This is a genomic window from Collinsella sp. CLA-JM-H32 (assembly GCF_040098165.1).
Lineage (GTDB): Bacteria > Actinomycetota > Coriobacteriia > Coriobacteriales > Coriobacteriaceae > Collinsella.
Genome location: NZ_JBBNMZ010000013.1, coordinates 1 through 57,671 on the forward strand (window position 1 = coordinate 1; position 57,671 = coordinate 57,671).

45 protein-coding genes, 1 tRNA gene and 1 pseudogene (1 of these 47 running past the window's edge) are annotated in these 57,671 nt (G+C 60.6%); 18 read left to right on the top strand and 29 right to left on the bottom strand.

Features of this window, described 5'->3' with window-relative positions:
- Positions 1 to 380 precede the first annotated feature (380 nt).
- From rplT to recJ, 9 genes are all read right to left on the bottom strand, one after another.
- Positions 381 to 740: a 50S ribosomal protein L20 gene (rplT, locus tag AAA021_RS08225; RefSeq protein ID WP_006234421.1), complete on the bottom strand. Its 360-nt coding sequence runs from the start codon at positions 738 to 740 to the stop codon at positions 381 to 383.
- Between the two features lie 46 nt (positions 741 to 786).
- Positions 787 to 978, bottom strand: a complete 192-nt coding sequence (gene rpmI, locus AAA021_RS08230; protein WP_006234422.1) for a 50S ribosomal protein L35 — start codon at positions 976 to 978, stop codon at positions 787 to 789.
- 32 nt (positions 979 to 1,010) lie between these two features.
- Positions 1,011 to 1,580 (bottom strand): translation initiation factor IF-3, encoded by a 570-nt coding sequence (gene infC, locus AAA021_RS08235; RefSeq protein WP_349088820.1) that lies wholly within the window; start codon positions 1,578 to 1,580, stop codon positions 1,011 to 1,013.
- A 432-nt stretch (positions 1,581 to 2,012) separates the two neighbouring features.
- Positions 2,013 to 2,099 (bottom strand) — tRNA-Leu (locus tag AAA021_RS08240).
- Between the two features lie 39 nt (positions 2,100 to 2,138).
- A complete protein-coding gene (locus tag AAA021_RS08245; protein WP_349088821.1) occupies positions 2,139 to 3,572 on the bottom strand; it encodes a transglutaminase-like domain-containing protein in 1,434 nt (477 codons plus the stop codon).
- Between the two features lie 253 nt (positions 3,573 to 3,825).
- Entirely contained in the window at positions 3,826 to 4,692 is an 867-nt protein-coding gene (fba, locus tag AAA021_RS08250; RefSeq protein WP_035137086.1) for a class II fructose-1,6-bisphosphate aldolase, read from the bottom strand.
- Between the two features lie 194 nt (positions 4,693 to 4,886).
- Entirely contained in the window at positions 4,887 to 5,570 is a 684-nt protein-coding gene (locus AAA021_RS08255) for an MBL fold metallo-hydrolase (RefSeq protein WP_349088823.1), read from the bottom strand.
- 88 nt (positions 5,571 to 5,658) lie between these two features.
- A complete protein-coding gene (locus AAA021_RS08260; RefSeq protein WP_349088824.1) occupies positions 5,659 to 8,019 on the bottom strand; it encodes a bifunctional (p)ppGpp synthetase/guanosine-3',5'-bis(diphosphate) 3'-pyrophosphohydrolase in 2,361 nt (786 codons plus the stop codon).
- 15 nt (positions 8,020 to 8,034) lie between these two features.
- Complete coding sequence (gene recJ / locus AAA021_RS08265; protein ID WP_349088825.1) at positions 8,035 to 11,322, bottom strand: single-stranded-DNA-specific exonuclease RecJ; 3,288 nt, start codon at positions 11,320 to 11,322, stop codon at positions 8,035 to 8,037.
- A 274-nt stretch (positions 11,323 to 11,596) separates the two neighbouring features.
- Between recJ and AAA021_RS08270 the strand changes: the two genes are divergently transcribed.
- The gene (locus tag AAA021_RS08270) at positions 11,597 to 12,595 is read left to right on the top strand and encodes a bile acid:sodium symporter family protein (protein ID WP_195920083.1); all 999 of its coding nucleotides are present in this window, start codon (positions 11,597 to 11,599) and stop codon (positions 12,593 to 12,595) included.
- A 30-nt stretch (positions 12,596 to 12,625) separates the two neighbouring features.
- Here the strand turns inward: AAA021_RS08270 and AAA021_RS08275 are convergent, their stop codons facing one another.
- The 7 genes from AAA021_RS08275 to AAA021_RS08305 form a co-directional block, all read right to left on the bottom strand.
- Positions 12,626 to 13,423, bottom strand: a complete 798-nt coding sequence (locus AAA021_RS08275) for a DUF4931 domain-containing protein (RefSeq protein ID WP_055310552.1) — start codon at positions 13,421 to 13,423, stop codon at positions 12,626 to 12,628.
- 3 nt (positions 13,424 to 13,426) lie between these two features.
- Positions 13,427 to 14,104, bottom strand: a complete 678-nt coding sequence (locus tag AAA021_RS08280) for a copper homeostasis protein CutC (protein ID WP_195240671.1) — start codon at positions 14,102 to 14,104, stop codon at positions 13,427 to 13,429.
- A 175-nt stretch (positions 14,105 to 14,279) separates the two neighbouring features.
- Positions 14,280 to 14,981: an ABC transporter ATP-binding protein gene (locus tag AAA021_RS08285; protein WP_195503486.1), complete on the bottom strand. Its 702-nt coding sequence runs from the start codon at positions 14,979 to 14,981 to the stop codon at positions 14,280 to 14,282.
- Between the two features lie 12 nt (positions 14,982 to 14,993).
- On the bottom strand, positions 14,994 to 15,854 hold the full coding sequence (locus AAA021_RS08290; RefSeq protein WP_089573307.1) for an ABC transporter ATP-binding protein: 861 nt from the start codon (positions 15,852 to 15,854) through the stop codon (positions 14,994 to 14,996).
- Positions 15,844 to 16,923 (bottom strand): branched-chain amino acid ABC transporter permease, encoded by a 1,080-nt coding sequence (locus tag AAA021_RS08295; protein WP_349088827.1) that lies wholly within the window; start codon positions 16,921 to 16,923, stop codon positions 15,844 to 15,846. The genes AAA021_RS08290 and AAA021_RS08295 overlap by 11 nt, the downstream gene beginning before the upstream one ends.
- A gap of 9 nt (positions 16,924 to 16,932) precedes the next feature.
- Positions 16,933 to 17,814, bottom strand: coding sequence for a branched-chain amino acid ABC transporter permease (locus AAA021_RS08300; RefSeq protein WP_099432746.1), 882 nt, complete (start codon positions 17,812 to 17,814; stop codon positions 16,933 to 16,935).
- A gap of 139 nt (positions 17,815 to 17,953) precedes the next feature.
- Positions 17,954 to 19,141: an ABC transporter substrate-binding protein gene (locus tag AAA021_RS08305; protein ID WP_349088828.1), complete on the bottom strand. Its 1,188-nt coding sequence runs from the start codon at positions 19,139 to 19,141 to the stop codon at positions 17,954 to 17,956.
- Between the two features lie 581 nt (positions 19,142 to 19,722).
- Between AAA021_RS08305 and AAA021_RS08310 the strand changes: the two genes are divergently transcribed.
- Positions 19,723 to 21,066 carry a homoserine dehydrogenase gene (locus tag AAA021_RS08310; protein WP_349088829.1) on the top strand — a complete coding sequence of 448 codons (1,344 nt, stop codon included), beginning with the start codon at positions 19,723 to 19,725 and terminating at the stop codon, positions 21,064 to 21,066.
- Between the two features lie 215 nt (positions 21,067 to 21,281).
- Positions 21,282 to 22,031, top strand: a complete 750-nt coding sequence (locus tag AAA021_RS08315) for an SDR family NAD(P)-dependent oxidoreductase (protein WP_349088831.1) — start codon at positions 21,282 to 21,284, stop codon at positions 22,029 to 22,031.
- Positions 22,032 to 22,376: 345 nt separating this feature from the next.
- On the opposite strand, the gene AAA021_RS08320 is transcribed toward AAA021_RS08315, so the two are convergent.
- The gene (locus tag AAA021_RS08320) at positions 22,377 to 23,939 is read right to left on the bottom strand and encodes a cation:proton antiporter (RefSeq protein WP_320677820.1); all 1,563 of its coding nucleotides are present in this window, start codon (positions 23,937 to 23,939) and stop codon (positions 22,377 to 22,379) included.
- A 184-nt stretch (positions 23,940 to 24,123) separates the two neighbouring features.
- On the opposite strand from AAA021_RS08320, the gene AAA021_RS08325 reads away from it, so the two are divergent.
- Together AAA021_RS08325 and AAA021_RS08330 are read left to right on the top strand one after the other, a co-directional pair.
- The gene (locus AAA021_RS08325; protein ID WP_349088832.1) at positions 24,124 to 27,870 is read left to right on the top strand and encodes a phosphoribosylformylglycinamidine synthase; all 3,747 of its coding nucleotides are present in this window, start codon (positions 24,124 to 24,126) and stop codon (positions 27,868 to 27,870) included.
- A 99-nt stretch (positions 27,871 to 27,969) separates the two neighbouring features.
- Positions 27,970 to 28,905 (top strand): DMT family transporter, encoded by a 936-nt coding sequence (locus tag AAA021_RS08330; RefSeq protein WP_349088834.1) that lies wholly within the window; start codon positions 27,970 to 27,972, stop codon positions 28,903 to 28,905.
- Positions 28,906 to 29,006: 101 nt separating this feature from the next.
- Here AAA021_RS08330 and AAA021_RS08335 read toward each other — a convergent pair whose 3' ends face one another.
- From AAA021_RS08335 to AAA021_RS08350, 4 genes are all read right to left on the bottom strand, one after another.
- Complete coding sequence (locus AAA021_RS08335) at positions 29,007 to 30,149, bottom strand: GGDEF domain-containing protein (protein ID WP_349088835.1); 1,143 nt, start codon at positions 30,147 to 30,149, stop codon at positions 29,007 to 29,009.
- Between the two features lie 190 nt (positions 30,150 to 30,339).
- Positions 30,340 to 31,362: a 2-keto-3-deoxygluconate permease gene (locus tag AAA021_RS08340; RefSeq protein ID WP_349088836.1), complete on the bottom strand. Its 1,023-nt coding sequence runs from the start codon at positions 31,360 to 31,362 to the stop codon at positions 30,340 to 30,342.
- 143 nt (positions 31,363 to 31,505) lie between these two features.
- Positions 31,506 to 31,829: an AzlD domain-containing protein gene (locus AAA021_RS08345; protein WP_117821266.1), complete on the bottom strand. Its 324-nt coding sequence runs from the start codon at positions 31,827 to 31,829 to the stop codon at positions 31,506 to 31,508.
- Positions 31,819 to 32,568, bottom strand: a complete 750-nt coding sequence (locus tag AAA021_RS08350) for an AzlC family ABC transporter permease (protein WP_349088877.1) — start codon at positions 32,566 to 32,568, stop codon at positions 31,819 to 31,821. Before AAA021_RS08350 ends, AAA021_RS08345 begins: the two co-directional genes overlap by 11 nt.
- Before the next feature lie 70 nt (positions 32,569 to 32,638).
- On the opposite strand from AAA021_RS08350, the gene AAA021_RS08355 reads away from it, so the two are divergent.
- Complete coding sequence (locus AAA021_RS08355; RefSeq protein WP_349088838.1) at positions 32,639 to 33,451, top strand: HD domain-containing protein; 813 nt, start codon at positions 32,639 to 32,641, stop codon at positions 33,449 to 33,451.
- Here the strand turns inward: AAA021_RS08355 and AAA021_RS08360 are convergent.
- The 3 genes and pseudogenes from AAA021_RS08360 to AAA021_RS08370 all read right to left on the bottom strand — a co-directional run bounded on the left by AAA021_RS08360 (position 33,448) and on the right by AAA021_RS08370 (position 37,073).
- Positions 33,448 to 34,653 (bottom strand): electron transfer flavoprotein subunit alpha, encoded by a 1,206-nt coding sequence (locus tag AAA021_RS08360; protein ID WP_349088840.1) that lies wholly within the window; start codon positions 34,651 to 34,653, stop codon positions 33,448 to 33,450. The genes AAA021_RS08355 and AAA021_RS08360 overlap by 4 nt on opposite strands.
- A pseudogene (locus AAA021_RS08365) lies at positions 34,654 to 35,469 on the bottom strand (electron transfer flavoprotein subunit beta/FixA family protein). It lies immediately after the preceding gene.
- Positions 35,470 to 35,471: 2 nt separating this feature from the next.
- Positions 35,472 to 37,073, bottom strand: coding sequence for an FAD-binding oxidoreductase (locus AAA021_RS08370; protein WP_349088841.1), 1,602 nt, complete (start codon positions 37,071 to 37,073; stop codon positions 35,472 to 35,474).
- A 345-nt stretch (positions 37,074 to 37,418) separates the two neighbouring features.
- Here AAA021_RS08370 and AAA021_RS08375 point away from each other — a divergent pair, with 345 nt between their 5' ends.
- The 9 genes from AAA021_RS08375 to AAA021_RS08415 all read left to right on the top strand — a co-directional run bounded on the left by AAA021_RS08375 (position 37,419) and on the right by AAA021_RS08415 (position 47,167).
- Positions 37,419 to 37,715 carry a hypothetical protein gene (locus AAA021_RS08375; protein WP_195503477.1) on the top strand — a complete coding sequence of 99 codons (297 nt, stop codon included), beginning with the start codon at positions 37,419 to 37,421 and terminating at the stop codon, positions 37,713 to 37,715.
- Complete coding sequence (locus tag AAA021_RS08380) at positions 37,712 to 38,221, top strand: hypothetical protein (RefSeq protein ID WP_349088842.1); 510 nt, start codon at positions 37,712 to 37,714, stop codon at positions 38,219 to 38,221. Before AAA021_RS08375 ends, AAA021_RS08380 begins: the two co-directional genes overlap by 4 nt.
- Positions 38,222 to 38,311: 90 nt before the next feature.
- Complete coding sequence (locus tag AAA021_RS08385; protein ID WP_161160416.1) at positions 38,312 to 38,911, top strand: hypothetical protein; 600 nt, start codon at positions 38,312 to 38,314, stop codon at positions 38,909 to 38,911.
- Positions 38,912 to 38,960: 49 nt separating this feature from the next.
- Positions 38,961 to 39,176: a hypothetical protein gene (locus AAA021_RS08390; RefSeq protein ID WP_195544275.1), complete on the top strand. Its 216-nt coding sequence runs from the start codon at positions 38,961 to 38,963 to the stop codon at positions 39,174 to 39,176.
- An 18-nt stretch (positions 39,177 to 39,194) separates the two neighbouring features.
- Complete coding sequence (locus tag AAA021_RS08395; RefSeq protein ID WP_349088843.1) at positions 39,195 to 40,625, top strand: hypothetical protein; 1,431 nt, start codon at positions 39,195 to 39,197, stop codon at positions 40,623 to 40,625.
- 118 nt (positions 40,626 to 40,743) lie between these two features.
- Positions 40,744 to 41,460, top strand: coding sequence for a DUF554 domain-containing protein (locus AAA021_RS08400; RefSeq protein WP_035137052.1), 717 nt, complete (start codon positions 40,744 to 40,746; stop codon positions 41,458 to 41,460).
- Positions 41,461 to 41,548: 88 nt separating this feature from the next.
- Complete coding sequence (locus tag AAA021_RS08405) at positions 41,549 to 43,309, top strand: TerB N-terminal domain-containing protein (protein WP_349088845.1); 1,761 nt, start codon at positions 41,549 to 41,551, stop codon at positions 43,307 to 43,309.
- Positions 43,302 to 44,606 carry an ATP-binding protein gene (locus AAA021_RS08410; RefSeq protein WP_161115338.1) on the top strand — a complete coding sequence of 435 codons (1,305 nt, stop codon included), beginning with the start codon at positions 43,302 to 43,304 and terminating at the stop codon, positions 44,604 to 44,606. The genes AAA021_RS08405 and AAA021_RS08410 overlap by 8 nt, the downstream gene beginning before the upstream one ends.
- 116 nt (positions 44,607 to 44,722) lie before the next feature.
- Complete coding sequence (locus AAA021_RS08415; protein WP_349088846.1) at positions 44,723 to 47,167, top strand: DEAD/DEAH box helicase; 2,445 nt, start codon at positions 44,723 to 44,725, stop codon at positions 47,165 to 47,167.
- Between the two features lie 26 nt (positions 47,168 to 47,193).
- Here the strand turns inward: AAA021_RS08415 and AAA021_RS08420 are convergent, their stop codons facing one another.
- The 4 genes from AAA021_RS08420 to AAA021_RS08435 all read right to left on the bottom strand — a co-directional run bounded on the left by AAA021_RS08420 (position 47,194) and on the right by AAA021_RS08435 (position 51,696).
- Positions 47,194 to 48,072 (bottom strand): fused MFS/spermidine synthase, encoded by an 879-nt coding sequence (locus tag AAA021_RS08420; RefSeq protein ID WP_349088848.1) that lies wholly within the window; start codon positions 48,070 to 48,072, stop codon positions 47,194 to 47,196.
- The gene (locus tag AAA021_RS08425) at positions 48,073 to 49,980 is read right to left on the bottom strand and encodes a tRNA uridine(34) 5-carboxymethylaminomethyl modification radical SAM/GNAT enzyme Elp3 (RefSeq protein WP_349088850.1); all 1,908 of its coding nucleotides are present in this window, start codon (positions 49,978 to 49,980) and stop codon (positions 48,073 to 48,075) included. It abuts the gene before it with no gap.
- 97 nt (positions 49,981 to 50,077) lie between these two features.
- Positions 50,078 to 50,977, bottom strand: coding sequence for a DUF4097 family beta strand repeat-containing protein (locus tag AAA021_RS08430; RefSeq protein WP_349088851.1), 900 nt, complete (start codon positions 50,975 to 50,977; stop codon positions 50,078 to 50,080).
- Positions 50,974 to 51,696: a helix-turn-helix transcriptional regulator gene (locus AAA021_RS08435; RefSeq protein ID WP_349088853.1), complete on the bottom strand. Its 723-nt coding sequence runs from the start codon at positions 51,694 to 51,696 to the stop codon at positions 50,974 to 50,976. Before AAA021_RS08435 ends, AAA021_RS08430 begins: the two co-directional genes overlap by 4 nt.
- Positions 51,697 to 51,963: 267 nt before the next feature.
- Between AAA021_RS08435 and AAA021_RS08440 the strand changes: the two genes are divergently transcribed.
- The 3 genes from AAA021_RS08440 to AAA021_RS08450 all read left to right on the top strand — a co-directional run bounded on the left by AAA021_RS08440 (position 51,964) and on the right by AAA021_RS08450 (position 56,786).
- A complete protein-coding gene (locus AAA021_RS08440) occupies positions 51,964 to 52,836 on the top strand; it encodes a class I SAM-dependent methyltransferase (protein WP_349088855.1) in 873 nt (290 codons plus the stop codon).
- A gap of 119 nt (positions 52,837 to 52,955) precedes the next feature.
- Positions 52,956 to 53,795 carry a methyltransferase gene (locus AAA021_RS08445; protein ID WP_349088857.1) on the top strand — a complete coding sequence of 280 codons (840 nt, stop codon included), beginning with the start codon at positions 52,956 to 52,958 and terminating at the stop codon, positions 53,793 to 53,795.
- A 309-nt stretch (positions 53,796 to 54,104) separates the two neighbouring features.
- Positions 54,105 to 56,786: a DUF3516 domain-containing protein gene (locus AAA021_RS08450; RefSeq protein ID WP_349088859.1), complete on the top strand. Its 2,682-nt coding sequence runs from the start codon at positions 54,105 to 54,107 to the stop codon at positions 56,784 to 56,786.
- Positions 56,787 to 56,865: 79 nt separating this feature from the next.
- On the opposite strand, the gene AAA021_RS08455 is transcribed toward AAA021_RS08450, so the two are convergent.
- Positions 56,866 to 57,671, bottom strand: the end of a protein-coding gene (locus AAA021_RS08455) for a DUF2130 domain-containing protein (RefSeq protein WP_349088861.1). Its footprint extends 952 nt past the window's final position; 806 of the gene's 1,758 nt are visible here — the last part of the coding sequence; its start codon lies off the right edge, out of view; the stop codon is at positions 56,866 to 56,868.

Genomic DNA, 57,671 nt, shown 5'->3' on the forward strand with positions numbered 1-57,671 from the left:
TCGATGTCTGCCCGGATGCGACACATCTGGTGTGTCCATCCTCGCAGTATCCGGTTCTCAAGGTGCACGCCCCGCGGCTGATCCGGTTCCACCGGTCCGCGCGGCAAGGAGATATATTGCCAGACCGCGAAGCCCTGTTGGACGTCAATTCCACTCTTCACAAGTCCTACACAACATATTGCTTTCTATAGGTAATAGAAAGACTGGTGCGGATCTTCCGCACGTATCAGATGATGACCCTTTGGTTCAGGAATATATAGAGATCGGTCACCTGTAAGTGTTTATCTACCCGCGCTTTTAGCAATGTAAACCGCGCTTCAGATAAAAAGAGGGAGCGCCGCGCACAACGCGACACTCCCCTAGCGATTCAAGAGAATCTATTAGGCCTCGAGAGCCTTCTTGGCGATGGTAGCCAGCTCGTTGAAGGACTCGATATCCTCGTAAGCCATCTGGGCCAGGACCTTGCGGTCGAGCTCGATGCCGGCAACCTTCAGGCCGTGCATGAACTGAGAGTAAGAGATGTCGTTCAGGCGAGCAGCAGCGTTGATACGAGTGATCCAGAGAGAACGGATCTCGCGCTTCTTGTTGCGGCGATCACGATACTGATACTGCAGGGAGTGCTGGACCTGCTCTTTAGCATGCTTGTAAGTACGCGAAGCGGCACCGTAGTAACCCTTCGCACGGTGCATAACGGTACGGCGCTTCTTCTTGGCGGCAACAGCGCGCTTAATACGTGCCATGTTCTATCAACTCCTAGACGGTAAAACGAAAAACGGGAACGCGAACTTAGGCGAGACGCGACTTGATGACCTTGCGGTCGGCAGCGGCGATCTCGGTCTCCTGACGGAAGCCACGCTTACGCTTGGTGGACTTCTTGCTCAGGATGTGGCTCTTGAAAGCCTTGGCGCGCATAAGCTTGCCGGTACCAGTCTTGCGGAAACGCTTCTTGGTGCCGCTGTGGGACTTCATCTTAGGCATGAAATACTCCTTAATCGGTTACAGAACACTAGTTACTTGGTATCGCTTGCCGCTTTATCCTCATCGAAGGCGCCCTTAATCGGGGCGAGCAGCATAAGCATGTTACGGCCTTCCATCTTAGGCTTGGACTCGACCGTAGCGTAAGGCTTGAGATCCTCGGCAAGACGCTCGAGAACGTTAAGGCCCTGCTCCGGGTGAGCCATCTCACGGCCGCGGAACATGATGGTGATCTTAACGCGTGCGCCCTTCTTAAGGAAACGCATAACGTGGCCCTTCTTGGTCTCGTAGTCGCCAACGTCGATCTTGGGTCGGAACTTCATTTCCTTGACCTCGACCTTGGACTGGTTCTTACGAGCAGCCTTGGCCTTCATGGCCTGCTGGTACTTGAACTTACCGTAGTCCATGACCTTGCAGACCGGCGGCTCCGCGTTGGGAGCAATCTCGACCAGGTCGAGACCCTGATCGTCGGCGACGCGCTGGGCATCGCGGATGGCGAACAGGCCGAGCTGAGAGCCATCGACGCCAATCAAACGGCACGAAGATGCAGTAATCTCGTCGTTGATGCGGGTGTCATCAGACTTAGCTATTTTCCCTACCTCCATTCATAAAAAAAATAACCCGGCGCTTCTCAGCAACCAGGTCGTACACATAGACATCCTCGATTTGAGGAAGAGAATCTAAGTTGTATGACCAGTCAGCTGCTCATTGGCGCCAAAAGGTGGGAACCCTCGGGTTCCTCTTTAGGGCATTGCGGGAACAACGCCTTGCGAATAATAACACGTACAGCGCGTTATCACATTACGTACACGAAAAAGGGGCCTTGACCCCCTTGAACGCTCGCTTGCATGTATGGTGCCCGAGGCGAGACTCGAAGGGCCTTCGCTTCGCGAAGCCCCGGGCTTCGGACGCGCGGCGCCCTCGCCACGCGCCGCTACAAACAAGCCGCAGGCCTGTTTGCTTAACGCTTCGCGCGCTCACGCGAGTTCGGCACGAAAAAGGGGGCCGCAACCCCCTTGAACGCTCACTTGCATGTATGGTGCCCGAGGCGAGACTCGAACTCGCACGTTGTTGCCAACGGTGGATTTTGAGTCCACTGCGTCTGCCAATTCCGCCACTCGGGCACGTAATGCGTGAGTTAGTTTATCACAGCTTTCTACCGATTAGTCCGAAAATGGAACTTCGAGCATTTCGATGAGTTCGACCGTGCGTAGCATCTCGAGCTGACGGCATCCGCGACCGTCGACCGAAGCCTCACCCATCTGGTTATCGTAAGGGTCCTCGCGCATGCCGTCGAAAGAGGGCTCAAACTCTGCCTGGAATCGATTGTTGGCCACCATACGCCATGGGTCGAGATTGCCAAAGTAGTGACGGCGGCGCCACTCCTCCCCCATCCTGCGAGCAGAAGATCCAAATGACACGTCGGCGTTGAGCCAACCGGTCTGCGGCGTATAGAACTCTGCCCAGTCGTGCGACCCCACCGAATCGGGCGCAACGTACAGGCCGCTCTGCCAACGGGCAGGCACGCCCGCGATACGGCACATGGTGATAAACGTGAGCGCCATAACGCCGCAATCGCCGCGGAGCGAATGCGCGCAGTCATCGGCAATAGATCCCAAAAGCAAGTACGGCGGCTGATAACGATAGTCGATATACTGCGTCAGGTAATCATAGATAGCACGGGCGCGATCGAGCGGATCCTCGAGTCCGCCAACAACACTGGCCGTCAGCTGCTGCAGATACGGCGTAAATGCAATGTGCGGACGGTCCTCGGAAATATCCTCGGGCAGAGGCGCGTCCATACGCGGATGAACCGGAAGTATGCCACCGTAGACATCACAATAAGCAGCATCGATGTGATAACGATAAGTCACCGAGAATGAGCGCTCACTCGAAGAAGACCACGAGGCGGTACGCGCCGAAGCGTTCGCGGGAGCAACAGCACCCTCCGGCGTCATGTCGAGAATCTCGACCCGAGACTGCTGACGGCAGGCAGCCGCGACGGGAAGCCAAGCGCAAACGGTCTCCCCCTCCAGAGCGCCGGGGACAGACACGGACGCTTTAAGCGTAATGACGCGAGCCAATCCGTTTTGCGACTCCATCTCCTCGAGCATCTGGTTGCGCAGTGCAATTCCGTCCGTAGGATCGGGCCGCATGCCGGGAACCTCTTTGGGATATACGCGAAGCGAATCGAGGAAGTTGTCGAGAACGAACAGCTCGCCATCGATAAAGCGCCAGTCAATACGCTTACGGTCAATCAGATCGTCAAACTGCTCCTCGGTAAACTCAGGCCACTCCTCGCGAATCATCGCAATAGCTCGATCGCGCGGCACCGAAAAATGAAGCGGCGTCTCAAGCATGCGATACCGCTCGGCACGAACGCAGGCAGCAAGCGAGGGATCGGGATTCTGCCCCAAAAGACGATCACAAGCCGCAACAGCCTGCGTCAAATATCCGGCATCCTTGAGACGAAGAATCTCGGGCGGCAGTCCAATATCGAGATGACGGAAATCATCACAGCAAACATCAACAGAGCAACCAACAGGACCCTCGTCAATGACCTTCCCATCCGAAGGCAGCACCTTAACAACAGCCATACTAAAACTCCAAGTCACTAGAACGCTTGAAGTCCATTGTAGCGAGATAAAAAAGAAAGCCCCAACAAGGGAGCCATCAACACCGCCGAACGGTAGTCAAAAAAATGAATTCAGCCCAGTAACCCTGCGGCGTTAAACGAAGGAAGCCCCGTCCCCCGGAACTGTTTCCTTGGCGCGACTTCTGGCGAAGCCAGGTGAGCGCAAAGGAAACAGTGTAGGGAGACGGGGCTTCCGGCGGGAAGTTTAGCGACGCTTACGCCTTGTTGACGGAGCCAAACTCCTCCATGAGCTCCTTGGTGCGGGCAACGATGTTGTCGCGACCAGGCTTGAGGAGCTTGCGGGGGTCAAAGCCCTTGCCCTGCTGATCCTTGCCGGCCTCGATGTACTCGCGAACACCCTTGGCGAAGACGAGCTGCAGATCGGTGTTGACGTTGATCTTGGAGATACCCAGGGAGATGGCCTTCTTGATCTGATCCTCGGGGATGCCGGTGCCACCGTGCAGGACGAGGGGCAGGTCGCCGGTCTGAGCCTTGATCTCGCCCAGACGCTCGAAGGAAAGGCCAGCCCAGTCGGCAGGGTACACGCCGTGGATGTTGCCGATACCGCAGGCAAGGAAGTCGACGCCCAGGTCAGCAATCTGCTTGCACTCAGCAGGATCAGCGAGCTCGCCGCTGGAGGTCACGCCGTCCTCGGTGCCGCCGATGCCGCCGACCTCGGCCTCGATGGACATACCCTTGGAGTGGGCAAGCTCAACGAGCTCCTTGGTGCGGTCGAGGTTAAGCTGGAAGGTCTCCTCGTGAGAGCCGTCATACATGATGGACGTGAAGCCGGCCTCGATGCACTTGAAGCAGTCCTCGTAAGAACCGTGATCGAGGTGAAGGGCGACGGGAACGGTAACGCCCGTGGCCTCGACGGCAGCCTTGACCATGTCGGCGCAGACCTTGAAACCGCCCATCCACTTAGCGGCACCAGCGGTGCACTGAAGGATCAGCGGAGACTTGGCCTCCTCGGCGGCCTGGAGAATAGCCAGGGTCCACTCGAGGTTGTTGGTGTTGAAGGCACCGAGACCATACTTGCCGGCCTCGGCCTTCTTGAGCATGTCTGCTGCGTTGACGAGCATAAAAGAAACCTCCTGTAAGGTTGTTCCGATAACGCCTGAGATTTTACCACGACATACCCGAGCATAAACGTTCGTTTGTTCACGAATACCATCCGATTGGACAAATTTTGACCGTTTGCCCCACAGAATCGACCCACTGGGGAAAATAGCTTGACGATTGAGCGGTCTTCGTGGTTCGGAAGACGGCTTCGAGCCTACATCTGCATAAACGGGTTCTGCATAAGTTCGCGCGCCATCGTGGTCGAATCGCCATGGCCCGTCAAGCAAACGGTATCGGGCGGAAGCATCTTGGCAAGTTTGGAGAGCGAGCGCATAATCGCCGCCTCGTCACCGCCGGAAAGATCGGTACGACCGTGGCTGCCCGGGAAAAGCGTGTCGCCCACAAAGGCGATGTTTCCCTGCTCGGTCGCGGCGAACAGGACGATGCCGCCCGGCGTATGCCCCGGCGTCTCGATCACCTGCAGGCAGACGTCGCCCACCTCGATTGTATCGCCCTCGGCAAGCAAGCGCGTCGGCTCACCCGGATCGGGCGTCTCGATACCCCACATGGCGCGCTGCTCCTCGATATTTGCGCGAGGTACCGTCACGTCCTTAGCGCACAACTCATATAGTGCGCTGTCGCCAACGACAGCTCGAACCCCGGCAACCCCACCAACATGGTCGGCATGACCGTGCGTGCAGACAGACCCGAGTACGCGCACCTCGGGATGCGCGGTGCAGATATGCTCCACAAGACGCTCGCCCTCCCACGCTGGATCGACGATTAAGCACTCGTCATTCGAAATCACGGCGTAGCTGTTGGTCTGAATCGGGCCGTTGACGAGCGCCTCAATCGAAGCCGTGCCTCGGGGTGTCAGGTCCAAAGTCATATCGTCCATGCGCATACCCTCCTTCTAAAATACGCTCGAGGCACCAAACGATGCCTCGAACGTAACCAATATCTATGATGCTGAGAGGCTCTCGCACCTACACACGGCGCTTGAGTTGCGCTCCGCCCTCGCCGGGCATAAGACGGCGAGCGTCGTAGACCGAATCGACACTGCTGATGGAAGCCAGCAGCGGATCCAGACCACTCGCGTCCGAGATCTCGACCATAAAGCGCAGGGTTGCAATACCCTCGCGGTTGGTCGACGTGGCGGCAGAAAGGATATTGCCGCCCGCATCGCCAATGGCAATGGTGACATCCTTGAGCAGTCCCATACGGTCCAGGCACTCGACCACGATCTCGACCTGGAAGAGGGTGTCGGCAGCGCCGTCCCACTCCACATCGATCATGCGCTCGGGATGTTCCATAAGACCCTTGACGTTGGGACAGTTGGCGCGATGCACCGAAACGCCACGACCGCGCGTGATGAAGCCGACGATGTCGTCGCCCGTCACGGGGTTGCAGCAATGAGCCAGACGGACCAGCAGGCCGCTGTTGCTCTCGCCCTTGACGATAATGCCGTTACTGGCGCTCTTGCCGCGCTTTTGAGGCTTGCGGTTGGAGGCGCGAGCGGGCTGCTTCACGACCTCGGCGATAGCCTCGGCCTTGGTGAGCTGTTCCTCGGGCTTGGGGTCCAAGATTTGCTCGACCTTATTGCCCACAGCGCGCGAGGCAACCTTGCCGGCGCCGACGGCGGCAAACAGGTCCTCGAGCTGCTTGAAGTTAAACTGCTCCGCCACGGCATTGAGCGCACGCGTCGAACGCGGCGTAGAAATGCCATAGCCACGCTTACGCAGATCCTTGGCCAGCATATCGCGACCGGCGGCAGCGTCGTCGTCCTTGGTCGCAGCGGCAAAATAGCGGCGGATCTTTGACTTGGCGGAAGGTGTCTTAACGATCTTGAGCCAATCGCGCGACGGCTTGGAACTCTTGTTAGTCAGGATTTCAACGCGGTCGCCCGTCTTGATCTCGTGCGTGAGCGGAGCCACCGCACCGTTGATTTTGGCGCCGACGCAGTGGTTTCCCACCTCGGTGTGAACGGCATAGGCAAAGTCGAGCGGCGTTGAGCCGGCACGAAGCGCCATGACCTCGCCTTTGGGCGTGAAGACAAAGATCTCCTGATCGAACAGATCGACCTTCAGCGAGTGCAGGTATTCCTTGGCATCGGTGATCTCGTCGGAAGCCGCCCAATCGAGCGAATGCTTGAGCCAGTTGATCTGGTCGTCCAAACGTTGAGCGTCATTGGTCTTGGAAGCAGACGATCCGCCCGACTTCTTATATAGCCAGTGAGCGGCAATGCCGTACTCGGCCTGCTCATGCATCTCGTAGGTTCGAATCTGAATCTCGAGCGGACGAGCCGTAGGGCCGATGACCGTCGTGTGGAGCGACTGGTAGTTATTGACCTTGGGCATGGCGATATAGTCTTTAAAGCGACCAGGCATGGGGTGCCACAGCGTATGCACCGCACCGAGCGTGGAGTAACAATCGCGCACCGAATGGGTAATAACGCGCAGCGCCACCAGGTCGTAGATCTCGGAGAACTCCTTGCCCTTGCGCTTCATCTTTTGGTAGATGGACCAATAGTGCTTGGAGCGGCCGTTGATCTGGAAGTCCTCCAGACCAATGCGGTTGAGCTCATCGGTAAGCGTCTTGATGGTCTCGGCAAGGTAGCGCTCGCGGACCTCGCGCGACTCAGCCACCATGCGCGCGATGCGCTGGTAGGCATCGGGCTCCAGGTAGAAGAAGGACAGGTCCTCGAGCTCCCACTTAATAGAGCTCATGCCCAGGCGGTCGGCCAAGGGCGCGTACACGTCCATGGTCTCGCGAGCCTTAAACAGGCGACGATCCTCGCGCAGGGCTGCCAGCGTTCGCATGTTGTGCAGACGGTCGGCAAGTTTAACGATGATGACGCGAATGTCCTTGGACATGGCGAGGAACATCTTGCGCAGCGTGAGCGCCTGCTTCTCGTCCATGCTGTCGACTTCGATGTTGGTGAGCTTGGTCACGCCATCGACGAGCTCGGCCACCGTATCGCCGAACAGGCCGGAAACATCGGCGAGCGAGGTCTCGGTATCCTCGACGGTATCGTGCAGCAGCGCGGCGCACACCACATCGCAGTCCATCTTGAGATCGGCCAAAATGATGGCAACCTCGACGGGATGGTTAATGTACATCTCGCCCGAGCGGCGCTTTTGGTTGCAGTGCTTCTCGGCGGCAAAGCAGTAGGCCTGCTCAACCTTAGAAAAGTCGTCCTCATTCATATATTTGAGGCACAGGCGCTCCAGCTTGTCGTAGCTGTCCGCCATAATCTCGGGCGGCAGCTCATCGGCATGCTTATAGTGCTCCATCTCCGAAAAAGGCTGGAGGGTGGAATCATGGGCGGTACGGGCTGCGGCATCCATCGAGGTCCCCTTCCCCTAGGCCCGCGGTACGATCGGGCGGTTAACTTTGGCTAGCATATCAGAAGCGCACGAATCGAGCGCCCAACTCCGGAAAGCCGAGAACTCCATGCGCGAGCGCAAGCCCTCCAAATAGCGAATTGACCTGCTCAATTGCACGCGGCCGGGGTTTTCGGCCATCGCGATGCGACGGGTGTCGTCAAACCCCGAAACGCGACAAAAACCAAGCTCTTCGAAGATTCCCAAGCCGCTTTCCACCGAGCGCTCGTCGACCGGCGTGCGAGCATCGATGGCAAGGCACATCTGCGCGATGTCGATATCGCTCGCGCTAAAGGAATCGTCCCCGGTCTTGCCGCGGTTGGAGCGCCACATGGTCTGCAGCGCGCGATAGAGCGTGACGAGCTCGTCGCGCTCGGGCGCATAGCAGTCGAGCAGGCGCTCGTTAATACGGGCGTCACGCGACGAATAGAGTAGATGGATCACGGCGGGTTGGCCATCGCGACCGGCGCGGCCGCTCATCTGGTTAAACTCAATGCCGCCAAACGGCATGTGATAGAGCACGACATGGCGAATATCGGGAAGGTTGACGCCCTCGCCAAAGGCGGATGTCGAGACGATGCAGCTGAGGCTGCCGTCTCGAAACGCCTCCTCTACGCGATGGCGGTCGGTGCGCGTAAGGCCAGCGTTATAGAACGCGATACGGGTCGCACAGTCGGGAACGCGTTTGCGTAGTGTCTTGGCGAGCGCCACGGACTGGTCGCGCGAATTGACGTAAATGACGGTCTTCTCCCCCGTCGCCACGATCGACACCAAACGGTTCTCGCGGCTCGCAAGATCTCGGTCGTCCTCGAGCTGCAGGTTCTCGCGCACCGTCTCGTCGACCACCGTGTGAGTGATCGGAAGCGTGCGGGCAAGCTCGGCCACGACCGGAGCCGTCGCGGTGGCCGTCGCGGCCATAACGACCGGGTCGCCCAGGGCTTTGAGGATATCGGGCATGTCGAGATAGGCGCTGCGGTCGCCGCCCTTGGCAAGGCCAGCGTGGTGCGCCTCATCGATAACGACAAAACCGATGCGCCCCGAACGCGCAAAGCGGTCGCGGTGAATGGACAGGAACTCGGGCGTCGTGAGCACGATGCCGGTACGGCCCGAAGCCAAGCCGGCAAACACGTCATCGCGCGCCGCCTCCACGGTCTCGCCGGTCAACACGCCGACGCCAATGCCGAGCGCGGCCATCGTCGACGAGAGGTGATAGGCCTGGTCGGCAACGAGCGCGCGCAGCGGATAGACAAAGATGCTCGCACGCCCGCGAAGAACCGCCTCGCGCGCGGCATGCACATGGAAGATGAGCGACTTGCCGCGCCCCGTTCCCATAACGGCCAGAACACTTTGGTGATCGGCCAGGGCATCGAGCGCCTCGACCTGCGCGCGGTGCGGCTGGTTCGAGCCTATAAAGCTATGGATAAGCGAGCGCGTCAGCTCGGTATAAGAAAGCTGGGCGAGTGTCTCGCGCTTACGCGACTCCAGGCGCAGGCCGGAATCCGCCGGCTGCACGCCACGACGAAGCTCGCATGCCGGATCGTCGACGCTGGGCAGCGTGGTATCGCGGACCAGAACATCCTTGATCATGAGCTTGGGCTTCACACGCCCCTGCCAATGCTCGGCAACGGCCTCGAACACCAAGTCGACAGCACTATCGCAGTTGATGAGCTTATCGATTTGCGGCACGCGGAACATAATGGCCGGCACGCTTGCGGCGCCATCGGTCGCCACAAAGCGCATGTGCTCGCCGGTTTTGCCCACCACGGCGCGATCGCACATCGTCACGCCCTCGGCGGTCAGCAGCGGCACCTTGTTGCCCTGGCCAAACGGCTCAAGACGGGAAATCTGCTCTATAGTCTCGATATTCAGCTCGGAAAGGTCGACCGTGGCGGCAACCTCGTCGATGTCTTCAAAGTCCTCGGCGGGAATCTCCGATAGCACGGCGGAAAGGCAACGACGGAATTCATCGAGCTTGGATGCCTCGATGGTCACACCCACCGCACCGGCATGTCCGCCGCGACGAATCAGCAGGTCGGAACAGCGCTCGACGGCGTCAAACAGGTTAACTTTGCCCACCGAGCGACCAGAGCCGCGCGCGATACCGTCCTCGATCGAGAACAGCAGCGCCGGCACGTGATAGCGGTTGGTCAGACGGCTTGCCACGATGCCCTTGACACCCTCGTGCCAGCCTTCGCCGCCCACGACGATCGCGCGTCCGCCGTCATAGGTCTCCTCGACCTTTGCCATGGCATCGCGCGTGAGCTCCGCCTCGATCTCACGGCGCTGGCGGTTGATTTCCTCGAGCTCAGCCGCCAGCGCGCTTGCTTCGATGGGATTGCGGGCAAGCAGCAGGTCGAGCGCCAGCTTGGGATCGGCCATGCGACCGGCAGCGTTTAAGCGGGGAATGAGCGAGAATGACAGGCCGTCGGCCGTAATGGTAGAAAGATCGGCCTTGGCAAGTGCGGCAAGCGCGATATAGCCGGGACGGGCCGTCACGCGCATCTGCTGGATGCCCTCGGCGACCAGTGCGCGATTCTCGGGCGTGAGCGGCATCATGTCGGATACGGTGCCCAGCGCCGCGACCTCTATCAGCGAACGCCAATACGACGGCTTGCCCAAACGCTCGCCCAGGACCTGCACCAGTTTGAGTGCCACGCCGGCACCGGCAAGCTCGCGCGAGGGACCCTCGTCCTCGAGCTTGGGGTCGGTCAGGGGCACGCCCTGCGGCACCTGGTCGGAAGGCTCGTGATGGTCCGTGACCACCAAATCGATCCCCAGGCTCTCCAGATAGGAGACCTCTTCCTTGGCAGCAATACCGTTATCGACGGTCACAATCAGGTTGGGTTGGGCGAGCTCGTTGACGCGGTCGAGCGCCGCACGCGACAGGCCGTACCCCTCGTCAAAGCGGTGCGGGATAAACGGTGTGACATTGGCGCCAAACATCCGCAGCGCCTCGGTCAACAGACAAGTCGACGTTATGCCGTCGACGTCAAAATCGCCAAAGACGGCGATGCGCTCGTGACTGCGAACAGCGCGCTCAACGCGGTCGGCGACGACCGCCATGCCCGGAATAACGAGCGGGTCCGCCCAGTCGCGATCGAGCGAAGGCGTCAAAAACAGTTGGCCTTCCTCGATGGATGTAATGCCGTGCGCAACCATAATGCGCGCCACCAGCCCGGGTATGCCCAGGCCAGCCGAAAGCTCCTTTTCGAGCTCGGGGTTTTGCCGAGCGACCGCCCAGCGATGCGTCGTCTTAAGCGATGACATAGGCGCCCACCCCCGATAGGGGCAGGTCGCCGCGATACCTCTCACGGTTCATAGCGATGAGTCCTCTGTGTATGCCCGCTTCGGCAGGCAGATCTGTTGAACGGATTTATTATACCGTGCGGCACGGACGCAAAACGCCGCGGTGCGCCGCGGTTTCGGCAAACGATGGCGGTAATGGCCTCGAAATAATCGAGCGTTTCAGCCGCACGGACGCATACGAGCGTCTAGCATATCCATACAAACGAGTTCGCGGATAAAGGGAGTCACGGGACATATGAAGCAATGGGCTGGACTGGGAAAGTTCCTCGCGGGGCATATGCAGATCATCGTTCCGATTTGCGTGGCGCTCGGAGTGCTCTTTCCCCAGCAGATCGGCGTGCTCAAGCCCATTGTTCCCGCCCTCTTCGCCTTTATGACGTTTCAGGGCGCGCTCAGCAACACTTTTCACCAGGTAGCCGAGGTGTTCCACCGTCCGCTGCACCTGATTCTGGCGCTGCTGGTCTCGGCAGTGCTTATTCCCATCGCGGCGTACGCCATAGGGTCACTCTTCTTTGGCTCCAACCCCAACCTTGTCTGCGGCATCGTGCTCGAGTACAGCGTGCCCGTGGCCGTCACCGCTTTTATGTGGATCAGCATGTTCGGCGGCAACGGCCCGCTCGCGCTCACTATCATCCTGACGTCCTCAGTTATCTCCCCTGTGACGATTCCGCTCACGCTTAAGCTCTTGCTGGGTGCCACCGTCTCGATCGATGTGCCGAGCATGATGCAAGACATGGCCTTTATGATCGCCATCCCCGCCGTGCTCGGCATCGTGATCAACGAGCTCACGCGTGGATGGGGACACGAGAAGCTCTCCCCCGCGCTCTCGCCCGCCTGCAAATTCATGATGATGGGCGTTATCGCCTCCAACTCCACCGCCATGAGCGAGTACGTGCTGCACATGAACGCGGTGCGCCTGGAAGTCGCCCTCTTTATTTTGACCTTCGCCATCAGCGGCTTTGTCATCGGTTTTCTGGTCGCCCGTGCGCTGCATCTGCCATATAGCGAGACGGCTACCATGTGCTTTACCTGCGGCATGCGTAACATATCTTCGGGCGCCGTCATCGCCACGCAATACTTTCCGGGCGAAGTCGTATTCCCCGTCATGTGCGGCACGCTGTTTCAGCAGGTACTCGCCTCGCTTATCGGACATCTCTTTGAGCGTCTAACCGGCGAGGAGCGCGCCGCCCAGCGCAAGCGGGTCGAGGCCGGCCGCGACGCCATGGGACGCTAGACTGTCCGCATTACGCGGGTGTTAGTCTTGCTATACGAGCGTTTCCAGATGCGCACGCAGGCGCTCAGCATCGATATCGAGCGTTGTCTCAGCATTGACCTGGGCCAAACGATAGCCGACAAAGTAGGGCGAAACCACCCAACGTGGCAGCGCCTTGGCAATGGTCCGACCGCCCAGGTGATAGAAGAACAGGTTGTACGACTCTGCGCGACCACCGTGGTGCTCGTTCAGGATATAGCGCAGAGCTACCTGGATCGCATCGGCGAAGAGATCCGCCTCGGCTTGGTCTCTCGTGTCATCGCTGGCAGCGATTCCCTGCGGGGCTGAAACGTTGATCTCAAAGAACCCCATGATCGGTTCGGTTGAGATGTCGACCGAGATTCTCCCCTGTTGCCAGACACTGATGCCTTCAAAGTTGGCTGAGGCCAGCGCCGCATAGCCGTCCTCCTGTTCCAAGCCCACAATCTGCATGTGTGGATGGACGAGGCTGCCGCCCGAAAGCGGGCCTTTGTTCTTGTACATGAGCACACTGCAGTACTGTTGGGAATCGATCATCTGCTGCCAACAGCCCAGGGCAAACCGCATCACATGATGCAGCTCATCCGGTTCATAGGTCACCAGGTCGGCGTCGTGATTGGCAGACTCGATCAATACGGTCTGACGTGTGGCCCGCAATGTCTTGAACTTATTCTCGAGCCAGATGCAGTCACCATCGCGCTGGATGATGTTGGCAAGCCCCTCCGTGTCGCAAAAGGGGCACGCGGTGCCAGGGCGACGATTATCGTCGGGCTTACCGCTCGCCTGCTGGACATCGAATACAAGTGCCACGGGCTACACCTCCAGCGGCACAATCTTGGTGCCATGGAGCTCGGAGACGCCCAGTGCCGCCGCCACGGTATCGCGGTTGACCGTGGAAATGCCGCCGCCGGGAAGGATGGTCAAGCGGTCGCCCGCATACTCGATTAAGCGGGCCAGGTTTTCGAAGTTGTCCTCGATCGGCGTACCGGCAGCGCCACCATGCGTCAGGATGCGTGTGATGCCGCAGTCGGCGAGTATGTCAATCGCGTCGAGCTGAGCCTCGGGCGAGAGCTGATCAAACGCCATGTGGAAGGTGATGTCGATGGGCTCACGCTTGCATTCCTCGGTCGCGCAGCCCGCGGCCATCACGAGAGCGCCCAACGTAAGCTCGTCGAGTGCCCATCCGCCAGCGCGGGGCTTGCAGCAGCCAAAGACTAAGCCGTCAACGCCGGCGCTCACGGCAAGGCCCAGGTCCATCTCCATCATACGCAACTCGTCCTGGTTGTAGTGAAAGTCGCCGCCACGCGGGCGAATCATGCACATCACCCGCGCATCGTGCTCGTGTGCATAGTTGGTCGTAGCGCTGATAACGCCGGCCGAAGGCGTGGTGCCACCAACGGCAAGGTTGTCGCACAGCTCGATACGCCTTGCACCGGCATCGATAGCCGCCGGCACCCGCTCAAAGTTCTCGGCACAAAACTCGTACAGCATAGATAGACCCCCAAAGACAGCAGATGTTTTCCGACGGGCATTGTCACACACCCCCATGAAGTTGCGGTGGAATAGGGACTCTTTTGGCCTCTGGAGCCCGTATTCAGTCCCTATTTCACCGCAACTTAAAAAGGGGCGCTGACTGAGATAGTCAGCGCCCCTTTTGTTAGGTGGGTTAGCCTCCGAGGTAGGCTTTGCGGACGTTGTCGTCATGCAGGAGCTCTTGGCCGGTGCCGGTCATGGTGATCTTGCCGGTCTCGAGCACGTAACCGCGTGTGGCGATGGAAAGCGCCATCTGCGCGTTTTGCTCGACCAGAAGCACCGTGGTGCCGGCCTTGTGCAGGTCCTCGACAATCTGGAAGATCTGTTCGATCAGAATCGGTGCCAGACCCATGGAAGGTTCGTCGAGCATAAGCAGTTTGGGGTTACTCATAAGGGCGCGCCCCATAACGAGCATCTGCTGCTCGCCACCTGAAAGGGTGCCGGCGACCTGGCGACGACGTTCCTTCAGGCGCGGGAACTGCTCGTAGACGCGCTCCAGGCCCGGAGCAATTGTGGACTTGAGCTGTGTATAGGCGCCCATCTCCAGGTTCTCCTCGACCGTCATCTGCAAAAAGGCGCGACGACCCTCGGGAACCTGAGCCAGGCCCTTACCAACCAGCTTATCAGCGGGCGTATGGGTAATGTCCTCGCCCATAAACTTGATGGAGCCGGTCTTGGAGCGCAGCAGGCCCGAGACGGTCTTGAGCGTTGTGGACTTGCCGGCACCGTTGGCACCAATCAAGGCCACGATCTCGCCCTCGTTAACGTTAAAGGAGATGTCCTTGATGGCGTGGATGGCGCCGTACCAGACGTTGATGTTGTAGACGGAAAGCATCGGCTCTGCCATTTAGTTCTCCCCCTTATCCTGCTTACCCAGATACGCCTCGATAACAGCGTCGTTGTTCTGGATTTCCTCGGCCGTGCCCTTGGCGATGACCTTACCAAAGTTGAGCACGCAAATGCCCTCGCAGATGTTCATAACGAGCGACATATCATGCTCGATAAGCATGATGGCAATGCCGAAGGTGTCGCGAATCTTAACGATGTTCTCCATGAGCTCCGCGGTCTCGGACGGGTTCATGCCGGCGGCAGGCTCGTCGAGCAACAGCAGTTTGGGGTTGGTGGCAAGCGCGCGGACGATCTCCAGACGACGCTGGGCGCCGTAAGGCAGCGATCCGGCCTGCTCGTTTGCCAGATGCTCCATATCAAAGATGGACAGCAGCTCCATGGCGCGCTCGTGGGCGGCCTTCTCGTGCTTCCAATACGTCGGCAGGCGCAGCACGCCCTCAAAACCGGAGTAGCGCTCCTGGTTATGCAGACCGACCTTAACGTTGTCCTCCACCGTCATGGTGTTGAACAGGCGGATGTTCTGGAAGGTACGGGCAATACCCATGCGGTTGACCTGGTAGACGGACTTGCCCGAGGTGTCCTCACCGTCGAGCAGGATGGTGCCGTGCGTGGGCTGGTATACCTTGGTGAGCAGGTTGAAGACCGTGGTCTTACCGGCGCCGTTGGGGCCGATGAGACCGGCGATCTCGGTCTTACCGATGGTCAGGCTAAAGTCGTCGACCGCCTTAAGTCCGCCGAATTCAATGCCCAGGTGGATGCACTCGAGCGCTGGGCGCTGACCCAGGTCGCGGTCGGGAACGATGGCGCCAGAAGGATACGGGACCATCTTGCCCTTGTTGAACTCAAACTTACTGGGCATCGGCTGCCACCTCCTTCTTGGAAGCAAAGCGGTCCTTAACGCGACCGAAGAATGCCTTGAGCTGCGGGTTGTTGGTAAAGATCATAACCAGGATCAGCACGATGGCGTAGATGAGCATGCGGTAGTCCGAGAACTGACGGAGCAGCTCGGGAAGCACCGTAAGCAGCGCCGCCGCGATGACGGAGCCGCGCATATTGCCCAGACCGCCCAGGACCACGAACACCAGGATGAGGATGGACGTGTTGAAGTCGAACTTGGTGGCGGAGAGCTGCGAGAAGTTACCGCCGAAGAGAGCTCCGGCAGCACCGGCGAGGGCAGCGGAAACCACGAAGGCGATCATGCGGTACTCGGTGACGGAGATGCCTACGGACTCGGCTGCAATCTTGTTATCGCGCACGGCCATAATGGCACGGCCGGTACGGCTGCGAACCAGGTTGAGCACGATCACGAGTGCGACCATGACCAGGATGGCACCGGCGAGGAAGGTCGAGTATGTCGACACGCCCGAGGCGCCCTGGGCGCCCTTGATGATGGCGGTGCCGTCCTCGAGCAGATGCAGGTCGTCGATCGTGGAGTTGCCCGTGATGTTAAAGATCACATGCAGGCCGCGGGAATCGACGCCCACGATAAGGCAGGTGACAACCTCTTTGATGATCTCGCCAAAGGCCAGCGTCACGATAGCCAGGTAATCGCCGCTCAGGCGCAGGACCGGGATACCGATCAAGAAGCCCAAGATGGCAGCGGCGATAGCGCCGACCACGATGCTGATGACAAGGCGCACCGGATCGGACGGAACGGCGCTCTCCAGCGCGACGGCGGTGACGATGCCCGTATAGGCGCCGACACTCATAAAGCCCGCATGGCCCAGCGACAAGTCGCCCGCGATGCCGACGACGAGGTTAAGGGAGATGGCCATGACGATATAGGCCGTGATGGGAACCAGCTGACCGGCGATCATGCGCGGAATCATGTGGTTAGACTGCATAAAGAACACGATGGCGAAGGCCACAACGCACATAGCGTACGTGACAAAATCGTGACGCGTCTGCTTGTCTTTAAGAAACTTCATAACGCTCACCTACACCTTCTCGGGGACGTACTTGCCCAAGAGGCCGGCAGGCTTGACGAGCAGGACGATGATCAAAACACCAAAGACGATGGAGTTGGCAAGGCTCGTGGAAATGTAGGCCTGCGCCATCGCCTCGATGATGCCGATGAGAATGCCGCCGACAAAGGCGCCGGGGATGGAGCCGATGCCACCGAAGACGGCGGCGTCGAAGGCCTTGATGCCAGGCATGGCACCCGTCGTGGGCTGCAGCACCGGCGAGTAGGAGCACAGGAGCACGCCGGCGATGGCGGCAAGGGCAGAGCCGATGGCAAACGTCATCGAGATGGTGCGGTTGACGTTGATGCCCATGAGCTGAGCGGCGGCCTTGTCCTCGGACACGGCACGCATGGCCTTACCCATCTTGGTCTTACCTGTAAAGAACATCAGGCCGGCCATGATAACCAGGCAGGCGACGATGGTGACGAGCGAGACGGCGCTTACGTTGAACTTGGCCAAGAACTCCGGCACCTGGAAGGTGACGAGCGAAGTGAAGTTCTTGGGCGTGGCGCCCCACAGAAGCTGCGCGGCGTTCTGCAGGAAGTAAGACACGCCGATAGCCGTGATCAGAACGGCCAGCGGGCCCGCCTGACGCAGCGGCTTGTATGCCAGACCCTCGATGAGAACACCGAGAACGGTACAGACCACACAAGAGAGAACTACAGATGCCCAGCCCGGGAGGCCGAGATACGACGTGGCGCAGAACGAGACATAGGCACCGACCATGATAACGTCGCCGTGAGCGAAGTTCAGCATCTTGGCGATACCGTAGACCATGGTGTAGCCCAACGCGATGATGGCGTAGACGCTGCCCATGGACAGGCCGTTGACCAGGTATTGGATAAAGACCGTCATGTTCCACATCCCCCTTTCGAATAGGTTTCCAGTTGATGTATGAAACAGGGACGTTACATCGTCCCTAGATACCAAGCAAGCAGGGAAGGCCAAAACCTCCCCTGCTTGGGATCAAAACCGCTCTATGTAAGGCGGCCAATTAGGCCTGTACGTACTTGCCGTCGGTGATGACGTACGCCGTGGGCTCCTTCTGGACCTGGCCCTTATCGTTCCAGGTGAGCTTGCCGGTCAGACCGTCAACGGTAATCTTGAGCATAGCCTTGGACAGCTTCTCGGCGGCCTCGGTCGGATCGGCGTCGACACCAAGACCGGCCTCCTTGAGGGCCTCGGCCACCGCGTGCACGCCGTCGTAGGCGTCGGCGGCAAACTGGTCGGGGGTATCGCCGTACTTATCCTTGTAAGCGTTGACGAAGTCGGCGTTCTTCTCGTCGTCGGCAGAGAACGGGGTCATGAGCAGCAGACCCTCGGCAAGAGAGGTATCGAAGCCCTCAACGCCCAGGATGCCGTCCATGCCGTCGCAGCCCATCATCTTGACGTCGTAGCCCATGTCCTTGGCGTTCTTGAGCAGGACGGACGCCGGCGTGTAGTAGATCGGCGCAAAGATCATGGTGGCGCCGGCCTGCTTGGCCTTGGTCAGCTGGTTGGTAAAGCTCGTGGCGGAGTCGTCCTTAAAGGTCTCCTCGTCAACAATCTCGAGCTTGGATTCAGCGGCCTGGGCCTTAAAGGAATCTGCGATGCCCGAAGAATAAGCGTCGCCGGAGTTATAGAACAGCACGAACTTCTCGTCCGCATATTTCTCTGCCAGGAACTTGGCAGCGTTGACGCCCTGGTTGGGGTCGGTGAAGCAAACCTGGAAGACGCAATCCTTGCCGTCGGTGACGTCCTCGGAGGACGCGGACGGGGTGATCATGAACGTCTTGGGGTCGTTACCGCACTCTGCGGCAACGGCAACCGACGCACCCGTGGTGGTCGGACCGACGAGGGCCTGCATGCCCCAGTCGAGCAGGGTGTTGAAGGCGTTGACGGCCTTCTCGCCATCGGCCTGGTCATCCTCGGCCTTGCTGGCAAGCGGCAGCTCCTTGGTCGAGAAATCCTTGCAGCCAAGCTCGACACCCTGGGTAACGGACTTGCCGTAGGATGCGTTGGCGCCGGTCAGCGGGCCGATGGTGCCGATCTTAAACGAAGCGTCGCTCGAAGCGGAACCGCTGTCGCCGCCGTTGGAGGAGCAGCCAGCTAGAATGGACATCGCCCCCAGACCTGCTGCGCTCGCGATAACGCTCCTGCGATTCATAACAGGGTTCAATGACTTACCGGTGAGGCTCGACATGCGGCTCTCCTCTCAAATCTCGTCGGGTTTCAGTTACCCGACAGGCCATCCTTCGCCGTGTTCGGCGTTCGCAAAATAGTAGACGCTTTAGTTGAGAAAAGTGGCGATTATTTCAACTTTTCTTTTGTTTTGCCGATTTATCCATATTTATGCGTATTTCTATCGGTTTATGCAGTTTAGCCACTTTATTATGTGAAAGTAATGTTTCTGTTCTGTTACAAGCGTCCTTGCCCTGCATAAAACGGCCCCACCGATCTCGTTATATGCACTTAGGCGGCGATGTACTTGCCGTCCTGAATCACATAGGCCGTAGCGGGCTTCTCGACTTGGCCCTCGTCATTCCACGCCGACGAGCGCCTGCATGCCCCAGTCGCACAGGGCAAACCTTATGGTGCAAACGTTGACAGTTTGTTACGGAGTTCCGTTTGTAGCGAGCATGTTTCCAATGTTTCCGCAGCGTTTCGGGGGTGCCGTTTTGTGCGACTCCTGTTGCCTGGCGAGCACGCACCCTCTGTTCACGCTAGAATGCACTCAACCTTTAAGCGGTTAATCCATCCATGAGATGCACGAAGGAGCTATCTATGAGCGAACCCCTGCGCACCGTGAACGTCGGTCTGATCGGTCTGGGAACCGTCGGCGGCGGCGTGGCCCGTCTGATCAAGAGCCACCACGATGAGTACCTGGCAGCCTACGGCATCGACCTTAAGCTGACCCGCGCCTGCGCGCTTGCCTGGGAGCAGGCCGAGGCGGCAGGCATTGAGCGCGAGGCCTTTACGAGTGACTGGCACGACGTCGTCACCGACCCCGCCGTCGACATCGTCGTCGAGCTGATCGGCGGCGAGCATCCCGCAACCGAGATCTTTACCACTGCCTTTGAGCACGGCAAGCACGTCGTCTCTGCCAACAAGGCCCTGCTGGGCCGTCACGTCGAGACGCTCGCCGAGAAGGCACGCGCGTGCGGCGTGCAGATTAAGTGCGAGGCCAGCTGCGGCGGCGGCATCCCCATCGTGAGCACGCTTGAGCACGATCTGGTGGGCAACAAGATCCTGACCATCGCCGGCATCCTCAACGGCACCACCAACTACATCCTGTCGCGCATGGACGCCGAGGGCGCCGATTACGCCGACGTGCTCGCCGATGCACAAGCCAAGGGCTATGCCGAGGCCGACCCGTCCGCCGACGTCGACGGCTTCGATGCCGCCAGCAAGACGGCAATCCTCGCTTCCATCGGCTTTGGCACCCGCGTTACCACCGATGATGTGTACCAGCAGGGTATCCGTACCATCGGCGCCGAGGACATCGCCCAGGCCCGCGAGCTCGGCTACACCATTAAGCTGCTCGGCATCGCCCGCAACACCGACGCCGGCGTCGACGTCCGCGTGCATCCCACGCTCATCCCGGCAGACCATATGCTCGCCAAGGTCAACGGCGCCATGAACGCCGTCTACGTGGTAGGTGACGCCGTGGGCGAGACCATGTTCTACGGCGCGGGCGCAGGCTCCTTCCCCACCGCGAGCGCCGTCGTGGGCGATATCTTGTCGCTCTCCGAGCAGATCAGCCGCGGCGTGGCTCCACTGCCCGAGATTGAGCCCTATGGCCACAACCTCGCCTTTAAGCCCATGGACGAGCTCCAGACTAAGTACTATGTGCGCCTGAAGGTCGCCGACCGCGTGGGTGCCCTGTCCGAGACGGTCGATATCTTTGCCAAGCACAACATCTCGATCTCGCTCATCAACCAGGTCGAGGACGGCAAGTCGGGCGCCAGCGATACCTGCTCGGTCATCTTCCTGACGCACTGCGCGCTCGAGAAGGACGTCCAGGCTGCCGCCGCCGAGCTTGCCAGCGTCGACTGCGTGGCCGAAGTCGCCAACGTCCTGCGCATCGAGGACGTCGAGGCCTGGACCGAAGGCGTCATGGCGAACTAGTCCATCAATCGCCTAGCAATACGCGCTTTGAGGGCTCCCGTCCGATGTGGGACGGGAGCCCTTTTGTCTCCTGCCCTAAGCACAACGGCAGAGCACATTTGCGCGAGCCGCTCATCGGTAACGCGGGCTACCGTTCACCGATATGCAAACGCGGCCGATTCCGGCTACCGCTACGCTGTGCTGCGTATGTCCAACCCCCGAAGAATGGAGGCACCATGTTGCTCGAGGGCAAGAAAGCAATCATCACCGGAGGCACGCGCGGTATCGGCTATGCCATCGCCTGTCGCTTTATCGAGGAGGGCGCCGCCGTCACGGTCTTTGGCTCGCGTCAGGAGACTGCCGACGCCGCCGTTGAAAAGCTAGCCGCAGTCTATCCCGAGGCCAAGGTCTGGGGCCGCACCTGCAACCTCACCTCGCTCGAGGCCGTAACCGAGGCCTTTACCGAGGCAGCCGCCGACATGGGTGGCCTGAACACGGTCGTTAACAACGCCGGCATCTCCCAGCGCTCGCCCCTTTTGGACTACACGGCCGAGGAGTTCGCCAAAGTCATGGACCTCAACGTCGTCGCCGTCTTTAACGGCCACCAGGCTGCCGCCAAGATCATGACCGAGGCCGGCCACGGCGGCACCATCACCACCACGAGCTCGATGGTCGCCAAGTACGGTCAGCCCTCTGGCGTCGGCTACCCCACGTCCAAGTTTGCCGTCAACGGCATGGTCCAGTCGCTCTCGCGCGAGCTCGCCCCCATGAGTATTCGCGTCAACGCCGTCGCCCCAGGCGTAACCAAGACCGACATGGTCGCCAACCTGCCCGAAGAGGTCATCAAGCCCATCATCGCCACCATCCCGCTCGGCCGCATGGGCGAGCCCGAGGACGTCGCCAACGCCTTCGTTTTCCTAGCGAGCGACATGTCATCCTATGTCACGGGCGCCGTGCTCCCCGTCGACGGAGCCGCCCGCTCTTAAGGGACCACAAGCCTCAGCTCCCAGCCTCAACATAGTCCAACAAAGAAGGCGCGCCGTCTGCATCAACTGCAGGCAGCGCGCCTTCTTCTGTTTGAAAGGGAAGCTGTGTCCCGGAATTCCGACTCAGACCGGGACGCAGCTTCCCTCAGGGCCATGTTTCGGAAAGAGCGCCCCGTTTTGAACGCCGATTCTGGGATACCGTTTCCGCAACGGGTCTCTCGCGGAAACTGCATCCCACTCTGAGCGCCCATTCCGGGACACAGTTTCCCAACGGCCCCCGTTTCGGAAACAACATCCCGTTCCGAGCCTTCAAAGCGGGACGCGGCTTCCCCGAGAGAGTATCGACTACTTGCCGTCGTCGTCCTCGGCTTCTTCTCTTGCATAGAGCTCTAGCATGCGGCGGCGGTATTCGCGCACGGCGAGCTTGGCGCGCTCCAGGCGGCGGCGCTCACGCGGAGTCAGCTCGGACGGGTCAAGCTCATCACCATAGGTCTTATCGGCAAGCAGGTGCGCCGCATCCACGATGCGGGCATCGATGTGGCCGCTCGCTGCCTCGGCGGAAAGACGCTCGGCAATCGTATCGAGCGTAGGCAGGCCCTCGAATACGCGACCGTGACCATGCGAGGTCAGCAGCTCGTGCTCGCGTGCGAGCAGGCTCGCCAAATCGTGATGGGCGCGTAGAATGTCGAGCGCATCGGATGGATGCTCGGCAACCTCTGCCACGGCAGCGACCGGTGCGGCGTCGACCACGCGGTAGAAGAGCTGCGCGAGCAATGGCATCAAGAACACCGTGATGGCACCGGCGGCAACCATGACCGACGCAATATCTTGCGACAGCGCGCCCGCGTTGACGGCCACGCTCGTTACGGCAACGATGATCGGCAGCGCCGTGGTGCAGTACAGGGCCACGGTAATGCGACCATACGCCGACACATCTCGCGTCGCAGGGCAAATGCTCATAGAGACGAGGATGGGCACGGCGCGAATAATCAACAACGCCACGATAAAGCCCGCGAGCAAGCCCGGGCGCGATGCCACGGCCGTCAGGTCGATCTTTGCGCCCGATACGGTAAAGAACACCGGAATCAAAAAGCCGTAGGCCAGGCCGTCGAGCTTGGTCTCCAGCGTATGGTTGCCCTCGGGGATGATGTAGCGCAAGACAAAGCCGGCGGCAAAAGAACCCAACACGATGTCGAGATCAAAGACGGCCGAGAATGCCACGAGCGTGACCAGGATGAGCACCGTCAGGCGCACGAAGGTCTGCGACGTGGTATCGGCGCGCTCCTCGACAAACGCAAAGAAGCGGCTGCCGACGCGCTTGGAGCGGCTTGGGACCACGGCCAGCAGCACGCAGACTACAGCAAACAAGCCAAGGATTACGAGCGTTTGGATGCCAGTGCGAGCAGACAGCAGCACCGACATGGCGAGCACGGGACCGAGCTCGCCCCAAGTGCCATACGCGAGAATCGAGTCGCCCACACGCGTGCCGGTGAGCGAGCGCTCGCGCATGATGGGCACGAGCGTGCCGAGCGCCGTAGAAGTGAGGGCAAGCGTCACGGCGATACCGTCGAAATGACTGACCGAGAACCACGGGGTAAAGCGCACGGCAAGCCAGGCGATACCAAACGTGACGACCCACGTCGCCAAGCCGTAGCGCCCCTCGACACCCGTGATGCTCTTGGGGTCGATCTCAAAGCCGGCGAGCAGGAACAAAAAGGCCAGACCGAGCTCGGACACAAGCGAGACCTCGGCATCTACATGGATGACGCCGAGCATATGGGGTCCCAGCACCGCACCGAACACGAGCAAAAAGACCGTCTCGGGAACGGGCTTTCCGGGAATCGCCGAGGCAATGAAGGGGCTTGCAAAGGCCACGAGCGCGATGATGGCGAGCGAAACGAATGCCATGTGATGCCTTTCTCTTGTTTGCGCTTCACTGTAGCACCCTCGCCGTCCTCAACGCGCCGCGAGCTGTCGTATCATAGTGAGGTTTACAAACATGTGGCTCAAGGCGACCGCAGGGCAGACCCCGCAAACCGACCGCTGCCGCATACCGTACCGTACGCCCAACCGATCAGGAAGGCAGGAACCAATGGTCTCTCGTATCTACGTGGAGAAGAAACCCGGGTTCGACGTCGAGGCTCAGCAGCTCAAGGGCGAGCTGACCGAAATTCTCGGCATCAAGGGCATCGAGGCCCTGAGGATCATCAACCGCTACGACGTCGAGGGCATCGACGAGGAGCTTTTCCGCTCCTGCGTGCCGACCGTCTTTAGCGAGCCCCAGGTCGATGTGACCTACGACGAGCTCCCCGCAAGCGATGGCGCCGTCTTTGCCGTCGAATTCCTGCCTGGCCAGTTTGACCAGCGCGCCGACTCCGCCAGCGAGTGCGTGCAGCTCATCAGCCAGGGCGAGCGCCCCGCCGTGCGCTCCGCCAAGGTCTATATGATCTCGGGCGCTCTGGACGAAGCCACCATCGAGGCCATCAAGCACTACGTGGTGAACCCTGTCGAGGCGCGCATCGCCTCGCTCGACTTGCCCGAGACGCTGTACATGGAGACCCCCGAGCCCCAGCCCGTCGAAGTGCTCGACGGCTTCCGCGAGCTCGATGAGGCCGGCCTTGCCGCCTTTATTTCCGAGCGCGGTCTTGCCATGGACGAGGCGGACATCGCTTTCTGCCAGCAGTACTTCCGCGATGAGGACCGCGACCCCACCATCACCGAGATCCGCGTGATCGACACCTACTGGTCCGATCACTGCCGTCACACCACCTTCGGCACCGTCCTGGATGACGTGACGATCGACGACGCCGTGGTGCAGCAGGCCTTCGACCGCTACATGGAGATGCGCCACGAGCTCGGTCGCGACGCCAAGCCCGTCTGCCTCATGGACATGGGCACCATCGGCGCCAAGTACCTTAAGAAGACCGGCGTCATGACCGATGTCGACGAGTCCGAGGAGATCAACGCCTGCACCGTCAAGGTGAAGGTCGATGTCGACGGCGAGGACCAGGACTGGCTGTTCCTGTTTAAGAACGAGACCCACAACCACCCGACCGAGATCGAGCCCTTCGGCGGTGCCGCCACCTGCGTGGGCGGCGCTATCCGTGACCCGCTCTCGGGCCGCAGCTATGTGTATCAGGCCATGCGCGTCACCGGTGCCGGCGACCCCACCGTCCCGGTTTCCGAGACGCTCGAGGGCAAGCTGCCGCAGCGAAAGCTCGTGACCACTGCCGCCGCCGGCTACTCCAGCTACGGCAACCAGATCGGCCTTGCCACCGGTCAGGTCAACGAGCTCTATCACCCCGGCTACGTGGCCAAGCGCATGGAGGTCGGCGCCGTCGTGGGCGCTACCCCGGCAAACCACGTGCGCCGCGAGTGCCCCGCCCCCACCGACAAGATCATCCTGCTGGGCGGCCGCACCGGCCGTGACGGCATCGGCGGTGCCACCGGCTCCTCCAAGACCCAGAATACTGAGTCCATCGAGACCTCGGGCGCCGAGGTCCAGAAGGGCAACGCCCCGGTCGAGCGCAAGCTGCAGCGCCTCTTCCGCCGCGGCGACGCCTGCCGTCTGATCAAGCGCTGCAACGACTTTGGCGCCGGCGGCGTCTCGGTTGCCGTGGGCGAACTTGCCGACGGCCTGTATGTCGACCTTGATACCGTGACCAAGAAGTACGACGGCCTGGACGGCACCGAGCTCGCCATCTCCGAGTCCCAGGAGCGTATGGCCTGCGCCGTCGCCGACGGTGACGTCGAGGAGTTCATGGGCTACGCCGCCGAGGAGAACCTCGAGGCGACCGTTATCGCCGAGGTTACCGCCGAGCCGCGCATGCGCATGGCCTGGAACGGTGTCGCCATCGTCGACCTATCCCGCGAGTTCCTCAACTCTAACGGCGCGCCCAAGCACCAGGTCGCCCACGTGTGCGCCCGCAGCGTGTGGCAGCCCAGCTGGGCCGGCACCACGCTTGCCGAGCGCATGACCTCGCTTGTCACCGACCTCAACGTTGCCTCCAACAAGGGCCTTTCCGAGCGCTTCGACTCCACCATCGGTGCCGCAACCGTGCTTATGCCCTTTGGCGGCAAGACCCAGCTCACCCCGAGCTCGGCCATGGTCGCCAAGTTCCCCGTGGACGGCGAGACCACCACGGCAAGCGCCATGGCATGGGGCTTTAACCCCTATCTGATGGAGGCCGACCAGTTTGCGGGCGCCTACCTGTCCGTGGTCGAGTCCATCGCCAAGCTCGTGGCTGCCGGCTTTGAGCACAAGCGCGCCTACCTCTCCTTCCAGGAGTACTTCGAGCGCCTGCGCACCGAGGCAGAGCGCTGGGGCAAGCCCACGGCAGCCGTCCTGGGCGCCCTCATGGCCCAGGTCGACCTGGGTGCCGGAGCCATCGGCGGCAAGGATTCCATGAGCGGCTCGTTTGAGGACGAGGCCGGCGAGCTCAACGTTCCGCCCACCCTGATCAGCTTCGCTGTGGCCGTGGGCCACGCGGCGCGCGCCGTCTCCCCTGAGTTCAAGGGTCTGACGCACCGCGTCGTCCGCATCGCCCCCGCCACCTACGGCGAGGACTACCGCCCCGACGCCCAGCAGCTGCTCGCCGCGTTTGACGCCGTCGAGGCGCTCACCGCTACCGGCGACGCCCTGGCCGTCTCCACGCCCGGCTACGGCTGCGGCGCCGAGAGCCTCTTTAAGATGTGTGTCGGCAACCAGATCGGCATCGAGCTTGCCGAGGATGTGGACGTGGAGAGCCTCTTCACCCCGCTCTACGGCAGCTTTATCGTCGAGCTCGCCGAGGACGCCGAGCTGCCCAAGGTCGCCGACGGCGTTGTCGTCGAGCCCCTGGGTACCACCGTCGAGGGCTATGTCATCGACACCGGCTCCGAGGTCATCGAGCTCGCCGAGCTCCAGGAGGCCTGGGAGAGCGGCATCGAGGGCGTCTTCGCCTACCGCAGCGCCGGCGAGACCCCCGAGGTCGAGACTATCGATTTCCGCGCCAAGGACATCCACGTGTACGGCGGCGCCAAGATCGCCCGCCCGCGCGTGATCATCCCCGTGTTCCCCGGCAACAACTGTGAGTACGACAGCGCCCGCGCCTTCCGTGCTGCCGGTGCCGAGGCCGACACCTTCGTGATCAACAACCTCACGCCCGAGGCCGTCGCCGAGAGCACCCACGAGCTTGCCCGCCGCATCCGTGCAAGCCAGATCGTCATGATCCCCGGCGGCTTCTCGGGCGGCGACGAGCCCGACGGCTCCGCCAAGTTCATCACGGCGTTCTTCCGCGCTCCCGAGGTCACCGAGGCAGTCCGCGACCTGCTCCAGGCCCGCGACGGCCTGATGCTGGGCATCTGCAACGGCTTCCAGGCCCTGGTCAAGCTCGGCCTGGTTCCCTACGGCGACATCGTCGACGCCACGCCCGATGCGCCCACGCTGACGTTCAACACCATCGGTCGCCATCAGAGCCGCCTGGTGCGCACCCGCATCTCGTCCAACCTGTCCCCGTGGCTGTCGCAGTGCAGCCTGGACGACCCCTACACCGTCGCCATCAGCCACGGCGAGGGCCGCTTTGTCGCCAACGACGAGGTACTCGCCCAGCTGATCGCCAACGGCCAGGTCGCCACGCAGTACGTGGGCGAGGACGGCAAGCCCAGCATGGATCTTTCCGTCAACCCCAACGGCTCCGCACTCGCCATCGAGGGCATCACGAGCCCCGACGGCCGCGTCTTGGGCAAGATGGGCCATGCCGAGCGTCGCGGCGACAACCTGTACCGCAACGTGCCCGAGCATGTCCCCGGCGACAAGTTCATGCCGATCTTTGAGAGCGGCGTAGCCTACTTCGCCTAAACCTTTCCCATCGGGTACAATCCCTTCGGGTAACATTACCCGCCACCGACACATCCGGTGGCGGGTTCTTTTTTGCTTCGCGCATGTAGAAAGGACATCATGGAAAGCCGCAAGCCGTATCTCGCCACCCTGCCCGGACTCATCCTGGGCTGTCTCGTTTGCTGCGCGCTCTGGGGCTCCGCCTTCCCCTGCATCAAGATCGGCTACGGCCTCTTTGGCATTCCCGCGCGCGACAGCGCCTCGCAGCTGCTCTTCGCGGGTCTGCGCTTCACCCTTGCCGGCATGCTGGTCATTGTTGGCATGAGCGTGGTCCAGCACCGACCGCTCGTTCCGCAAGCGCGTGATATCAAGCCTATCTGTATCTTGTCGCTCTTCCAGACCATCGGCCAGTACTTCTTTTTCTACCTTGGTCTCTCCCGTGCAAGCGCTATGTCGAGCTCCATCATCGAGGCCAGCGCCAACTTCTTGGCTATCCTCTTTGCCGCCCTGGCGTTTCGCACCGAAAAGCTCAATACGGCCAAGGTGCTCGGCTGCGTACTGGGCTTTGCCGGTGTCGCGCTCGTCAACCTTTCGGGCGCGGACGGCACCTTTGGCTTTACGCTCGACGGCGAGGGCTTTATCCTGGCCTCCACCGTCGCGGGTGCCCTTTCGACCTGCCTGATCGGCATCTTCTCGCGCGAGCACGACGGCGTCTTGCTTGCCGGATGGCAGTTCTTGGTCGGCGGCCTGGTCCTCACCGCCATCGGCTTTTTGATGGGTGGCGCGCTCTCCCCCACGGCGATTGCCCCCGCCATCGCGCTCATCATCTACATGGCGCTTATCTCCGCGGTCGCCTACTCGCTGTGGTCGCGCCTGCTTGCCGTCAACCCCGTCAGCCGCGTCTCGGTCTTTGGGTTTATGAACCCCGTCTTTGGTGTGCTGCTGAGCGCGCTGTTGCTCGGCGAGGGCGCTGGCACGAGCCCCGTCACCGTAATCGTGGCCCTGCTGTTGGTCTGCGGCGGCATCATTATCGTCAACAGGCCCAAAAAAGCTTAACGAACTGCCCTTATTTAGCAGAGGGGATTCATGTACTTTAGCTTAATGGAGTACATCGGTGAGCTGAGGGCCGCCACGCACGCAAGCGTGCACCCCTTTTCCTAGCGTATCTGGACGCCGGCTTTCTTTTTCTCGGCCTTGACGCGGTAGAGCTCCGCATCGGCAGCGCGAAGTAAGTCTTGCCAGGTATCAACACTATCGCCGACCCGCGCGTAACCGATGGACATCCGCAATGCATACGGCACCTCGGCACGAGAGAGCTCGTCGTTAATCGCCGAACACAGGTCTATGATGTCCTGTTCCGCCGTCGCCTTTTGAAGCACCACGAACTCATCGCCACCATAGCGTGCGATAAAACCACCAGACGCCGAGCAGACCTCTTTGAGCGTAGCAGATATGACCTGGAGGGCATGATCGCCCTCAACATGTCCATACCGGTCGTTAATTTGCTTAAAGCCGTCGGCATCCATCATAAGCAGATACACATCTTCGGCCTGATCCACATTTGAGAAGAGCGACAGCATATAGGTCTCAAAACGGTTGCGATTGTTAAGGCCAGTCAACGGGTCGGTCGAGATCAGCTGCTCCTGGTAGATGATGTAGAGCAGCAGGATGCTCAGCGTTATACCGACACAAAGGCCCGGTACCGAAAACAAAACCTGGAAGGTACCGCCCACCAGAGCGGGAACCGCAAAAAAGGCGAGGGTGCGATAAATGGCCTTCTTTTGCAGGCTTTCGACTTTTCGAGCCTGAGTAAAGGCATGCAAGGACGTATATATGATGTAGCAGTAGCTAACGATAGGTTGAATCATATAAAGCGCTCCGCGACGATATACGCCCTGCGCATCGATATAGAACATAGTGTGCGTCCAGTAGCTGGTAAATGCCAGCACGACCACCAATACGGTTGGCAACGTCACGATCGCAACCCTATAGCGCGCGGTCAAAAGGCGAGAGCCCTGCACTGTCTCGGAATAGAAAAACCAAATGAGGCACGCGATGGCGAACAGCGAAAACGAGACCGCGTTGGAAATCCAGTTGGCCGTGATGCCTACAGGAGTGCCCACGCCGTCCGAGAGCGTCCAGATCATGTCGAAGAAAATGTAGGCAGCAGACGTGTAGCCCAGCATGCTAAACAGAAGCTGTTGGGTACTCGAGAACAAGGAGCGACGGCTTCGCGCGGCAAGCCCGATAAGAACTATCATGCATAGCAGGAATATCTCAATCTTGAGTGCCTTAACCACTAGACGCCATCCCTTCAATACTCAAGTGGTCAGAATCGCCCGATTCGAGTCTGGGCAACAAACACCCCCTACTCCGCAGGGGTAAGGGGAATAATAGCAGAGCGCCCGAACGTCACTGCAAGACAGCTTTCGTTCGGGCGCCTATACGGCGCGAATTGCACACGCCGGCTTGATTGACTCGCGTCGACGATTACTCGCCGTCGATGTCGGTCGCGACGGCCTCCTCAATAGCCTCGACGCCTTCGACCGACAGATCCTCTTTGCCGTGGCAGAACTTCTTATCGACCCAGCCGGTCAGGATCGGAGCCATGATTGCCGTGATGATGACGGCGGTGGCGATCTGGGCGTACGCGGTGGGCGCAAGCTCGGCATAGCGCGGGGCGACCTCGGCGAGGGCGACCGGCGTGGTCATAGCCGTGCCGGCGATAGTGGAGCAGGCAACGGCCGCCTTGCCGTTACCACCGCACAGGCGCTCGAACGCAAAGGTGATGGGGCCGACGATAAAGAGCGTGATGAGACCCAGCAGGATGCCCGAGATGCCGCCGGTGATAAAGCTCGAAAGGCTCATGGACGCACCGAGCTGAAATCCGATAACGGCAATCGCGGGATTGGCGCCGGGAACCAGCAGGTTCTTGATGAACGGGAAGAGGTTGCCCAGAACCATGCCGATAACAAGCGGCAGGATGGAGCCGATGATGGTGCCGACGGGGATGTTGGCGAGGCCCGAAACGCCCAGAATGATCATGGTGACGGCGGGGCCGGCCGTAAAGAACAGGATACCGACGGCGCCCTGCTCGGACTCGTCGCCGAACTCGCCCATGATGCCCGTGTAGAGCGCCATGTTGCAAAACGTGATGCCGCCGATGATAGACACGGAGCTCAGGCCCAGGAAGTTGTCGTTAAAGAAATATGCCACACCCAAGCCAAGGGCGGCCGCAACAACAAGCTTGGGGATCAGCACGACGATGCCGGTCTTGATAGCGCCCGGCGTGGACTTAAAGCTGATGCCGGCACCCACGAAGAGCAGGATCGCGGCGACGATGGTATTGGAGCCGCCGCGGCAGGCGGCGGTAAAGAAGCCGCCGATCTCAAAGACCTGCGGGCAGAAGGTGTTGAGCAAAAGGCCGACGATCATCGGGTAAATCATGATGTCACCCGGGATGCGCGGTACTTTGAATTTCTTTTGCTCGTTGGCGGTCGCTTCCTGTGCCATGAAACCCCCATTTCCGCTGACGCAGAACAAAAGCCCACGTCACGCTTTGCTACAGTAAAGTTTGACCATGGTACCAGAAGAAGCAGACCGGCTCGGTGAGAAATTCGATTCGTTGGGCCGGGACGCTAAACGCGCCCCTGCTTTTATACAAGGCTCAAAACGATATAGAACACGATGCCCGAGACGCAGCACCACAACATCGACTTTGTCTTGATTGCCACCGCCACGACACCGGCAGCCGCAATCCAGGGAATCAAGCCCTGCCACAAGCCGGCGTCGAAAGCGCCAGGGCTTATCAAATCGTTAGCGACCAGCGCCGCAAAGGCGGCTGGCGGAATATAACCCAAGGCCTCGGTAACGCGGGGCGACAGCGTTCTCCCGCGCAACGCAAACGCCGGGGCAATGCGGAAAAACGCGATAGCCGCCCATGACGACAGCCACAGGACCAAAAACTCATTAACGGGCATCGCGAGCGCCCCTTCCTTCGGCGAAAGCATCGCACGCAAGCGCCGCGGCAACACCGACGAGCACGCTTGCCGGCACGGCGATATTCGTCCACCCCAAGAACTTGCATATGGCGACAGACACCGCAGCCATAACGGCAGCCACGACATTGCCGCGCGACAGTCGCTGCGAAAAGAGCAGGCAGATAAAGAGCGAGGTGCAGACAAAGCCAGCAATAGCGGTGGGGACATCGACAACGGCGCCTACAACGGCGCCCATCGTGCACGAAACGCCCCATGTCACGATGAGGATCGCGTTGAGCGCAAAGGACTCGTGCGGACCCCAATCCTCCCCTTCAACCAACTTGGCAAGCGAGATGCCGTATGCCTCCTCGGTGAGCGTCGCGGCAACAGCCAGCGTCTGACGCTTCGAGGCACCCCTCAGATGGGGCGCGATTGATGCCGAATAAAGTGCAAAGCGCGAGGAGATTGCGGCCACACTTGCGACAATCGATGCCGCAGGCACACCTGCCAGCCACAGATTGCAGACCATAAACTGGCCGCTACCCGTCACAAACGTGCTGCTCAGAGCAAAAACCATCCAGGGCTCCATTCCCGTCTGTGCCATAATCATTCCGCACGGCGCGCCTATCGCAACATAGGTAAGCATCACCGGCCAGACGGTTTTAACGATTTTGAGCACCATAGCGTTCCTCGTCCCGACAAGATTTCCGAGCCGCATTCGACGACGCGGCAGAATCATCGCCCGGTGGCAACCGAGTTCACCTACAATTGCCACCGGATCGAAAGACACAGCTTTTTAGGAAGTCATTATGACAGCTATCGATCGGGGCCGGGCGACCGCGGCCTTCAAACGCTATACCGATGCTTACGATGCCGCCAATCCACGTATCGCGCTCAAAATCGAGCATACGTACCACGTTGCCGAGGCATGCGATGCCGTGGCGCGCGAGCAGAGCTGGTCGACAGAGGATATTGACCTGGCCTGGCTTTGCGGCCTGTTACACGATATGGGACGCTTTGAACAGTTGCGGCGCTGGGACACCTTTAAGGACGCCGAGAGTATGAGCCACGCAGCGTTGGGCGTCGGGGTCCTCTTTGGCGAGAACCCCGACGACGCGCCTGCCACAACAAGCATCCGAGATTTTATCGAGACCGACGAGCACGACGAGCTCATCCGCGCGAGCATCGCCTATCACAGCGACTTTCGCCTGCCGGCACAACTCGACGAGCGTACACGGCGCTTCTGCGATATCGTGCGCGATGGCGACAAAATCGACATTATGCGCACCATCGCCGACAGCACCGTCGACACCATCCTCAAGGTTGATAAGGACACATTTCTCGCCAGCCGGTTCTCGACACCGGCTCTCGCTGCCTTTGACGAGCGCCGCTGCGTCGCACGCGATGAACGCAACGAGCCCGCAGACTACCTGGTGGGACTCATCTGCTTTATGTTTGAGCTCGTCTATCCAGCGAGCCGCGCGCTGGCGCGTGAGCAGGGCGATATCTACCGCCTGCTCGATGCGCCCTTTGGCATTGCGCGCCCCTTTACCGATCCCGCCACGCAAGCGACCTGGGAGCGCCTAAAGGACGAGACGCGCGACTGGTTGGCGCACGCCTAGCGCTCAAGCTGGGCCAGCAGCTCCTCGACGACCTCGACGGCATCGCCGACGACCTTGTACTGGGCAGCACCAAAGATGGGGGCATCCGGGTCCTCGTTGATGGCGATAATGCACTCCGCCCCACCGATGCCGGCAAGATGCTGGATGGCGCCCGAAACACCGATACTCACGAGAAGCTTGGGCGAAACCGATACGCCCGTCTGGCCAATCTGATGGCGATACTCCAACCAGCCGGCCTCCACGACAGGTCGCGTGCAGCCAAGCTCGGCTCCCAGAGCCTCGGCGAGCCTTCGCATCAGCGGCAGGTTTTTCTTAGAACCAATGCCGCGACCCACCACGACCAGGCGCTCGGCATCGGCAATTGATGCCTGCTGCCCCCACTCCTCGGCGGGAATCGAGATCTCGACACGAGCCTTAGCATCATCCGCAAGCGATATCTGGGTGATCGTGCCGGAGCGGCCGTAGTCAAAGTCGGGCGCCTTAAAGATGCCGGGACGCACCGTTGCCATCTGAGGACGATGATTGGGGCAGACGATGGTGGCCATCAGGTTGCCGCCAAACGCCGGACGCGTCTGTTGCAGCAGCCCCGTCTCCGCATCCATCGAAAGCACCGTGCAGTCAGCCGTAAGGCCCGTCTGCAAACGCACGGCAACGCCGGGTGCCAGTTCGCGGCCAAAGGCGGTCGCACCGTACAGAATGGCCTCGGGCTTGCGCTCTGCCACCAAATCGCAGATCAGCCGGGCGTAAACCTCCGCATCGTTCTGGCGCAGACGCTCGTCGCGACAGACCAGGACCTCGTCCGCGCCGGCACAAACCAGGAGTTCGAGGTCCCCAAGCGAGCCCTCGGGGCTCATGCCGACCAGTGCCACCAGACGGCAGCCGCGAGCATCGGCAAGCTCGCGGCCCTTGCCCATGAGCTCATAGGCAACGGGAGTCACCGTATCGTGCTCGTCGGTCTGCACGAATACCCAAATGTCTCGATATGCATCAAGGTCCACCGCGCCAGCGGCCTCGTCACGCTCGATCGAGATGGCGTTGACGGGGCAGGCGTCGACGCACCCACCGCATAGGATGCAGCCGTCGGTTACGCGGGCGCCACGGTTGGGCCGCTCGCCTTCCACTACAATGCCGCCCGAGGCACAGGCGCGAACGCAGCGACCGCAGCCGATACAGGCTTCGCTATCGATAATCAGTCCGCTCATCTATGCCATCCCCTCGATGATCTTGGCAAGTTTCGCCGCCTGCTCGGACGCCGTTCCGTCAACGGCCTCGCACGTTTGGTCGCGGTCGGGCACAAACGATCGCACGACCTGTGTCGGCGAGCCGGCAAGGCCGCAGCGCGCGGGGTCGGCATGCACGTCGGCAGCGTTGACCACACGCACGTCCGCCTCCTCGGCCGCACGAATACCGGCAATGCTCGGCATGCGCAGTTGGCCAATCTCCTTGGCGGTCGTCATCGCGCACGGTATCTCAAGATAGACCGTCTCCTCGCCGGCATCACAGCCGTGAACAAGAGCCAGCGAGCCGCAAGTCGTAAAGCCCGCGCTCTGCACGCAGCTCACGTCGGTCACGCAGGGAATCTCAAAGGCACCGGCAAGCTCGGGACCAATCTGGGCTGTATCGCCGTCCACCGCCATCTTGCCGCAAATGAGCAGGTCGAAGTCCTCGTCGAGCGCCTCGATGCCGCACTAGAGGGCATAGGTGGTTGCCAGGGTATCGGCACCTGCAAAGGCGCGGTCGGTCAGCAGCAGTGCGTCATCGGCGCCTCGGGCGATGCAGTCGCGCAATAGCGATTCGGTCGCGGGGATGCCCATCGACACCACCGTTACGCGCACGTCCATGCCAAAGCCGATAAAGTCATCCTTCAGCGCCAGCGCGCATTCCAAAGCGCTCGCATCGAACGGGTTAATGACCGCCTGCTTGCCATCGCGCACGATGGTATTGGTCTTGGGGTCCATCTTGACCTCGGTGCTGCCCGGCACTGCCTTGACGCACACCACCATATGGAAATCGCTCATCTTCACGCGCCCCCTTTCTGGACGAGCTCATCCAAGAGCTTCTCCGAAAACAGGTTACCGCGACCCAGCTGCCCGGCAGGATCGAGCTGGAGCTTGAGCCGCGCCGACTCGACCATGGCCTCGTGACCGTACATCGTCTCCAAGAAGCCCGCCTTGATCTTGCCGACACCGTGTTCGGCGGAGACGGCGCCGCCCATGGCCGTGACCTCGGAAGCCCACTGGGCAAAGAGTTCTCCGCCGCGGCGGTAATCCTGCGCATCGCGCGGCAGAATGTTCACATGCAGATGGTTGTTACCGATGTGCCCCCAGGCGGCAGATTCAAGCCCGCTTTCGGCCAACGTGCGGCGATAAAGGGCGATGACATCGGCCAAGCGTGCGTTGGGCACCGACATGTCCGAGCCCAGTTTGGTGATGGTGGGATCCGTGCGGCGACGCTCGTCGATGAGCATGTTGACGCTCTCGGGCACCGCATGGCGGAAGAATCGCTGACACTCGCGATCGACCTCGGTGCGCGCGACCCATGTCGCATCGTCGCTTCCGCCCGCAAGCTCCAGTACCCACCCCAAGTGATACAGCTCCTCAGTCGCCTGGGCTTCGTCGTCGCAGTCGAGCTCCACGTAGACACAGACCTTGGCGTCTTTGTCGAGCGCCGGCAGCGAGGCAAACGCCGTCGACTGCTCGCGCTGGCGACGTAGAATATCCAGGGCGCCAGCGTCGAAGTACTCGATGGCAGCCGCATGGGACAGGAAGGGACGCACGGAATCGGTAAAGGACACGGCCTTGTCTTCGCTATCGAAAAAGCAGCTCACACCCCAAACGACCGCAGGCGCCGCCTGCAGGGCAATCTCGAGCTCGGTGATAACGCCGAGCGTGCCGCAAGCACCGATAAAGAGGTCGATGGCGTCCATTTCGTCCGCAACGAAATAGCCTGAGGCATTTTTTGTCTTGGGCATGGTATAGCCGGGAAGATCGAGCTCGAGCGTACGGCCCACTGCCGTCACAAGCGACAGGTGGCGACCCTGGGCAAAAGCCTCGCCGCGCTGAAGCTCAAGCAAATCGCCATCAGCCAGCGCGACGTGGAGTCCCGTGATATGTGGGCGCATGGGGCCGTAGGCGTAGCTGCGGGCACCGGAGGCGTTACATGCCGCCATGCCGCCCAGACAGGCAGACGTCTCGGTGGGATCGGTGGGAAAGAACTGCTCGGGGGCCTCTTGGAACTCCTCGTAGGCCTCAAGCGATGCCTGGTCCCAACCAGCGGTCGGCAGCACCTTCTTGCTCAGCTGCTTGCGCAGCTCCGAGAGCACAACGCCCGGCTCCACGCGCAGCAGAAATTGGCCTTGTTCATCGCGGCGAAGGCCCAAGTAGCGATTCATACGGGAAGTATTGAGGATATGCCCGCCGTGGGGCACGGCACCGGCGGCAAGGCCGGTTCGGGCGCCCTGAACCGTTACCGGGACACGCTCGGCATGGAGCTTTTCCAAAATGGCACGGACCTCGTTTTCCGTCGTCGGAAACGAGATGCTCGATGCTTCGCCCGATGCGCGAGATTCATCGCGGCCATACTCTTCGAACTCGTCGGTGAAGGGTTTGATGGTTGCAGACACGCGAACTCCCCCTTTAGCTAACTACAGTGTTTGCAGGGAGATGTTACCGCATCGTTTCGTCGACGTGTTCGAGACCGTCTCCATAATTGGCGATTTTTACGTTCGTGCAATTCGGCGAGCGGCTTGATTTCCTCGGCAGACGATGCTTTTGACACATATGGCCCCGCCGTCGCCGACCGCGCGATTGTCGCTCGAAAAAAGTTGGAGTATTTTTTGCCGCCTTTTACCTGCGGAGACGCCAATCCGTCAAGCATTTGGTCAGAAATTGGTCAAGTAGCGGCTGATACCGTCGGCATCGACAGCCAAAACCGATAGAAGTTTTGGCCCAGAAGCAGGGAGGTTCCCATGGCATATTACTGGCCCCAGTACGGCATCGCCATCGAAGTCGACGACGATCCCCATCTCCTGCCTTTCGACGAAGAGGCATTCCCCGATACGACGGTCTACCACGTTACCACCGATGTGATCTGCGACCCCGAGTCGTTCTCGGCGCTCGCCCACCACATCGCGCATATCCACGACATCGAGCTCCCTCCCGACTTCGACGAGCTTGTCTACTCACGCCGCCTGATGCTTCACATGCTCTTTGGAGCGAACCCGTCCACCTTTGCGCGCATCTATACCGCCAAGGATGCCGCATGAGCGCGAAGAAGCCACCCCACTTTGCAGGCCTGGGTCGTCGCAAGAAGCTCATCGTTGCCTGCTTGGCCATCGTCTGTGCCCTTGTCGCCGTAGCACTATACGCTTGGCAGTCGCAGCCCGTACCCGAGGCGGGCGCTTCGGTTACGACGGCCGAGGGCAAAACGCGTCAGGAAATCCAAGATGAGCTCGACGCCATCGTCCGCGACAACATGATGACGATTTCGGTCGCACCGGTCGCTCAGCTGCAGGAGGACGGCAAGCTGCGCGTCAACGTGCAAAACGTCCAAGACAATAAATTTCCCCAGCGATTCCGCGTCATCCAAAACGACGAGACCATGTACGAATCCGGTGTGGTCGAGACCGGCAAGACAATCGAAACGTGCCCCGCCGGCGACATCAAAGAAGGCGAGGCGTACATCGAGATTCAGGCGCTCGATGCCAAGACCCTCGACAGCCACGGCAATCCGACACGTGTCAAGGTGCGGGTTGAGCAAGCCGAGAACTAGCTTTTCCGGCCGACGCGGCACCGCACGCAATTCACCAGCATTCGTCCAATCATCGCGGGGACGGCCCGCGGCGAATAGAAAGGAACGACCATGGACATCACCAGGAACATGAACGGAGCCAGAGCGCTCGCCGTGGGCGCAGGGCTCGCGCTCGCGCTCGCAATGGGCGCCGCCCCGACGCCAGCTATGGCAGCCGGGCGCGTTGGAACCACGAAGGTAATGGTCAGGACCGAGATCGACAACGTTGAGTTCAAAGTTCCGACGGTTATTCCCTTCGTCGCCAAGGCCGACGGCACGCTTCAGGGCCCCTCAGAAGACGCGACCACCATCGACAATCATTCGGCCTACGGCATCCATGTCACCAACATGAAGATCGACGCCATGAACACCTGGACCATTGCCGCCGACGCCAAGGCCGGAACCGCGCAGAACTCCATCGACTTTAAGGTCGGCCCCGACGGCGCGCTCCAGAACGCCAGCGCCGCAATGCAGGGAACGGGCCTCGATCTTTCCAAGAATGCAGCCTTCGACATGGGCTACCAGGGCATTGCCGGTGGCACGGACAAAATTAAGCTCAAGACAAGCGGAAACGTCGCCCGCGTCACGCGCGACATCTTCCGCGTAACCGGCGAAGGCGATCAGGTTGCAACGATCACCTGGACGGTCGAGCCCGGTGCGCACACGGCATAAGGCCGTCGCCCTGGCCGCCGCCGTCAGCATCCTAGCGTTTGGGCCAGCCATGGCCTTTGCCCAGCAAGAACAGGCGCAGGCCGCCACGCAAGTGACGGTCGACCTCTCGGAGCTCGACCGCGGCGACCGCGAGGAACCGTTGGCGCAGACAGGCGACAGACGATGGCTCTTGACAGCAGGCGCCGCAGCAGCAGGCGCGGGAACCGCCGGCCTCGGTCTGCACATCAAACGCAGCCAGAAACAAAACACGGACAGGCCGCACTAAATTAGCTAAGGAGACCCCATGGCATCGAAGAACCTTTTGCCCGTCGTCGCACTCTGCGGCGCGCTCGCAACCGGAACGCCTGTCGCCGCTTGGGCGACTCCCGTCATGGCAGACTCCTTACCAGTAGCCCTAAGTTCCGCACCAAATCCGTCGAGCGCCATTGCGTGCGAGCGTTTTTCGATCGCACAGGCCGTGATCTCAACCTCGGGATGCCTTCGTCGTAATACGGACGGCTCGATAGTCGTGGATATCAAGCGTTCGAACAAGGCAAACGGCTCCCAGGCGGGGTGCGCCGTCTGCACGTGGCGCTCGGTTGTGCTCGATGCAGATGGCGATCCATGCAATTTAGAGCTGCGCATCGACATCGCTTCGGTCGATGACTCGGCGAACGGAGCGAAGGTCGCCTTCGACGGTGCGTTTTTCGAGAAAGGAGGCGGTATATGTCTGGGCTGCGCCGCCGCGAATGCAGACGATGCGCAGCCCACCCTCTCATTCACGGCATCGTTGCGGCTGACCAAAGCCGGTACCGATGTTATCGCGGCGGGAGAAGCGTCCCTGCTGTTCTACGCCGTCAGCACCAAAGACACAGACGCTCATTTCGAGAAGCCAGCCGGATCACTCAGCCTTACACGAGGGATAGAGGCAGGCCCTATTGAAATCGATGCCCACGCGCAAAGCAGGCAACGCATTCTTGCCGACCCGGCGCTTCTCGAAATGGAGTGGAACGGATCCGGAGCCATCGGAATTCTCCCCTCCGCGTTTGACGCCAAGACGCTCCCCCCAAACGACGAACCCATCAACGCAACCATACAAGAAGAGAGCGCGGACAAAGAAGCAGGTGCGGGCGACACGCCGTCGCCGACAAACAGCGTCCCAGCTTCTTTCGAAGCGCCGAATGAGCCCGCTGCCGATCCAAACGATCCCGAGCTCGCGGACAGTCTGGGGCTTGCTGATCCTCAAGAGATCGATGAAGGTAACTGCTGCGTGCTTGCCACGCTCGACCACACAGAGGTCATCGACGCTGCGAACATCGAAGTTGCCGCCGCCAATCAGCCCGTCCGCAAGTCGGCTATCATCGCATTTCCTGAATCCATCGAAGTCGTCTTTTTGCCATCGGGCGAGGTCGTGGCCCCAACACTGCTCACCTTGTTGGGCGCCAAGAATACTCGAAACGAAATTAAAAAGATCACGGTTGTCGACCCTGCAACCACCGCCAAGCTGCGTCTATACGCCGTTCCCCCAGACGGAGGCAAGACCTTGGAATTCGATGGCGACACACTCCTGGCCTGGCGACGTCTGGACATTATGCAAGACGTCTCGTATCAGATCGGACTCGAAGGGTTTGATCGTGCCCGCGATGCCAATATCATCGCCGCGGCTATTGAATCCCCACAGCGGCTTATGACACTGCGCTTTGAATACTATCCCTATGTCCCGACAACCACCTGAGGCTTAAATGCCGCGCATCATTCCTAATACCACTTATATAACGTATTAGATGAGTCGCGATGTACCTCGCATTTCGTTCTGCTACGATTGCCACGTTGGCATCAATACAGGAGGGCTCATGCCGGGCTTGGGAACAATCATCAACGTTGTGCTTTTAGTTGCGGGCGGTCTTTTGGGATTAGCGGGCGGCCGCTTCATTACACCGCGCATCCAAGACACGCTCATGAAAGCATCGGGGCTGTGCGTCCTGTTTATCGGCCTTGGCGGCACCATGCAAAAGATGCTCCTTATCGATGGGAAGGCGCTAGCGACCACCGGCACCACCATGCTCATCGTCTCGTTCGCCCTCGGCTCGCTCATCGGCGAGGCCATCAACTTGGAGGCCGCCATTGAAAACCTTGGCGAATGGCTCAAGCGCAAAACCGGCAGCGAGGGCGATAACGAGTTCACCAACGCTTTTGTCTCGACTTCACTCACCGTGTGTATCGGCGCCATGGCCATTGTGGGATCGATCCAGGACGGTCTGCTCGGTGACTGGTCAACGCTTGCCCTGAAAGGCGCATTGGACTGCATCATCGTCTGCACCATGACGGCGTCGCTTGGCCGCGGCTGCATTTTCTCCGCCCTGCCCGTCGCCGTGTTCCAGGGGACGATCACGCTGTTTGCCGGCGCACTCTCCCCCATCATGACTACGGCAGCCCTCGACAGCCTTTCGCTCGTAGGCTCCATGCTCATCTTCTGCGTCGGCGTCAACCTCATCCGTCCTCAGACCTTCCGCACGGCCAATATGCTCCCCTCCGTCGTCATCGCCGTCATCTACGCCCTCCTGTTCTAAATCTATCTACGCAGCAGTATCTCGAACACCTGTTTGATGCTGTGCTATGATATGAGGCCACCGAAGCTGCGTTAGGAGAGGAGAAGCGGTGGCCGACCAGGACATCAAGATGCTCATCGAGCGCATTATGGCCGAGGCCCGGACCCATCAGTCCGCCCGCTTCTCAAACGAAATCTACGCAGACGAGCCGATTCTCAAAACCGGCCGACAGATGCAGAATTTCCTCCCCGACCAATACCGCAAGATGCGCGAGATATCGCGCTGGCAGGATGACCCCAAGGGCGGCGCGGGCCGCTGGCTATCGGAGGCCGAGCTTTTCTACCGCCAAGGCTTGCTGATGGCCGACTTTGAGGACGACTGTCCCTACAACGGCACCTTTAAGTCGTACTTTCCCACCTACAACGCCATGAGCGACCGGCAGTTGCGCGGCTACTTTACCTGGCGTGCCCAAGTGCGCCACGGAACCGTCGAGGAAACGTCTACGTCCTTTGCCTTTCTGTATCTCTATGAGCTGATTTGCGGCATTGGCGTAGATGACCCGCTCGATGGTTTTAACAAGATCAAGGCTTTTTGGGATGTCTATCGCGCCTTCGAGCCCGGCATCGACCGATTTGCACGCGTGTGGCTGCAGGATTACGCCGTATTCCACGGGCTCGACCCCAAGCTGCTTCGCGACTCTAAAACCGTCATGTTCGATAACGCCCTTATCGAGCTGCGGCGCGCGGCACGAGACCTTGTACCAGCACCGGCACCGTCCGGCCAGACCCCCAAGCGTCGCAAAACCTCCGAGCCCACGCTCCCCTTTCCGCCCGATGAGGTGCGCGAGGAGCGACTCATGACCGCCATCAACGCCCTCTCCACGTACAACCTAAGTAACTCGCGGCTCGACCGCAGCCACCACCGCGATCTGCGCCACGTGGCGTGCGCCGTGTATGTCCGTATGGCACGCTACTATGACACGCACCGAAAGACCGGCATCGTGGCGAGCTTATTTGGGGAGGAGACGGCCATGCCCTACACCATGTTTGCCTCGGCCGTATTCTTTGCGCCCGAGCGCCACGAGGACTGCGAATACCGCCTGGATCCCATCCATATCTACCGTTGCCAAAACGGCTTTTGGGAATGCATGCGTATCCACGGTAGTAGGCAAAAGAGCAGCAAGCTCGGTGAAATGATGCGCGCCTGCGACCAACGCCTGCGCCTGGCGCTGGACCCCGCCCATCCCCTTAAGGAAGAAAAGGTCCCCAAATATCTGGCCAAGATTATCGATGACGAGATTGTGGCATGGCTCTCGTGGGACGCCGCACACCAGCCCGTCAAGATCGATATCGATCTGAGTCAGCTGGGGCACATTCGGAGCGCCGCTGCGCAAACGCGCGAAGCGCTTTTGATCGACGAAGAGCGCGAGGACGACGCATCCGCAGAAGCCGAGGCAGCGGACTCAGGGCAACCGGAAGCCGAGCCCGTAACCGACGCGATTGTCGAACCGGTCGTGGCACCCATTCGGCAGGACTTGACCGACGAGCCGACCATATCCACCGAACAGTTTGGTGTCGTGGCACCGCTTCTCGCGCCGACGCCCGCGTTCGCAGCTGCTGCGCCCGCTGACGCCACAAACGAACTCGCGCCCGCCGCAGATGCCTTCCTTCGCGCACTGCTCGAGCAAAACGCAGCGCAAGCGACATCGGCAGTGGCGCACTCGGGACAGAGCGAGGACATGCTCGTCGATACCATCAACGAGGCGCTCTTTGACCTGGTGGGCGACACCGTAATTGAATTTAGCGCGGCAGGGCCGCAGATTATTGAGGACTACGAAGCAGACGTGAGAGGATACCTAGACCATGAGTGATACCGCATCCGCAGCACCCCGCGTGCCCAAGCGCGTCGCTGCCGTCATTCTCAACTCGCTCAAGGGCGGCGTGGTCCCGCGCATCGGCCTTCCCTACATTACCGTAGGGCGCGAGGTCGAGATCCGCGCCCTGCTCACCGATCTGAGTCTCATCGCCGACGGTGGTGCGAGCTTCCGCTTTCTGGTCGGTCGTTACGGCGCCGGCAAGAGCTTTTTGCTCCAGACCATCCGCACGCACGCCATGGGTGAGGGATTCGTCGTCGCCGATGCAGACTTATCCCCCGAGCGCCGTCTGCAGGGCGGGCAGGGGCAGGGCCTTGCCACCTACCGCGAGCTCATACGCAATATATCGACCAAGACGCGCCCCGAGGGCGGTGCGCTCAACCTTATTCTTGATCGCTGGGTCGCCTCGTACGCCGACGTCGACGAGTCGGTCGTCAATGCGCAACTGGCCCCGCTCGAGGAAATGGTCCACGGCTTCGACTTCACCCGCATGCTCCGCCGCTATCGCACGGCCGTATCCGAGGGCGACGAAGAAGCCATGAGCCGCGTGACCAAATGGATCCGCGGCGAATACCGTACCAAGAGCGAGGCTCGCGCCGAGCTGGGCTCCTCGACCATCATCAGCGATGACGACTGGTACGACTACGTTAAGCTCATCGCGCGTTTTTTGGTCTGCAGCGGCTACAAGGGTATGTTGGTGCTCATCGACGAGCTCGTGAATCTGTATAAGATTCCCAACGCGATCACGCGCCAGTACAACTACGAGAAGATCCTGACCATGTACAACGACACACTCCAGGGCAAGGCGCAGTACCTGGGCATGATCATGGGCGGCACGCCAACCTCCATCGAAGACCGCCGCCGCGGCGTGTTCTCCTACGAGGCCCTGCGCAGCCGACTCGCTCAAGGCCGCTTTGCACGCGAGGACCTTAAGGACATGCTCGCGCCCATCATCCGTCTGCAGCCACTCACCTACGAGGAGCTGCTGGTGCTGATCGAAAAACTCATGCAAATTCACGCCGGCTACTTTGGCTGGACGCCCACGCTTACCGAGAACGACTTGGTGGACTTCCTCAAGATCGAGTTCGGTCGTGTGGGAGCCGACACACATCTGACGCCGCGTGAAGTCATTCGCGACTTTATCGAGCTGCTCGACATCCTATGCCAGAACCCCGACGCCAACGTAGCCGAGCTGCTGCAAAGCGTCGGCGGCGACGCGCTGGTGCCGGCAGCAGCAACAGGCGACACCGGCACCGCAGGCGGCGACCGTAACTTCGCCGAATTCACCATCTAACCTGCCAAAAAGGGACAGGTTTATTTTGGCAGGTTTTATCTGGGCGAACGTTGAGACTGTAATGCAGCAAGCCGTTGCCAGCCGCGTTGAGAGATTCGTTTTTGAGAGGAGGCCCCGTGAACGCCTTTGACCGCTACGCCCCGTTTATCCAAGACTTCATCTACTCCCACGATTGGGAGAGCTTGCGCTCTATCCAGGTTGCGGCGGCAGATGCCATCTTTAACACGCAAGACAATGTGCTCCTGACGGCATCCACGGCTTCCGGCAAAACCGAGGCAGCCTTTTTTCCCATCCTGACCGAGTTTTGGGAGAGACCGCCCGCAAGCGTGGGCGCCCTCTACATTGGCCCCCTCAAGGCGCTCATCAATGACCAATTCGTCCGCCTCAACGACCTGTGCGAAGAAGCCGATATCCCTGTCTGGCACTGGCATGGCGATGTCTCGCAGTCGCACAAGGCTAAGCTCATCAAAAAACCGAGCGGCATCTTGCAGATTACGCCCGAGTCACTCGAGGCGCTCCTGATCCATAAGCACATGGCGATCCCTCGTATGTTCTGCGACCTGCGCTATGTGGTTATCGACGAAGTCCATTCGCTCATGCGCGGCGACCGCGGCGGGCAGACGCTCTGCCTTATCGAGCGGCTCTCGCGCATGGCAGGCGTGCAGCCCCGCCGCATCGGTCTGTCGGCAACCATCGGCGACCCCGAGCGCACGGGCGCCTTCCTGTCGCAGGGGACGGGACGCAACTGCGTCATCCCACGTTTTGAGGAGCCGCGCCGCGTGTGGCGCATCTCCATGGAGCACTTCTACAACTCGGGTCCCCAGGCGCAGCAGCGAGAATTCGCGAGTACAGGTCCGCAGGAAGCCGAAGTGCTCGCATGCGAGCGCATCGAGGCGGTGGCGCCCACGGCACTGCCCGCCGGCGCCCAAGACATGCGTCACAGCGGGCAGCTCACACAAGAGGAGCGCCGTCAACGTCGTGAGCGGGCACGGGGCAAGGCCGCTCCCAAAGACCGTCGCACTTCCTCGGCCCCCGAGGGCGAAGTCGACATCCCACGAGCGACCGAGCAGGCGCTTCTCAACCCCACCGACACGGCGCCCGACAACGCCGACCCCGGTATGGGCTATATCTTTGAGCATACGCGCGGCCGCAAGTGCCTGGTCTTTGCCAACTCGCGCGAGGAGGCAGAGGCCGTGTGCTCCATGCTGCGCAGCTACTGCGAAAGTCGACACGAGCCCGACCGCTTTCTAATCCATCACGGCAACCTTTCGGCATCGCTGCGCGAGACGGCCGAGGAGCTCATGCGCGACGAGGAGCAGACGCAGACAACCGTCACCACCTCTACGCTGGAGCTCGGTATCGATATCGGCCGCCTGGAGCGCGCCTTCCAGATTGACGCGCCGTTTACCGTCAGCTCCTTTTTGCAGCGCATGGGGCGCACGGGACGCCGCGACCTTCCGCCCGAGATGTGGTTTGTCATGCGCGAGGAAGAACCCGAGCCGCGCACGATGATGCCCGAAACCATTCCCTGGAAGCTCCTGCAGGGTATCGCGCTCGTACAACTCTATCGCGAGGAAAAGTGGGTCGAGCCGCCCGAGCTCGATCGACTCCCCTACAGCCTGCTCTATCACCAGACTATGTCGACCCTCGCCAGCACCGGCGAGCTCACGCCGGCCGAACTTGCCCAACGCGTGCTCACGCTCAGTTATTTCCATCGCGTCTCAGCCGATGACTATCGCGTACTGCTGCGCCACCTCATCAAGATCGACCACATCCAGGTCACCGAGGGCGGCGGGCTGATCGTGGGTCTCGCGGGCGAGCGCATCATCAACAACTTTAAGTTCTACGCCGTGTTCCAGGAAAACGAGGAGTTCACCGTTCGCAGCGAGTCGGCCGAGCTGGGCACGATCGTCAATCCGCCCCCGCCCGGTGAGCGCATCGCCATCGCCGGACACTGCTGGATTGTCGAGGAAGTGGACTGGAAGCGCCACACTGTCTTTGCCACGCAGGTCAAGGGCCGGGTGCCGGCCTACTTTGGCGACTGCCCCGGAGACATCAATACGCATGTACTCGAGCGCATGCGCAAAGCGCTCAACGAGCATGCGGCATATCCGTATCTCATGGGCAACGCACGGGCACGTCTTGCACAGGCTCGCCATACGGCCGAGATTTCGGGCGCGGGGGCCAAGCCGCTCATTAACCTGGGCGGCGACACCTGGGTGCTCTTCCCCTGGCTGGGCAGCTACGCCTTTTTGGCGCTCGAGCGCTTGCTTAAGATTAAATGCGCCGCAAAGCTGGGCCTTCGCGGGCTCGATCCGTCGCGTCCATACTTTATGCAGTTCAAGATGAAGGCCGACAAGGAGACGTTCTTTGAGGTGCTCGCAGCCGAGGCCGAAAAGGACTTCGACCCCATCGAGCTCGTCTATCCCGGCGAGGTACCTTACTTTGATCGGTACGACGAGTTTGTTCCCGAAGAGCTCGTGCGCAAAGGCTTCGCCGAAGGTGTGCTCGACATCGAAGGCATGAAGCAGCGTGTCCGCAGCTGGCGCGACCACGCCTAAGACCAGTCTTTTTGGGACGGGGAGACTTACTTGTCGTGAAGGACGGTGCCGAGGAAGTCGGTGTCGAAGGGCACAGCTTCGGCAAAGGCGTAGTCGCCGTCGCTAGCGATGAGTAGATAATTCTCCTCGCCGCCGAACTCCGTATCGCCACAAGGCACCACCCAGGCGCGAGCGAACACCTCGAGTGCCGTGGCAACGCAATCGCGCAGGAACGTCACATCGCTCCCCTCGTTTGCGCTCACGATATTGGCCACGTAGACGCCACCGACATTTAGGCTGCCCCGCACCAAACGCAACGCTTCAACCGTCGCCAGCTCGCGTACGGGTTCGGCACCGCCAAAGCAATCGCTCACGACCACGTCGTAGCGACGATGGCCCACACTCGTCACACCCAGATACGAGCGAGCCTCAGCAGTAATCACCCGCAAGCGGTCGCCCACCGTGCGCTCCAGCTCGTCCAGATAGAACCAACGGCGCGCCAGGCGCGTAATCTCTCCGTCATACTCGATGACGTCCATGCGCAAGCCCTCGTGCGACATCAGGGCGAATTTAGGATAGGCGAACCCGCCGCCACCCAGCATGAGCATGCGGTCGATACCGTGACCATAAACGTCGCGCATCGCATCCTCGGCCTCAAACACGTCGTCAAACGCACGATAGTACGCAAAGACGGGCTCCGCCCAACGCTCGCCAATGTAGCTTGCGCTTTGGTAGACGCCGCCTTGCACCAACACGCGAATCTCATCGCCGCCCTCATCGTGCACGCGTTTCACACGCGCCAACCCATTGCGGGTTCGCGCAACCTGCAGACAGGCAGCACGAACAGCGACGGCGGCCGCACCAAGCGCCGCGGCTCCCAGAGCAACGCCGGCAACGACGCCGGCAGAAACACTCGGCTTGTTCATCTAGAGCTCCTTTTGCAGATAAAGGCCATGGTCATAAAATCCAAGATGGCGATAGTACTCGCGCGTACCGATCGCGCTAATCACGTTGATGCGCGCATAACCCGCATCCCGGGCAATCTCGCACGCACGCTCAACGAGCAAACGCCCCAACCCGTGATGCTGCGCCGCCTGGCCTTGATCCCCCACGCGCGCCGCCATGCCATACACGTGCACCTCGCGAATCATCGCCTCGTCCGGCGTCGTCGGCAACTCATCCGCATGCGCGGCAACAAACGAATGGTCGGGCAGCGACAACCGCAAAAAGCCCGCGATTTTGCCCTGCGGCGTCATCCACTGCAAAAAACGCTCGCGCGTCACCGGCGTCTCGTACGTCACTTCCTCGTCAAGGGTCAACTTGTCCAGGTCGGCACCCGCTGTGCTGATCTCGCGATAGCGGATCTCGCGCACCGTCGCGCCTTCCCCACGAGCCGCCAAGCGATTCTCGACGAGCTGACGCAGGTTGGGTTTCTTGTTGCCCACCATAATGTCATCGGAGCTAAAGTCGCGAATCATGCGGCTGATACGGCAGAACGACGGCGTCACCACGATGTCGTCGGCCAGCACGTCGAGCAGCTCTTCCTCGGTATAGGGACGCCACTCGCCGCGCTCGTAGCAACCCACCAGACGCGAGCCCTCGATGAGTGCGCACGGGTAGACCTTGACCTCGTCGGGCATAAAGGCCCCCTCGGTCACAAAGCGCTCGTAGTCGCGCTTATCCCCCTCGGGCGTGGCGCCCAGCAAGTTGAGCATAAAATGCGCGTGGATCTTAAAACCAAACAGGCGCGCAAGCGAAAACGCCCGCTCAATCTGCGCCACCGAAATGCGACGCTCGTTGATATCGAGCAAATGTTGGTCGAGACTCTGAATACCCATCTGAATCTTGGTGCAACCCAGGCGGCGGATGAGCGTGAGGGCCTGCGGCGTTACGGCATCGGGGCGCGTCTCGATAACGAGCCCCACCACGCGATGCTTCGCCGTCTCGTTGATGCGCTGCTGACGCTCAAGCTCCTCCATCGTTGCCGTCTGCCACTCGGCAGCCTCGCCCCACGGCGTACCAAGACCGTACAGACGACGCACTGCGCGGTTATAGCCACCAACGACAGCGTCCACACGCCCCTGCTCGTCGGCAACACCGGCAGCAAGCTCAGCCTCGTCTGTCGCAATGCCGGTGGCCCGATAGCGCTCGCGGCGCTCCGCTACCACCGGCGGCAGGGCATCGGCGGGAGCGTCATCGAGCAGGCGCCCTGCCTCGGCACGGCTGATGCCCGGACGCGCCAACATGGGGTTGGCCGCCACGCCGGCGACGGCATCGTCATTGAGCGCGCGGAAGAGCTCCGACATAAACCATGCCTGATACCCTTGCGGATAGTCGCTCCAGGTACCGCCAAGAACGATAAGCTCGATCTTGTCGGTTGCATGCCCCATCTGCGAAAGCGCGGTCAGACGAGCGCTCACCTGCAGATACGGGTCAAAGCAATTTTGTTCCGCACGGGCGCACGCCGGCTCGGCGTGCAGATAGCTTTTGGGCATGCGCAGATCGTTGGGGCAAAACAGACAATCGCCCGAGCACGGCCACGGCTTGGTGATGACGGTAATGGTCGCCACGCCCGAAGCCGTTCGGCGCGGCTTCATACGCAGCGCCTGCAGCAGTTGACGTTCCAGATCGGAATCGACATTCCACGCAGCCCACCGAGCCGGCTCCTCGCGTTTAACCCGCTGGTAGAACGGCAGCAGACGGCGCTTGGCCAAATCGCGTTTGTCGGCGCCCTCACGGCGCGCCTCGGCATGTATCAGTTTGACGAGCGCTTTGTCGTCCACGGTCTCGCCGCGACGCAGAGCCTCGAGTATGTTCAAGATAATCTGTTCCATGTCCTCATTGTAAAGGCAAAGGCGCCGAAGCCCGTCACGGCTCCAGCGCCTCCATCAAAGAGCATGCCTATATGTACCGACCTCCGAAAACCGCATGTCACTCCGGATCAAACGACATGTCGCCCGAACCGACCTCAAAACGATACGTGGCAGACTTATCGCCGTTATCGAATTCAAGATTCAAAATGGTCTCGCCGTCGTAGCCAAGCGGAAGGAAATCGCTCTCGAAGTCGCCACTGCCCAAGGTGAGGCTCGCCTTAAAGCCCGTCGAGTTCGGAACCGTCATCTCCACATCGCCCGAGCCCACACTCACGTCCATCGACTTCGCGGGGGCCTGGTAGAGCTCGAACGTCACATCGCCCGAACCGACCTCGGCATTCAGGGTATCGGTCACGGTGCCCGTAAACTCGATGTCTCCCGAGTCCAACGTCAAATCGAAGTCGTGGCACGCAATGTCCGTAATCGTCAGATCCCCCGACCCCACATTCGCCGAAATGTCCATCATGTTATCGGCAAGCTCGCGCGGCAGCTCGATGGTGACCGTACGGTCAAGCGCACGCTCGTCATCGCAGTCGAACTGGTTAATCTTGAGCGTAGAGCCCCTAATCTCGGCCAGATTTTGCGTGGCAGCATCGTAAGCAGTTACTCCTTTTGCAACGCGACCACTCTCGATGACACGCACCGGTCCATCGGAAACGTACTTAATATCGACCGTACCCGACGTCACATCCAGGTCAAGGGACTGGAATGAGTCGGCATCGAAGGTTTCACTCGAAAGCTTTTGAGACTGAGCGGAGTAAATACCGTCATCAAAAACATCGTCCTCGTCAAACGCATCGTCCATACCAGACAAGCCGGATACAACATCGTTGAGATTCCACGGTCCATCAAAATGAATCAAAGTCCGCGAAGTGCCAACGACAAGCCCGATGATGAGCACAAACGCTCCGATGCCAATGCCCAAGCGCCTCTTAGACTCATGCGAGAGCTTCATCATTCATCACCCTCTTTGGCACATGGCTCACCGGTGGTCGTGGTAGCCACGTCAGCATCAGGTTCTGCAGAAGCATCCTTCCCCTGGGCCTTGATTGCCACCGACGCCGGACCAACCTGAATATCCCCGCGCGCCCAATCACCATCGAGCGCACGCGCCACCCAGTGATAGATGGGAATCGTAAAGAAGATCAGCGCGGCAAAGGGGCCGGCACCAAACAGGAACATCAGCAAAAAGAACAGCAGCCAGCACACGGCCCAATACGGGAACGACTGGAACGGGCCCTTCACCGGAGTCGAGCCAACCGCGGTGCCACTCGTCGCCTGCGCCGTAGCGGCATTGGCGGCCTGCGCACTCCAGCTTGCCGCCTGCGCCGCCTTGGCCGCGGCATCACTTGCCTGCGTAGCTGCCTCCGTGGCGCGTGCCGCCGCCTCATGGGTGCGGGCGCGCTCCGCCGCCTCGGCCTCGCGCTGACGGGCGCGGTCCTCGTTCTCAAACTCGATATCGTCCTCGATCTCATCGCTCGGATTGAGCAGCTCGTCCAGGCTCACGCCATAGAGTTTGGCAAGCGAGATCAGATTCTCGGTATCGGGCGAGCTCTCCGCACGCTCCCATTTACTGACCGCCTGGCGCGACAGTCCCAGCTTTCGTGCAAGCCCTTCTTGGCTAAAACCCTTGCTGCGACGAAGGTCGGCGAGCCGCTGCGCAGTTTCTACATTCATGGTTCCTCCTATGTGATGCCAGCCGTGCCGCCGGACCGTTTTTGTTCTTAAGGCGCCTTGCACAGTTAAAAATGTATCCGCCACCGCCAAAAGCATGCCACCTATTCTAGTGAGATTTTTGACAACCGGCGGTTGCGGGTGCATATGAGCTGCGGAAATGTGTCCAAACAAAGCAATGACCCGTAGCTTGGTTGTCCCCGTTGCAGCGTTAACGGTAGTATGGTCGTACTGTTAATTCCGCACCGCCAACGGAGGGAGTTCCGCGCCGTGAACCGCGATTTCGCCTCATCGCTCATCCAGCTCAACAATACGTTCTATCGCGAGCACTCCGCCTCCTTCTCCGATACGCGCCAGGCCCCGTGGCCCGGCTGGGTGCGCACCATGGATATCGCACTCGGGCAGCTCGACGTCGCCACGATCGAGCATCCCGTCCGCGTCTTCGATCTTGCCTGCGGCAATATGCGATTCGAGAACTTTGCCGCCGGCGGCGCACTTGCCGCCAAGGGCGTCGACGGCGCAAACCCCTCGGCGGATGCCAGCTGCCCGTTTGAGTTCTATGGTGTCGACTCGTGTCAGGATTTGGCTATCGATGAACGCGGCCACGCCCTGCGCATTCCCAACCTGCACTTCCAGGAACTCGACGTGCTCGACGCTCTCATGAAGCTCAACCCCGCCGAGACGCCCGACGTGCTTTTCGACGCCCCACTCGCCGACATCTCGGTCTGCTTTGGCTTTATGCACCACGTACCGTCATGCGAGTACCGCGTACGCGTGCTCGACGCCCTGGTGCGGCAGACGCGCCCAGGCGGCATCATCGCCATCAGCTTTTGGGAGTTTATGAACGACGAGCGCATGGCGCGCAAGGCCGTTCGAGCCGAGGCCCGCGCCGAGCTCACCCCGCCGTTTGAGGGTTACGATTCAGCGCAGTTTGAAGCCGGCGACCACCTCATCGGCTGGCAAAACGACCGCCACGCCTACCGCTATTGCCATCACTTTGACGATCAGCAGATCACCGACCTGGTGCGCGGCGTCCGTACGTTCTACAAGAGCGGCGAGGTCCCCGTGCGCGAGCTTGAGCGCTTCCATGCCGACGGTCGCAGCGGCGAGCTCAACCGCTATGTGATTCTCAAGCGTCTGTAGGCACCGACGACTCGCCTTCGAGCCGCATCGCATCTTTCGGGCAAACTATACCCACCCTTTTTTCAACCCATTGACGGAACGTGCAACCATGCGTTCCACACTTATGACCAAGGAGCCTCATGGGAGCCGTCCACGTTCGCACGCCTAAGAACTTTGTGCTCGAGGAGCGCCTGGAGCGCTACGCCGATGCGATTGAGACGAACCCCGAGGCTTATGCCGGAGATTGGCGCGAGGCTTGCGCGCCAGCTGGCAGCAAGCCCTTCGAACACCTTCACCTGGATCTTGGCTGTGGCAAGGGAACGTACCTTGTAGAGCGCGCGGCCCACGAGCCAAACACGCTCTTTATCGGTATGGATCAGGAGCCCATCTGCATCGCCTATGCCGCACAGAAAATCTGCGAGCAGGAGCTGTCCAACGCACTCGTCCTGCCCCGAGGCGCCAAATCGCTGCCGCAGCTGTTTGCCGCAGGCGAGCTCGATGCCATCACCATTAACTTTCCCACGCCACAGCCCAAGGCCAAGTACGCCAAAAAACGACTCGTCCATGTCGACCATCTGATGCTCTACCGCCCGCTCTTTTCAGCCGGCGCTACCGTCACGCTGCGCACCGACAGCAAGCCGTTGCGCGATTACGCCCTGGGACAGTTTGCCGCGGCAGGCTACGACACGCTTTGGGTAAGTGACGACGTCCGCCGCGACCATCCCGAGCATCCCGAGACCGAATATGAATGCCGCACGCGCGAGATGGGTGCCGTCGTCTATGGCATTTGCGCCACACCCGACGCGCGGCCTAGCGATGAACAGCTCGCGGCGGGCCACGAGCAGGAGCAAAGCCTTGCCTGCTACCTGCCCGAAAACCTCGATGCGCTCACCTATGTACCTCTGGGCATGGAAGAGGCCGTCGAGAACTTTAGAAACCGCGCCCGCAAAGGCAAGAAGCGCCTGCCGCAGGAGTCCTAGGGGCTTCTGATGGTCGCGGCGTCGGCAAACAAGTGAAAATAGGCGTCAGCGAACGACCCTCAAACCTAAGTGAGTAGACTTTTTTGCAATAGCCAAGCACAACCCGCATAACGAAAACTAAAACCGCAGGTAGAGCTCTTGCGCAAAAGCCATGTGCTCGCGATATTGCAAAAAGTCTACTCACTTAGCTGGCAACTGCACCAAACGGCTGGGCAGAACGCCCATTTCCTGCATTTTCTTGCCTGCGAACGCATCGATGCGACGCTACGCCATAATAGTTGGCGGACAAACGCGAGAGAAAGCAACCACATGGCACAGACCACGACAGATACCGCCGCCAGCACCGTTTCCGGCGCCGGCGCCGCCAGCTCATTCTCGGGCGGTACGGGAACCGAAGCCGAATTCGGCTCGCTCGGCGCGCTCTCCCCCACCTGGTGGGAGCCCGAGGACGGCAGCGAGCCCGAACCATGGCTCACGTCCGATCAGGCCTTCGAACGCTTCTTTGAATGGACAAGCGACCGCGGTATTGAGCTGTGGGACCACCAGGAAGAGGCCCTCATGGATCTAGCCGCCGGTGACCATGTCATTTTGGGAACACCGACCGGATCGGGCAAGTCGCTTGTCGCGCTAGGCATGCTCTTTATGGGCATGGCGCAAGGCAAGCGCTGCTACTACACGGCTCCTATCAAGGCTCTGGTCAGCGAAAAGTTCTTCGACCTGGTACAGGTGCTCGGCCGCGATAACGTTGGCATGATCACCGGCGACACGCACATCAATACCAAGGCGCCCGTCATCTGCTGCACGGCAGAGATCCTTGCCAACGATGCGCTCCGCGAGGGCGAAGATGCCGATGTTGGCTGCGTCGCCATGGACGAGTTCCACTACTTTGCCGACCCCGACCGCGGTTGGGCCTGGCAGGTGCCGCTGCTCACCCTGCCTCACACGCAATTCATGCTCATGAGCGCCACGCTCGGCGATGTCACCGCAATCGCCGCCTCGCTCGAGGAGCACACCGGCGCTACCTGCGACTTGGTCGTCGATGCCCCACGCCCCGTGCCGCTGAGCTACGACTACGTGACGACCTCGCTCGAGGGCACGGTAGAGCTCGCGATGCGTCGCGGCGAGGCCCCGCTCTACATCGTGCACTTTAGCCAGGATGCCGCCCTTGCGACGGCGCAATCCCTCGCCAACTTTGGCATTGCCAGCAAGGAGCAGCGCGAGGCCATCAAGGAAGCGGCCAAGGGCACGAGCTTCTCGACGGCCTTCGGCAAGATCCTCAAGCGCCTGCTTGGATGCGGCGTCGGCGTGCACCACGCTGGCATGCTGCCGCGCTATCGCCTACTGGTCGAGCGCCTAGCGCAGCAGGGCCTACTGCCCGTCATTTGCGGCACCGACACGCTCGGCGTCGGCATCAACGTACCCATCCATACCGTGGTGCTCACCGCGCTCACCAAGTTCGATGGCTACAAGATGCGTCGTCTGCGCGCCCGCGAGTTCCATCAAATTGCCGGTCGCGCCGGCCGTTCGGGCTTCGATACCGAGGGCATGGTGATCGCCGAGGCACCCGAGCACGAGATCGAAAATGCCAAACTCATGGCCAAGGCGGGCGACGACCCCAAGAAGCTCCGCAAGATTAAAAAGAAGAAGGCCCCCGAGGGCTTTGTCACCTGGAACAAGCAGACCTTTGAGCGCCTGATCGAGACGCAGCCCGAGACGCTCAAGCCGCGCCTGCGCATCACACACTCCATGGTGATTAGCGTGGTCGAGCAGGGCGGCGATGCCTGCACCCGCGTGCACGACCTCATAGAGACGAGCTTGCAGACCCCCGAGGAAAAGGCCAAGCTCGAGGTTCGCGCCGACGAAATCTTCGCCACGCTCATCGACTCCGGCGTCGTCGTTCGCACCGAAGTGCCGCCCGCGCCCGATGCCCCGACTGACGCCGCACCAGACATCGACTACGCACTGACGGTCGATCTGCCCGAGGACTTTGCGCTCGACCAGCCGCTCTCGCCATTTTTGCTTGCCGCGTTGGAGCTGCTCGACCCCGAGAGTGAGACCTATACCATGGATCTGATCTCGATGGTCGAGGCTACGCTCGAGGACCCCAAGCAGGTATTGCGCGCACAGGAGCGCGCCGCGCGCGACCGCGCGATGGCCGAAATGAAGGCTGACGGCGTCGAGTATGAGGAGCGCTTGGAGCGCATTCAAGACATCACGTACGAAAAGCCGCTCGAGGATTTGCTCGACGCCGCCTTTGACAAGTACTGCCAGGAAGTGCCCTGGGCAAACGACTACCAGCTCTCTCCCAAGAGCGTCCTGCGCGATATGCTGGAAAGCGCGAGCGATTTTAAGGGTTACATTCAAAAGCTCGGCATCGCCCGCTCCGAGGGCATTTTGCTGCGCTACCTAGCAGAGGCCTACCGTTCACTCGACCGCACCGTGCCCATCGAGAAGCGCGACGAGCGCCTGCGCGACATTATCTCGTGGCTGGGCTTTGTGGTGCGCTCGGTGGACTCGAGCCTGGTGGATGAGTGGGAGAACGCCGGCAACCCGGCAGCCCTCGATGCTGCGCCGCCGCAGGGCATCGACGAGGTCGTGGCGGACCGTCGCGGCTGCACGCTATTGGTGCGCAACGCGCTCTTCCGCCGCGTGACCCTTGCCGCCCGCGAGCACGTTCGCGACCTGGGCGAGCTCGACGACGACTGGGGTATGAGCGAGATCCGCTGGCAAAAAGCACTCGACGCTTACCACGAGCAGCACGAGGAAATCCTCACCGACGGAGATGCCCGCAGCGCCGCGATGTTTTCCATTGACGAGTCCGACGAGAAGACCGCGCACGTATGGCACGTGCACCAGATCTTTGCCGACGAGGATGGCGACCACGATTTTGGCATCATGGGCGATGTCGATCTGGACGCCACGCAAGACGGCGGCGAGGTCATCTTCAAAAACTACCGCGTCGGCTTTATCGAGGACCTGCTCGAGGACTAGCCGAACATACTGGAACGAAACGAAGCGGGGCCGCTGGCAATATAGCCAGCGGCCCCGCTTTTGCGCTATACGCTATGCCTTACTCGGCACCCTCGACCTCATACGAATCCGCCTCGGCTGGCTCATCGTTTGTCTCTGTCGCAGCCCCGCGCGCCTCGTCAAACGCGGCCTTCATGGTCTTGTTGCCCCACGTGAGCTTGCGAATGGTAAGATCGTCCGCCTTCTTGTTGGCTAGGCGCAGATTGTTCTCAGAGGACAGCAACGCCTCCTTGGTTTTCTGCAGGTGGCCAATCGTCTTGTCGATCTCATCAATCGCCGTTTGGAACTTGCGGCTCGCGATCTCGTAGTTGCGACCGAAATCATTCTTGAACTTCTCCATCTTGGCTTCGAAGTTCGTGACGTCGATATTCTGCTGTTTGTACTCCGCCAGTTCCTGCTTATAGCGCAGCGAACCCATGGCGGCGTTGCGAAGAAGCGTGATCATGGGAATAAAGAACTGTGGGCGAATCACGTACATCTTCTCGTAGCGATAGCTCACGTCCACGATGCCGACGTTGTAAAGCTCGCTCTCGGGTTCGAGCAACGTGCAGAGCACCGCGTACTCGCAGCCCTTTTGGCGGCGATCGTGGTCGAGTTTCTTAAAGAAGTCCTCGTTCTTGTGCTTGGTCGCGGTCTCATCGTTCTCGTTTTTCATCTCGAACATAATCGAAATGACCTCGTTGCCGCTCGCGTCGCACTCGCGGAAGATAAAGTCGCCCTTGGTACCCTCGGACGCATCGTTATCTTTCTCGAAGTACGCGTTAGGAAATGCCGTCATGCGCAGACGGTTAAACTCGGTCTCGCAGTGCTGCTCGAGCGACTCGCCCACCATCTTGGTGGACAGGC

Excerpts from the sequence above, each read along its gene's own strand:
- rpmI (WP_006234422.1), bottom strand. The coding sequence starts at position 978 with ATGCCTAAGATGAAGTCCCACAGCGGCACCAAGAAGCGTTTCCGCAAG.
- AAA021_RS08375 (WP_195503477.1), top strand. The coding sequence starts at position 37,419 with ATGGCATATTACTGGCCCCAGTACGGCATCGCCATCGAAGTCGACGAC.
- AAA021_RS08430 (WP_349088851.1), bottom strand. The coding sequence starts at position 50,977 with ATGATGAAGCTCTCGCATGAGTCTAAGAGGCGCTTGGGCATTGGCATC.
- AAA021_RS08400 (WP_035137052.1), top strand. The coding sequence starts at position 40,744 with ATGCCGGGCTTGGGAACAATCATCAACGTTGTGCTTTTAGTTGCGGGC.
- AAA021_RS08315 (WP_349088831.1), top strand. The coding sequence starts at position 21,282 with ATGTTGCTCGAGGGCAAGAAAGCAATCATCACCGGAGGCACGCGCGGT.
- AAA021_RS08385 (WP_161160416.1), top strand. The coding sequence starts at position 38,312 with ATGGACATCACCAGGAACATGAACGGAGCCAGAGCGCTCGCCGTGGGC.
- AAA021_RS08345 (WP_117821266.1), bottom strand. The coding sequence starts at position 31,829 with ATGCCCGTTAATGAGTTTTTGGTCCTGTGGCTGTCGTCATGGGCGGCT.
- rplT (WP_006234421.1), bottom strand. The coding sequence starts at position 740 with ATGGCACGTATTAAGCGCGCTGTTGCCGCCAAGAAGAAGCGCCGTACC.
- AAA021_RS08290 (WP_089573307.1), bottom strand. The coding sequence starts at position 15,854 with ATGCCCAGTAAGTTTGAGTTCAACAAGGGCAAGATGGTCCCGTATCCT.
- AAA021_RS08410 (WP_161115338.1), top strand. The coding sequence starts at position 43,302 with ATGAGTGATACCGCATCCGCAGCACCCCGCGTGCCCAAGCGCGTCGCT.
- AAA021_RS08305 (WP_349088828.1), bottom strand. The coding sequence starts at position 19,141 with ATGTCGAGCCTCACCGGTAAGTCATTGAACCCTGTTATGAATCGCAGG.
- AAA021_RS08425 (WP_349088850.1), bottom strand. The coding sequence starts at position 49,980 with ATGGAACAGATTATCTTGAACATACTCGAGGCTCTGCGTCGCGGCGAG.
- fba (WP_035137086.1), bottom strand. The coding sequence starts at position 4,692 with ATGCTCGTCAACGCAGCAGACATGCTCAAGAAGGCCGAGGCCGGCAAG.
- AAA021_RS08445 (WP_349088857.1), top strand. The coding sequence starts at position 52,956 with ATGGGAGCCGTCCACGTTCGCACGCCTAAGAACTTTGTGCTCGAGGAG.
- AAA021_RS08255 (WP_349088823.1), bottom strand. The coding sequence starts at position 5,570 with ATGGACGATATGACTTTGGACCTGACACCCCGAGGCACGGCTTCGATT.
- AAA021_RS08435 (WP_349088853.1), bottom strand. The coding sequence starts at position 51,696 with ATGAATGTAGAAACTGCGCAGCGGCTCGCCGACCTTCGTCGCAGCAAG.
- AAA021_RS08320 (WP_320677820.1), bottom strand. The coding sequence starts at position 23,939 with ATGGCATTCGTTTCGCTCGCCATCATCGCGCTCGTGGCCTTTGCAAGC.
- recJ (WP_349088825.1), bottom strand. The coding sequence starts at position 11,322 with ATGTCATCGCTTAAGACGACGCATCGCTGGGCGGTCGCTCGGCAAAAC.
- AAA021_RS08330 (WP_349088834.1), top strand. The coding sequence starts at position 27,970 with ATGGAAAGCCGCAAGCCGTATCTCGCCACCCTGCCCGGACTCATCCTG.
- AAA021_RS08325 (WP_349088832.1), top strand. The coding sequence starts at position 24,124 with ATGGTCTCTCGTATCTACGTGGAGAAGAAACCCGGGTTCGACGTCGAG.
- AAA021_RS08350 (WP_349088877.1), bottom strand. The coding sequence starts at position 32,568 with ATGATTCTGCCGCGTCGTCGAATGCGGCTCGGAAATCTTGTCGGGACG.
- AAA021_RS08285 (WP_195503486.1), bottom strand. The coding sequence starts at position 14,981 with ATGCTTTCCGTCTACAACATCAACGTCTGGTACGGCGCCATCCACGCC.
- AAA021_RS08395 (WP_349088843.1), top strand. The coding sequence starts at position 39,195 with ATGGCATCGAAGAACCTTTTGCCCGTCGTCGCACTCTGCGGCGCGCTC.
- AAA021_RS08360 (WP_349088840.1), bottom strand. The coding sequence starts at position 34,653 with ATGAGCGGACTGATTATCGATAGCGAAGCCTGTATCGGCTGCGGTCGC.
- AAA021_RS08380 (WP_349088842.1), top strand. The coding sequence starts at position 37,712 with ATGAGCGCGAAGAAGCCACCCCACTTTGCAGGCCTGGGTCGTCGCAAG.
- AAA021_RS08340 (WP_349088836.1), bottom strand. The coding sequence starts at position 31,362 with ATGGCACAGGAAGCGACCGCCAACGAGCAAAAGAAATTCAAAGTACCG.
- AAA021_RS08260 (WP_349088824.1), bottom strand. The coding sequence starts at position 8,019 with ATGGATGCCGCAGCCCGTACCGCCCATGATTCCACCCTCCAGCCTTTT.
- AAA021_RS08280 (WP_195240671.1), bottom strand. The coding sequence starts at position 14,104 with ATGCTGTACGAGTTTTGTGCCGAGAACTTTGAGCGGGTGCCGGCGGCT.
- AAA021_RS08355 (WP_349088838.1), top strand. The coding sequence starts at position 32,639 with ATGACAGCTATCGATCGGGGCCGGGCGACCGCGGCCTTCAAACGCTAT.
- AAA021_RS08420 (WP_349088848.1), bottom strand. The coding sequence starts at position 48,072 with ATGAACAAGCCGAGTGTTTCTGCCGGCGTCGTTGCCGGCGTTGCTCTG.
- AAA021_RS08300 (WP_099432746.1), bottom strand. The coding sequence starts at position 17,814 with ATGACGGTCTTTATCCAATACCTGGTCAACGGCCTGTCCATGGGCAGC.
- AAA021_RS08390 (WP_195544275.1), top strand. The coding sequence starts at position 38,961 with ATGGCCTTTGCCCAGCAAGAACAGGCGCAGGCCGCCACGCAAGTGACG.
- AAA021_RS08310 (WP_349088829.1), top strand. The coding sequence starts at position 19,723 with ATGAGCGAACCCCTGCGCACCGTGAACGTCGGTCTGATCGGTCTGGGA.
- AAA021_RS08270 (WP_195920083.1), top strand. The coding sequence starts at position 11,597 with ATGAAGCAATGGGCTGGACTGGGAAAGTTCCTCGCGGGGCATATGCAG.
- AAA021_RS08295 (WP_349088827.1), bottom strand. The coding sequence starts at position 16,923 with ATGAAGTTTCTTAAAGACAAGCAGACGCGTCACGATTTTGTCACGTAC.
- infC (WP_349088820.1), bottom strand. The coding sequence starts at position 1,580 with ATGGAGGTAGGGAAAATAGCTAAGTCTGATGACACCCGCATCAACGAC.
- AAA021_RS08245 (WP_349088821.1), bottom strand. The coding sequence starts at position 3,572 with ATGGCTGTTGTTAAGGTGCTGCCTTCGGATGGGAAGGTCATTGACGAG.
- AAA021_RS08450 (WP_349088859.1), top strand. The coding sequence starts at position 54,105 with ATGGCACAGACCACGACAGATACCGCCGCCAGCACCGTTTCCGGCGCC.